51 protein-coding genes and 1 tRNA gene are annotated in these 47,425 nt (G+C 59.5%); 19 read left to right on the top strand and 33 right to left on the bottom strand.

Annotated elements, in window-relative coordinates; genetic code table 11:
• Positions 1–144: 144 nt before the first annotated feature.
• Positions 145–1,833: an alpha/beta fold hydrolase gene (locus tag AADA04_RS06955; protein ID WP_340692526.1), complete on the bottom strand. Its 1,689-nt coding sequence runs from the start codon at positions 1,831–1,833 to the stop codon at positions 145–147.
• 158 nt (positions 1,834–1,991) lie between these two features.
• Between AADA04_RS06955 and AADA04_RS06950 the strand changes: the two genes are divergently transcribed.
• Positions 1,992–2,624, top strand: coding sequence for a TetR/AcrR family transcriptional regulator (locus AADA04_RS06950; RefSeq protein WP_340692525.1), 633 nt, complete (start codon positions 1,992–1,994; stop codon positions 2,622–2,624).
• Positions 2,625–2,671: 47 nt separating this feature from the next.
• Here the strand turns inward: AADA04_RS06950 and AADA04_RS06945 are convergent, their stop codons facing one another.
• Positions 2,672–3,544, bottom strand: a complete 873-nt coding sequence (locus AADA04_RS06945; RefSeq protein WP_340692524.1) for a phasin family protein — start codon at positions 3,542–3,544, stop codon at positions 2,672–2,674.
• Positions 3,545–3,684: 140 nt separating this feature from the next.
• Here AADA04_RS06945 and AADA04_RS06940 point away from each other — a divergent pair, with 140 nt between their 5' ends.
• The gene (locus AADA04_RS06940; protein ID WP_340692523.1) at positions 3,685–4,389 is read left to right on the top strand and encodes a dienelactone hydrolase family protein; all 705 of its coding nucleotides are present in this window, start codon (positions 3,685–3,687) and stop codon (positions 4,387–4,389) included.
• On the opposite strand, the gene phoB is transcribed toward AADA04_RS06940, so the two are convergent.
• The 5 genes from phoB to pstC are packed head-to-tail and all read right to left on the bottom strand — an operon-like array spanning position 4,386 to position 9,617.
• Complete coding sequence (gene phoB, locus AADA04_RS06935; RefSeq protein WP_340692522.1) at positions 4,386–5,072, bottom strand: phosphate regulon transcriptional regulator PhoB; 687 nt, start codon at positions 5,070–5,072, stop codon at positions 4,386–4,388. The genes AADA04_RS06940 and phoB overlap by 4 nt on opposite strands.
• Positions 5,073–5,095: 23 nt before the next feature.
• Positions 5,096–5,788: a phosphate signaling complex protein PhoU gene (phoU, locus tag AADA04_RS06930; protein ID WP_340692521.1), complete on the bottom strand. Its 693-nt coding sequence runs from the start codon at positions 5,786–5,788 to the stop codon at positions 5,096–5,098.
• A gap of 10 nt (positions 5,789–5,798) precedes the next feature.
• The gene (pstB, locus tag AADA04_RS06925) at positions 5,799–6,578 is read right to left on the bottom strand and encodes a phosphate ABC transporter ATP-binding protein PstB (protein ID WP_340692527.1); all 780 of its coding nucleotides are present in this window, start codon (positions 6,576–6,578) and stop codon (positions 5,799–5,801) included.
• 50 nt (positions 6,579–6,628) lie between these two features.
• Complete coding sequence (gene pstA / locus AADA04_RS06920) at positions 6,629–8,209, bottom strand: phosphate ABC transporter permease PstA (protein WP_340692520.1); 1,581 nt, start codon at positions 8,207–8,209, stop codon at positions 6,629–6,631.
• Positions 8,202–9,617, bottom strand: coding sequence for a phosphate ABC transporter permease subunit PstC (pstC, locus tag AADA04_RS06915; protein WP_340692519.1), 1,416 nt, complete (start codon positions 9,615–9,617; stop codon positions 8,202–8,204). The genes pstA and pstC overlap by 8 nt, the downstream gene beginning before the upstream one ends.
• 132 nt (positions 9,618–9,749) lie before the next feature.
• Here pstC and hslV point away from each other — a divergent pair, with 132 nt between their 5' ends.
• Together hslV and hslU are read left to right on the top strand one after the other, a co-directional pair.
• On the top strand, positions 9,750–10,307 hold the full coding sequence (gene hslV, locus AADA04_RS06910; protein ID WP_340692518.1) for an ATP-dependent protease subunit HslV: 558 nt from the start codon (positions 9,750–9,752) through the stop codon (positions 10,305–10,307).
• Between the two features lie 43 nt (positions 10,308–10,350).
• Positions 10,351–11,655 (top strand): ATP-dependent protease ATPase subunit HslU, encoded by a 1,305-nt coding sequence (hslU, locus tag AADA04_RS06905; protein WP_340692517.1) that lies wholly within the window; start codon positions 10,351–10,353, stop codon positions 11,653–11,655.
• 10 nt (positions 11,656–11,665) lie between these two features.
• Here the strand turns inward: hslU and AADA04_RS06900 are convergent, their stop codons facing one another.
• A complete protein-coding gene (locus tag AADA04_RS06900; protein ID WP_340692516.1) occupies positions 11,666–12,004 on the bottom strand; it encodes a helix-turn-helix domain-containing protein in 339 nt (112 codons plus the stop codon).
• A 68-nt stretch (positions 12,005–12,072) separates the two neighbouring features.
• Between AADA04_RS06900 and AADA04_RS06895 the strand changes: the two genes are divergently transcribed.
• The gene (locus AADA04_RS06895) at positions 12,073–12,666 is read left to right on the top strand and encodes a 2-hydroxychromene-2-carboxylate isomerase (RefSeq protein ID WP_340692515.1); all 594 of its coding nucleotides are present in this window, start codon (positions 12,073–12,075) and stop codon (positions 12,664–12,666) included.
• Here the strand turns inward: AADA04_RS06895 and AADA04_RS06890 are convergent.
• On the bottom strand, positions 12,663–13,661 hold the full coding sequence (locus AADA04_RS06890; protein ID WP_340692514.1) for an adenosine kinase: 999 nt from the start codon (positions 13,659–13,661) through the stop codon (positions 12,663–12,665). The two genes, AADA04_RS06895 and AADA04_RS06890, sit on opposite strands and share 4 nt — an antisense overlap.
• Positions 13,662–13,744: 83 nt before the next feature.
• On the opposite strand from AADA04_RS06890, the gene AADA04_RS06885 reads away from it, so the two are divergent.
• Positions 13,745–14,623, top strand: a complete 879-nt coding sequence (locus AADA04_RS06885) for a hypothetical protein (RefSeq protein WP_340692513.1) — start codon at positions 13,745–13,747, stop codon at positions 14,621–14,623.
• Positions 14,624–14,724: 101 nt separating this feature from the next.
• The gene (locus AADA04_RS06880) at positions 14,725–15,348 is read left to right on the top strand and encodes an outer membrane beta-barrel protein (RefSeq protein WP_340692512.1); all 624 of its coding nucleotides are present in this window, start codon (positions 14,725–14,727) and stop codon (positions 15,346–15,348) included.
• A gap of 4 nt (positions 15,349–15,352) precedes the next feature.
• Here AADA04_RS06880 and AADA04_RS06875 read toward each other — a convergent pair whose 3' ends face one another.
• Both AADA04_RS06875 and nth read right to left on the bottom strand, forming a co-directional pair.
• On the bottom strand, positions 15,353–16,126 hold the full coding sequence (locus AADA04_RS06875; protein ID WP_340692511.1) for a DUF481 domain-containing protein: 774 nt from the start codon (positions 16,124–16,126) through the stop codon (positions 15,353–15,355).
• Between the two features lie 103 nt (positions 16,127–16,229).
• Positions 16,230–16,982, bottom strand: a complete 753-nt coding sequence (gene nth, locus AADA04_RS06870; RefSeq protein ID WP_340692510.1) for an endonuclease III — start codon at positions 16,980–16,982, stop codon at positions 16,230–16,232.
• A 57-nt stretch (positions 16,983–17,039) separates the two neighbouring features.
• Between nth and AADA04_RS06865 the strand changes: the two genes are divergently transcribed.
• The 4 genes from AADA04_RS06865 (at position 17,040) to AADA04_RS06850 (ending at position 20,449) form a co-directional block, all read left to right on the top strand.
• On the top strand, positions 17,040–17,528 hold the full coding sequence (locus tag AADA04_RS06865; RefSeq protein ID WP_340692509.1) for a DUF2244 domain-containing protein: 489 nt from the start codon (positions 17,040–17,042) through the stop codon (positions 17,526–17,528).
• Positions 17,529–17,646: 118 nt separating this feature from the next.
• Positions 17,647–18,978, top strand: a complete 1,332-nt coding sequence (locus AADA04_RS06860) for a cytochrome P450 (protein ID WP_340692508.1) — start codon at positions 17,647–17,649, stop codon at positions 18,976–18,978.
• A gap of 66 nt (positions 18,979–19,044) precedes the next feature.
• A complete protein-coding gene (locus AADA04_RS06855) occupies positions 19,045–19,716 on the top strand; it encodes a nitroreductase (protein ID WP_340692507.1) in 672 nt (223 codons plus the stop codon).
• Between the two features lie 127 nt (positions 19,717–19,843).
• Positions 19,844–20,449 carry a DUF1287 domain-containing protein gene (locus AADA04_RS06850; protein ID WP_340692506.1) on the top strand — a complete coding sequence of 202 codons (606 nt, stop codon included), beginning with the start codon at positions 19,844–19,846 and terminating at the stop codon, positions 20,447–20,449.
• 3 nt (positions 20,450–20,452) lie between these two features.
• On the opposite strand, the gene scpB is transcribed toward AADA04_RS06850, so the two are convergent.
• From scpB to AADA04_RS06825, 5 genes are all read right to left on the bottom strand, one after another.
• Positions 20,453–21,499, bottom strand: coding sequence for an SMC-Scp complex subunit ScpB (gene scpB / locus AADA04_RS06845; RefSeq protein ID WP_340692505.1), 1,047 nt, complete (start codon positions 21,497–21,499; stop codon positions 20,453–20,455).
• The gene (locus AADA04_RS06840) at positions 21,486–22,319 is read right to left on the bottom strand and encodes a ScpA family protein (protein WP_340692504.1); all 834 of its coding nucleotides are present in this window, start codon (positions 22,317–22,319) and stop codon (positions 21,486–21,488) included. The genes scpB and AADA04_RS06840 overlap by 14 nt, the downstream gene beginning before the upstream one ends.
• Positions 22,316–23,353: a beta-N-acetylhexosaminidase gene (nagZ, locus tag AADA04_RS06835; protein ID WP_340692503.1), complete on the bottom strand. Its 1,038-nt coding sequence runs from the start codon at positions 23,351–23,353 to the stop codon at positions 22,316–22,318. Before nagZ ends, AADA04_RS06840 begins: the two co-directional genes overlap by 4 nt.
• Positions 23,353–24,213, bottom strand: coding sequence for an SPOR domain-containing protein (locus tag AADA04_RS06830; RefSeq protein WP_340692502.1), 861 nt, complete (start codon positions 24,211–24,213; stop codon positions 23,353–23,355). The genes nagZ and AADA04_RS06830 overlap by 1 nt, the downstream gene beginning before the upstream one ends.
• 131 nt (positions 24,214–24,344) lie before the next feature.
• On the bottom strand, positions 24,345–25,517 hold the full coding sequence (locus AADA04_RS06825) for a deoxyguanosinetriphosphate triphosphohydrolase (RefSeq protein ID WP_340692501.1): 1,173 nt from the start codon (positions 25,515–25,517) through the stop codon (positions 24,345–24,347).
• Positions 25,518–25,544: 27 nt separating this feature from the next.
• Here AADA04_RS06825 and erpA point away from each other — a divergent pair, with 27 nt between their 5' ends.
• Positions 25,545–25,886, top strand: coding sequence for an iron-sulfur cluster insertion protein ErpA (erpA, locus tag AADA04_RS06820; protein ID WP_340692500.1), 342 nt, complete (start codon positions 25,545–25,547; stop codon positions 25,884–25,886).
• A gap of 68 nt (positions 25,887–25,954) precedes the next feature.
• Complete coding sequence (locus tag AADA04_RS06815) at positions 25,955–27,124, top strand: epoxide hydrolase family protein (protein WP_340692499.1); 1,170 nt, start codon at positions 25,955–25,957, stop codon at positions 27,122–27,124.
• Here the strand turns inward: AADA04_RS06815 and nusB are convergent.
• The 7 genes from nusB to glyA are packed head-to-tail and all read right to left on the bottom strand — an operon-like array spanning position 27,121 to position 32,235.
• Positions 27,121–27,600, bottom strand: a complete 480-nt coding sequence (gene nusB, locus AADA04_RS06810) for a transcription antitermination factor NusB (protein ID WP_340692498.1) — start codon at positions 27,598–27,600, stop codon at positions 27,121–27,123. The two genes, AADA04_RS06815 and nusB, sit on opposite strands and share 4 nt — an antisense overlap.
• Positions 27,597–28,025, bottom strand: coding sequence for a 6,7-dimethyl-8-ribityllumazine synthase (ribH, locus tag AADA04_RS06805; RefSeq protein ID WP_340692497.1), 429 nt, complete (start codon positions 28,023–28,025; stop codon positions 27,597–27,599). The genes nusB and ribH overlap by 4 nt, the downstream gene beginning before the upstream one ends.
• The gene (gene ribB, locus AADA04_RS06800) at positions 28,025–29,152 is read right to left on the bottom strand and encodes a 3,4-dihydroxy-2-butanone-4-phosphate synthase (protein ID WP_340692496.1); all 1,128 of its coding nucleotides are present in this window, start codon (positions 29,150–29,152) and stop codon (positions 28,025–28,027) included. Before ribB ends, ribH begins: the two co-directional genes overlap by 1 nt.
• The gene (locus tag AADA04_RS06795; protein ID WP_340692495.1) at positions 29,145–29,777 is read right to left on the bottom strand and encodes a riboflavin synthase; all 633 of its coding nucleotides are present in this window, start codon (positions 29,775–29,777) and stop codon (positions 29,145–29,147) included. Before AADA04_RS06795 ends, ribB begins: the two co-directional genes overlap by 8 nt.
• 29 nt (positions 29,778–29,806) lie before the next feature.
• The gene (locus AADA04_RS06790; protein WP_340692494.1) at positions 29,807–30,454 is read right to left on the bottom strand and encodes a RibD family protein; all 648 of its coding nucleotides are present in this window, start codon (positions 30,452–30,454) and stop codon (positions 29,807–29,809) included.
• Positions 30,451–30,921 carry a transcriptional regulator NrdR gene (nrdR, locus tag AADA04_RS06785; protein ID WP_340692493.1) on the bottom strand — a complete coding sequence of 157 codons (471 nt, stop codon included), beginning with the start codon at positions 30,919–30,921 and terminating at the stop codon, positions 30,451–30,453. Before nrdR ends, AADA04_RS06790 begins: the two co-directional genes overlap by 4 nt.
• A 6-nt stretch (positions 30,922–30,927) precedes the next feature.
• Complete coding sequence (gene glyA / locus AADA04_RS06780; protein ID WP_340692492.1) at positions 30,928–32,235, bottom strand: serine hydroxymethyltransferase; 1,308 nt, start codon at positions 32,233–32,235, stop codon at positions 30,928–30,930.
• A gap of 220 nt (positions 32,236–32,455) precedes the next feature.
• Here glyA and AADA04_RS06775 point away from each other — a divergent pair, with 220 nt between their 5' ends.
• Positions 32,456–32,860 (top strand): MucR family transcriptional regulator, encoded by a 405-nt coding sequence (locus AADA04_RS06775; protein ID WP_340692491.1) that lies wholly within the window; start codon positions 32,456–32,458, stop codon positions 32,858–32,860.
• A 40-nt stretch (positions 32,861–32,900) separates the two neighbouring features.
• Here the strand turns inward: AADA04_RS06775 and hemA are convergent, their stop codons facing one another.
• Positions 32,901–34,118, bottom strand: a complete 1,218-nt coding sequence (hemA, locus tag AADA04_RS06770) for a 5-aminolevulinate synthase (protein WP_340692490.1) — start codon at positions 34,116–34,118, stop codon at positions 32,901–32,903.
• Between the two features lie 109 nt (positions 34,119–34,227).
• A complete protein-coding gene (locus AADA04_RS06765) occupies positions 34,228–35,004 on the bottom strand; it encodes a class II aldolase/adducin family protein (RefSeq protein ID WP_340692489.1) in 777 nt (258 codons plus the stop codon).
• Positions 35,005–35,172: 168 nt separating this feature from the next.
• On the opposite strand from AADA04_RS06765, the gene AADA04_RS06760 reads away from it, so the two are divergent.
• Complete coding sequence (locus tag AADA04_RS06760; protein WP_340692488.1) at positions 35,173–35,940, top strand: NAD kinase; 768 nt, start codon at positions 35,173–35,175, stop codon at positions 35,938–35,940.
• A 37-nt stretch (positions 35,941–35,977) separates the two neighbouring features.
• Positions 35,978–36,583: an Hpt domain-containing protein gene (locus AADA04_RS06755; protein WP_340692487.1), complete on the top strand. Its 606-nt coding sequence runs from the start codon at positions 35,978–35,980 to the stop codon at positions 36,581–36,583.
• Here the strand turns inward: AADA04_RS06755 and AADA04_RS06750 are convergent, their stop codons facing one another.
• Entirely contained in the window at positions 36,584–37,387 is an 804-nt protein-coding gene (locus AADA04_RS06750; RefSeq protein ID WP_340692486.1) for an NUDIX hydrolase, read from the bottom strand.
• A 115-nt stretch (positions 37,388–37,502) separates the two neighbouring features.
• On the opposite strand from AADA04_RS06750, the gene AADA04_RS06745 reads away from it, so the two are divergent.
• Complete coding sequence (locus AADA04_RS06745) at positions 37,503–38,186, top strand: EAL domain-containing protein (RefSeq protein ID WP_340692485.1); 684 nt, start codon at positions 37,503–37,505, stop codon at positions 38,184–38,186.
• On the opposite strand, the gene AADA04_RS06740 is transcribed toward AADA04_RS06745, so the two are convergent.
• The 6 genes from AADA04_RS06740 to AADA04_RS06715 form a co-directional block, all read right to left on the bottom strand.
• Complete coding sequence (locus tag AADA04_RS06740; RefSeq protein ID WP_340692484.1) at positions 38,183–39,343, bottom strand: DUF2336 domain-containing protein; 1,161 nt, start codon at positions 39,341–39,343, stop codon at positions 38,183–38,185. The two genes, AADA04_RS06745 and AADA04_RS06740, sit on opposite strands and share 4 nt — an antisense overlap.
• 154 nt (positions 39,344–39,497) lie before the next feature.
• Positions 39,498–40,835 carry a trigger factor gene (tig, locus tag AADA04_RS06735; RefSeq protein ID WP_340692483.1) on the bottom strand — a complete coding sequence of 446 codons (1,338 nt, stop codon included), beginning with the start codon at positions 40,833–40,835 and terminating at the stop codon, positions 39,498–39,500.
• Positions 40,836–40,979: 144 nt separating this feature from the next.
• Positions 40,980–41,064, bottom strand: a tRNA-Leu gene (locus AADA04_RS06730).
• Between the two features lie 63 nt (positions 41,065–41,127).
• Positions 41,128–42,570: an NAD(P)H-hydrate dehydratase gene (locus AADA04_RS06725; protein ID WP_340692482.1), complete on the bottom strand. Its 1,443-nt coding sequence runs from the start codon at positions 42,568–42,570 to the stop codon at positions 41,128–41,130.
• Positions 42,571–42,579: 9 nt separating this feature from the next.
• Complete coding sequence (locus tag AADA04_RS06720) at positions 42,580–43,119, bottom strand: histidine phosphatase family protein (RefSeq protein ID WP_340692481.1); 540 nt, start codon at positions 43,117–43,119, stop codon at positions 42,580–42,582.
• Complete coding sequence (locus AADA04_RS06715; protein WP_340692480.1) at positions 43,116–43,886, bottom strand: Coq4 family protein; 771 nt, start codon at positions 43,884–43,886, stop codon at positions 43,116–43,118. The genes AADA04_RS06720 and AADA04_RS06715 overlap by 4 nt, the downstream gene beginning before the upstream one ends.
• Positions 43,887–44,130: 244 nt before the next feature.
• Here AADA04_RS06715 and AADA04_RS06710 point away from each other — a divergent pair, with 244 nt between their 5' ends.
• Positions 44,131–44,469, top strand: coding sequence for a P-II family nitrogen regulator (locus AADA04_RS06710; protein WP_034743224.1), 339 nt, complete (start codon positions 44,131–44,133; stop codon positions 44,467–44,469).
• Positions 44,470–44,527: 58 nt separating this feature from the next.
• The gene (gene glnA, locus AADA04_RS06705) at positions 44,528–45,931 is read left to right on the top strand and encodes a type I glutamate--ammonia ligase (protein ID WP_340692479.1); all 1,404 of its coding nucleotides are present in this window, start codon (positions 44,528–44,530) and stop codon (positions 45,929–45,931) included.
• A gap of 141 nt (positions 45,932–46,072) precedes the next feature.
• On the opposite strand, the gene clpX is transcribed toward glnA, so the two are convergent.
• Entirely contained in the window at positions 46,073–47,335 is a 1,263-nt protein-coding gene (gene clpX / locus AADA04_RS06700) for an ATP-dependent Clp protease ATP-binding subunit ClpX (protein WP_340692478.1), read from the bottom strand.
• Between the last annotated feature and the right edge of the window lie 90 nt (positions 47,336–47,425).

Here is a 47,425-nt window from a genome sequence, read left to right as displayed (position 1 = left end):
AGCGGGCGCTTGCCCTCATCCTGCCGGGCAGCCCAGAAGGCCGTGCGCAGCATGACGCCGTCAATATCCTGCATCGTGATTCTCGGGCGCGGTTCAGTTGCGGCCATGAGCTGGTTCCTTGGTCTGTTCGGCACGACGGGCGCGTTATTCGTCAAAGACGTATTTGCCCGGTGCTGCATAAAGTGGAGGGAATGCCTCGCCGCCACAAGACTTGGGTGACACCTTCAGTGCGCCGGAACGCTCCTTCAGCCAGGCACCCCAGCGCGGCCACCAGGATCCGGCATGCTCTTCAGCCGTCGCAGCCCATTCGTCAGCGGTCGGCTTGATCTCGGAACTGGCGAAATACTTGGCTTTCGGGTTTCCCGGCGGATTGATCAGCGATTGCAGGTGGCCGCTGGAGGACAGGACAAACTCTATATGCTTCGATCCGAGCAGTGATGGCGTGCGATAGCAGGCCTTCCACGGCGTGATGTGATCTGTGAGGCCGGCAACGACAAACGAATCGCACGTGACTTTGGTGAGATCTGCCTTGTGTCCGGCGATGTCGACCTTGCCAGGATTGGCGAAAGGTTGCGTCATGCCGAAATCGAGAAAGTCCGAATGCAGCTGGGCCGGCAGGTTCGTCGTGTCATTGTTCCAGAAGAGAACGTCATATGGTGGCGGGTCTTCGCCCATCAGGTAGTTGTTGACGACATAGTTCCAGATCAGGTCGTTCGGGCGCATCCAGGCGAACATGCGCGCGAGATCATCGCCCTTCAGGATTCCCTTCCGTTTCGAATATTTGCGGGCGATCTCGAGGCTGCCATCGGAGACGATCTGTCCGAGGTCGCTGTCGTCGCGTTTCGGATCGAGGACGCAGACCATGAATGTCAGGGCATTGATACGCTTGTCATCGGCAGCGGCGAGAAGGCTCGCGAACGTCGCCGTGGTGATGCCGCCCGAGCAGGCGCCGCCCACATTGATCTTGGACGACTTGGTGATCTTGCGGATGACTTCGCTGGCCTGGATCAGGCTGTCGACATAATCGGTGAGTCCCCAAGCCGCATGTTCCTTGGTCGGATTTCGCCAGGAGATGATGAATGGCTGCAGGTCCTGAGACAGCAGGAATTGCACGATCGATGTATGGGGCGTGAGGTCGTTGGCGTAGTATTTGTTGATCTGGGGCGGGATGATCAGGATCGGTATCTTGTGCACCTTTTCACTCGTCGGCGTGTACTGGATCAGTTCCAGAAGATCATTCTTCCAGACGACCGACCCTTTGGACGTGGCGAGGTTTTCACCGACCTTGAACGGACGCTTGTCGACCTGGGACGGCATGCCGCCGTTTTTCGTGAGGTCGGTATAGAGGTTCTGCAGCCCTTTCAGGAGCGACATGCCGCCGGAATCGACGACGCGCTTTGTCGCCGCAGGGTTTCCGAGCAGCGTGTTCGTGGGTGCCATGGCATCGGTGATCATGCCCATCACGAATTTGGCGCGGGCGTGCTCAAGCTCGTTCATCTTGAGTTCGCCAACCCATTCATTGAGGTGTTCCTGCGTGGCGAGATAGGCCTGCATGCCGCGCTTGTAGAAGGGATTGTGTTCCCAGGCCGGGTCCTGGAAGCGGCGGTCCTTGCGGTTCGACTTGCGGTCGGACTTGCCGAGCAGGATCTTGGCGTTCTCAGCCGTGATCTTGCCGGCGGTCTTGGCGGTGGTGACCGGGTTCGTCATGGTGGACCGCAGCATCATGGCGACGGCGCCCAGCAATTCCTGCCGGTTTATGCCTCCCATGAGCGGGTTCAGCGCCGTCGTGCTTTCGGCAGCATTCCTGGCAATCTCTTCCTGTGGTGTCGGCATTTTCGCTCATCCCTTTATGCGTCGGTCTTCCGCTGACACCCGTGCCTGCGCCGCCGACTTAGTTATTTTCTCTTTCAATTCCGGAAAGAGAGACTTGTAATATTTGAAACAAAATTCGTTCCATAGTGATATTTGCGTGCCAAAATGCAAGTAGAGCCATGAAAACACGCGATCGCATCCTTCAAACCAGCTTGCTTCTCTTCAATCAGGAAGGCGAAGCCCCACAGACGGCTGTCGATATTTCAAATGCACTCGAAATCAGTCCGGGTAATCTTTACTACCATTTCAAAGGCAAGGACGCGATCATCCGGACCTTGTTCGGCGCCTTCGAGGATGAAATGCGTGTCATCCTGCGGGGCTCCAAGGGCGGCGTGACGTCGATCGAGGACAATTGGGTCTACCTCTATATCATTCTCGAAGAGATCTACGATTTCCGCTTCTTCTATCGCGACCTTGGCGTGCTGCTAGACCGCTATCCCGATCTTGCCGTCCGGTTCCGCGCACTCGTTGCCGAAAAGCGCCGGACGATCACGCGCGTGCTGCATGATCTTGCCGAGAGCGATGTGCTGCAACTCGATCCGCGCCTCAAGCCGGCTCTGACGGACCAGATCATGATGTCGATCACGTTCTGGCTGGCCAATGACTCCATCGGGAACGAAGTGCATGACGGCCCGAGCCTGATCCACAAAACCGTGTTCCAGGTGATGTGCCTGATCGTGCCCTATATGGGAGAAGCCGGTTTCGACGCGCTCTCCCGCATGATTGACCATTATGAGGGCACGCTTGCATGAGAAGATGGGCAGCTTCGTTCTGAAGCCGCCCATCCGTCTCGTCGGCCCTATTTCATCAGGGCTTTTGCCTGCTTCACCCAGGCGTTCCGGGTGATCCGGCCGCGTGCGCCGATCTTCTCGTCGAGGGCGTCGATATCAGCCTTCTTGAGAGCGGCAATCTGGGCATAGGTCGTGATGCCTTCGGCCGTGAGCTTCTTCACGAGCGCCGGACCGACGCCTGTGATCTGCGAGAGGTCATCCGCGACAGCAGCCTTGGGCTTGGCTTTTGTTTTGGCTTTTGTTTTGGCTTTCGTGTCGGCTTCGGGGGCGACAGCGTGCTTGACGGCGGCTGACGTCTTCTTGGCAGCCTTCTTGGCGGTTTTGGCGACTTCTGCGCCTGTCTCGCCGGCAACGGACTCGATTTCGGCGGTGAGGCGCGAGAGACGGGCCTTGAGGTTCACGTCACCTTTGAAGGCTTTTGCCTTTGCGGCGATCTCGGACACTTCGTCCTCAAGCTTTTCGAGCTTCTTGTGGATCTTCTCACCCTTGGTGCCGAGTCCCTTGACGCCGAGCAGGTCGCGCATGCGCTCCATACGAGCCTCGAACTGGTCACGGGCCTGAACCTGGAATTCACGGGCGCCGGCAGCCGCCTGGGCCATTTTCTGGCTGGCCTTGAGAACACGCTCATCGCCGCCGAGGCGCGAGCGAACATCGCCCTCGATTTCAGCGCCACGCTTGACGAGGTCTTCGAAGACATCAGCCGATTGCGTATTCAGGACGTTCGCACCCGCCAGCGCGCTATCATACGCCTTGCCGTAGGCGCCAACGCCTGCGAGCCAGATCTTGTGCGCCATGTCAGCGGAATGCGCTTCCATCGCCTTGCCGACTTTTTCGGCCTTCGCGCGGGTCTTTGTTTTAGCTTTCGATTTCGACTTTGCCATTGTGTGGCTCCTTCGTGGTTATCCGATGGGGCCAGAAATAGGGAAGAAGTCTAGAAAGCGCATACTAATCGCTGCCGGGGTTGAAACCCTGCAATGAATGTCGTGTATCTGGCCACAGCAACCACAAGAGGATGAAACCGATGAGCGCAGTTGATTATCAGGTCGATGGCAAACCGTATGAGGGCTTCTTTGTCCGTCCCGCCGGGAAATCGAACGTACCGCTTGTCGTGATCGCGCATGCCTGGGGCGGTCTTGGCGACAATGAGCGCCAAAAGGCCCAACTGGTTGCTGACAAGCTCGGCTATGCGGCTTTTGCCATGGATGTGTATGGCAAGGGCAAGCGCGGCACGAGCGTCGAGGAATGCCAGGCCCTGATGAACCCGCTCGTCGGCGACCGGGCGGAGCTTCAGAAACGTCTTGCAGGTGGCCTCGCTGCCGCGAAGACACAAGATGGCCTGGATGGCAGCAAGGCGGCCGCCATAGGCTATTGCTTTGGCGGGCTGAGCGTTCTCGATATGGCGCGCGCTGGCCATGACGTTTTGGGTGTCTGCTCGTTCCATGGCTTGTTCGCGCCAGCCGATAACCTCCCCTCCCCCAAAATCAAGGCGAAAGTCCTCATTGAGCACGGCTGGCAGGATCCGATGGCCACGCCTCAGGACGTGCTGGCGATTGCGAAGGAAATGGACGGCGCCGGTGCCGACTGGCAGCTGCATGCGCATGGACAATCCATGCACGCATTCACAACGCTCGGCGCAAATGACGCCAATATGGGCACGGTCTACAATGCCGATGCCGACCGGCGCAGTTTCGCGTCGCTCACCAATTTCCTGAACGAAATATTCTAGTCACCCCGAAGGGCGTAGCCTGCAGAGCGGACGGTGCGGATGGGATCCTCGCCGCCGTCCTGCCGGAGCGCCTTGCGCAGGCGACCGACATGAACGTCGACCGTGCGGGCTTCGACATACACGTCTGATCCCCAGACCGTATCCAGCAATTGCTCACGCGAGAACACGCGGCCGGGATGCTGCATGAAATAGTCGAGCAGCCGGAATTCGGTCGGGCCGAGGTGAATTTCGCCTTCATTGCGCATGACGCGATGCGCGACGCGATCAATCACAATGTCACCGACGGAAACCTTGTCTTCCTTGAGACCGGGACGAATGCGCCGCAGAACGGCCCGTACGCGCGCCATCAGCTCAGTGGTCGAGAAGGGTTTGGTGACGTAATCATCGGCCCCCGTATCAAGACCGCGAATTCGGTCGCTCTCTTCACCGCGCGCAGTGAGCATGATGATAGGCATGTTCGGATTTGCGCCACCACTACGAATGCGACGGCAAATTTCGATGCCGCTGACCTTGGGAAGCATCCAGTCGAGAAGGATGAGGTCTGGCGCGCGTTCATCGATCATCATCAACGCCTCTTCGCCATCGGCCGCAATGGCGACTTCGTAGTCTTCCTTTTGCAGGTTGTAGAGCAACAGTTCAGAGACGGCGCTCTCGTCTTCTGCGATGAGCACGAAAGGTTTCATTCTATATTCCTCGCAAACGGCCGTCAGCCGTCCAAATGGGGGGTTTTCGGTCTGTCGGTTGACAAGAGGTATTCCCCTGTCGCCTGGAAATAGACGAACTCGGCAATGTTCGTGCAGTGATCGCCTATGCGTTCCAGGTTCTTGGCCATGAACAACATATGGGCCCCTGCCCCGATGGTCCGGGGATCTTCGATCATATAGGTGAGCATTTCCCGAAACAGCGAGTTATAGTGCTGGTCGATGTCTTCATCACCCTCCCAAACGGCCTTTGCCTCGGACGCGTTGCCCGTGGCGTAAGCATCCAGGACCATATTGAGTTGCCGCGAAACCGGACTGGCCATGCGATAAATGCCCTTGCGCATCGAGGCGCCGACATTCTCGTCCAGCCGCTGCGTGCGCTTGGCGATGTTCTTTGACAGGTCGCCAATCCGTTCGAGTTCACCGACCACTTTCAATGCGGAAAACACCGCACGAAGATCATGTGCCATCGGTTGGCGCCGGGCAATCAGGCTGACGATCTGGCGTTCCACATCGGCTTCGATCTTGTCGACCTGCTCGTCGCGCGCCACCACATCGCGCGCGACGTCGACGTCGTTCTTGTTCACGGCCGCGCAGGCATCGAGGATCATCGTCTCGACGATGCCGCCCATGCGGAGGATATCCGCCGCAAGCTTGTCGAGTTCGTCGGTGAAAGCAGAAACAATATGATCAGACATGCTCAGAATCCTATCCGAAACGACCGGTGATGTAATCCTCGGTGCGACGTTCCCGGGGATTGGTGAATATCTGGTCGGTTTCACCCATTTCGACGAGTTCGCCCAGATGGAAGAATGCGGTACGTTGCGACACACGCGCAGCCTGTTGCATCGAGTGGGTCACGATGACGATACAGTAGCGCTTGCGCAGCTCGTCGATAAGTTCTTCGATGCGCGCGGTCGCGACAGGGTCGAGCGCAGAGCACGGCTCGTCCATGAGGATCACTTCCGGCCTGACGGCGATGGCGCGGGCAATACACAAACGCTGCTGCTGTCCGCCGGAGAGACTGTTCGCAGGCGAAGTCAATCGATCCTTGACTTCGTCCCAAAGTCCGGCCCGTCGCAGGCTTTTTTCCACCATCGCGTCGAGATCTTCACGCGAGGCCGCCAGTCCATGGATGCGCGGACCGTAGGCGATATTGTCATAGATCGATTTGGGAAACGGATTCGGCTTCTGGAATACCATGCCGACGCGCGACCGAAGCAACACGGGATCCATGCCCGGGTCGTTGATGTTTTCCCCGTCCATGATGATCTCGCCGGTCACCTTGCAGGACTCGATCGTATCGTTCATCCGGTTCAGGCACCGCAGGAACGTAGACTTGCCGCACCCGGAAGGCCCGATCAATGCCGTGACGGAACGGTCGGGAACGGGCAGCGAAATGTCGAAGATCGCCTGCTTGTCACCATAGAAAACATCAATGTTTCTGCAGTCGATCCTCGGAAAGGTAAGGCCTTGCGTCTCGTCCATCTTGATCCCCGCCGCCGACATTTCGCGGCTTTCTGTCATTGTGGTTTCCATTACCATCTCCGCTCAAACCGCCGCCGCAGCAAGACGACAATACCGTTCATCGTTACCAGGAACAGGAGTAGGATGACGATGACAGCTGCCGTCATCGGTTCCCATGCACGCTCGGCATTTGTCGACCAGCTGTAGACAAGCACCGGGAGCGCCGTGGATTCATCTGTCGGTCCAGTCGGCACATCGGCGACGAACGCCACCATGCCGATCAACAGCAATGGCGCCGTCTCGCCCAGCGCCCTGGCCATGCCGAGGATTGCGCCGGTGAAGATGCCGGGTCCGGCCACGGGCAGGACATGGTGAAAGACCGACTGCATTTTCGAAGCGCCCACACCGAGCGCTGCAGCGCGAATCGAAGGCGGCACCGATTTCAGCGCGGCGCGCGACGCAATAATGATCGTGGGCAGAGTCAACAGCGCCAGCACGAGACCGCCCACCAGAGGCGCCGAACGCGGCAAGCCGAAAAAGCCCAGAAACACCGCAGCGCCAAGCAGTCCGAACACAATCGACGGCACGGCAGCCAGGTTGTTGATGTTGACTTCGATAATCTCGGTCAGACGGTTGCGAGGCGCAAATTCTTCAAGATAAACCGAGGCAAATATGCCGATGGGAATGGCGATAAACGCCGTAACCATCATGGTGAGCAGCGATCCCACGATCGCCGCCAGCGCGCCGGCCAACTCGGGATACGTACTGTCTGTATGGGTAAGAAGGCTCGTGTGGGGAACACGCGAAATGCGTCCCATATCCTTGAGCGCCAGCGTCCAGGCAATCTGCAGGTCCGATACATTTCGTTGCGATTCAGGCAGGGCAATCATCCGCGCCATCGGGCGACCTGTGCGGAAGTCTGACGCCGAACCGGTCAAAAGCGTCATCTCGAGGGTGTCTGTACTCAGACTGGTGACACGCCCCATTGCCGTGCCGGATGAAACCAGGGTCGAGCGCGCATCAACCGCGTCTCCCACTTCCTGACGCTGTACAGCGATCAGGGATTCGAGCGCCTTGAATGCGCCTGCACCTGTCAGTAGCACTTGCCGAGGCGCTGTTTCTGCGACCGCACTGATGTCGCCCAGACGGAGACGGAATTCTTTCGAAACAGCGCCTTTGAGATAGAGGTCGAGATCATCGTTCAGCGGCACTTTGATCGTCGCTGTCTGACCGATCTGCGTCGGATTCTCGGCGACCCATTTTGCCGTTGGCAAAACAGCCAATCGCGTGACGAGCTCACCAAGCTGGCGACTTGCCATCCGGTCTTCGTCAGCTTCGGGGAAAGTCGCCTCGAGATTTGAACGGATAAGGGTATAAAATCCATCCACATTGCGCGAAATTTCGGCTGGCGTGTCGTTACCCTTCGGGGCAATCACTGCCGGATCAAGAACGATGTCGAAGCGCAACTTGTGATAGGTCGCAGCCGAGATGGCCTGAAAGCCAATTGACGCAACCAGAACCGACAGTGCCAGCAATGCGAAGGCGATTGCAGACAGGCCATACAGCCTGAACCGCGCGTCTGCTGCACGTCGCTTCTTCAGCCGACGCAGCGCTTTCTCGTTCCTGAAGGGGTCTGGAGCGACGTCAGTCATATTTTTCACGATACTTCTGGACGACCCGGAGGGCGATCAGGTTGAAGAACAGCGTGATCACGAAAAGGACCAGGCCGAGGGCGAAAGCGGACAGGGTTTTCGGGCTGTCGAATTCCGTCTCGCCGGTAAGCAGGGCAACGATCTGGACCGTGATCGTGGTCAAATCGGCAGTCGGGTCAGCTGAGATGCGGGCGCGCTGGCCAGCGGCCATGACCACGATCATGGTTTCACCAATGGCGCGCGACACCGCCAGGAGAAGTGATGCGATAATCCCCGGAAGCGCCGCCGGCAAAACGACATGCTTGACCGTCTCGGATTTCGTCGCGCCCATTGCATAGGCCGCATCACGCAATGTTTGCGGCACAGCGTTGATCACATCATCGGAAAGGGATGACACGAACGGGATCACCATGATGCCCATTACAAGGCCTGCCGCGAGCGCGCTTGTCGGTTGGGCGGCCAGAAGTGGCTCGCTCGCCAGCCCTGCCGAAATCAGCGTCGTGTTGATCCATATGGCGACTGAGCGGATCGCCGGAGCGACCACGAGCAAAGCGAAGAACCCATAGACCACGGTCGGAATGCCTGCGAGGATTTCAAGGATCGGTTTGACCCAGCCACGTACTTTCGGTCCCGCATATTCTGACAGGTAAATTGCCGCAAACAGACCGACCGGTGCCGCGATCAGCATGGCGATCAACGCAATCATGAATGTTCCGAAGAACAGCGGCAGAGCACCAAACTCGGCGCTCGTTTGCGCGTTCCAGCGCGTTCCGAACAGGAAATCCCAGAATGGTACTTCGGCGAAGAAGCGAAGGCTTTCATAGAGGAGCGACGCGACTATTCCGATTGTCGTCGCAATCGCGATGGCAGCACACAGGAACAGGAAAATCTCAATGCCACCTTCCACGCGGTTGCGCGCCCGGAATTCCGGCGCCACCCGGCGGCGCGCGAGCAGAAAGCCACCGGCGGCGCAGACCAGGGCTAGCCCGATGGTTGCGACCTTGACCAACCCCTGAAGCTCCAGGAACCGGTTCATGATCGCTGAGAACACGCGGTCGGCACCGGTATATCCGTGATGGTACGCCGCGCGCGCGACCGAGTTCAGGTACACGTCAAGTTCGACGCGGGGCATGTCCGTGAAATTGGCTGGAAGTTCGCTTGCAAGCATTGACCGGACGATTCCATCGCCCAGGAGGCCGTATCCGAGCGCCACGATCAGCGCCGGGACGAAGGTCCACATCGCGACGTAATAGCCATGATAGTTGGGTCTCGAGTGGGTCCGTGCTGCCCCCGCTCCGGAGAATCGCTCCGCCTGGACACGGCCCACGAAAAAGCCGCCTGACGCAAGCATCGCGAGCAATGCGAGCATCAACCAACCCATGGGCAAAAGGCCGAGCTGTTGAACCATCCAGTCCGAAATCCCCGTTGTTGATGCCCCCCTTACTGCTGATCCGCGACAGTTCTGTGACACTCGGCCAACACATGACAGATGATCGCAGATGTCTTGCACTGGCGTGCCTTATCGGCCACATCTGCGGGCATGAAACACGACACAAAATCTGATGCGATCTGGCATGGCACCACGATCCTTGCCGTCCGGAAATCGGGCAAACTGGCGATTCTGAGCGATGGCCAGGTCTCGATGGGGCAAACGATCATGAAGGGTAACGCGCGCAAGGTGCGACGCATCGCGGGGGGCGATATCATCGCCGGATTCGCCGGTGCGACCGCCGACGCGTTCACGCTGTTCGAGCGGCTGGAAGCGAAACTCGAGCGCCATCCGGGGCAGCTTCAGCGGGCCGCCGTCGAACTCGCAAAGGACTGGCGAACCGAAAAATACCTACAAAAACTTGAAGCTCTTCTGATCGTGGCCGACAAGGACGTCACGCTCGTAATCACCGGCGCCGGGGATGTGCTTGAGCCCGAACACAATGTCGTCGCCGTTGGGTCGGGCGGCAACTTTGCGCTTGCCGCGGCGCGTGGGCTTTACGAATACGAAGACGATGCCGAAATCATCGGACGCAAGGCCATGCAGATTGCAGCGGACATCTGCGTCTACACGAACGCGAATTTCACGCTCGAGACGCTCGACATTTAACCTGTCCTGTCGCCGGCACCCCATTTCCTCCTGAAAGACACGCATGCAAAACCTGACACCCCGTGAAATCGTCGCCGAGCTTGATCGTCACATTGTCGGGCAGAACGGTGCCAAGCGCGCCGTTGCGATCGCCCTGCGCAACCGGTGGCGTCGCAAACAGGCGCCTGAGGCCCTGCGCGGCGAAATCACGCCCAAGAACATCCTGATGATCGGGCCGACCGGCGTGGGTAAGACCGAAGTATCGCGTCGGCTCGCCAAGCTTGCCAATGCGCCCTTCCTGAAGGTCGAGGCGACCAAGTTCACGGAAGTCGGTTATGTCGGCCGCGACGTCGAACAGATTATCCGGGACTTGGTCGAGGCCGCGATCGGCATGGTCCGCGAAAAGAAGCGCGCAGGCGTGTCCCAGCAGGCCAAAGATGCGGCTGAAGAACGCCTGCTAGACGCACTGGTCGGTGAAGACGCCCAAGCATCGACCCGTGAGGCTTTCCGCCGAAAATTGCGGTCCGGAGAACTGGATGACAAACCAGTGGACATCGATTTTACGGATACCGGAAACGCGATGCAGATGCTCGATATTCCAGGCCAGGGCGGATCGATGGGGATGATCAACCTGTCTGACATTCTGGGCAAGGCCATGGGAGGGCGCAGCAAACGCGTCCGCACGACAGTCCAAGAGGCCTATCGCCCGCTGCTCGAGGAAGAAGCTGATCGCCTGCTCGATGAGGATGCGATCATTCGCGAGGCGGTCCATTCGGTGGAAGAAGACGGCATCGTGTTCCTCGACGAGATCGACAAGGTCGCTGTCCGCAAGGGACAGGGCGGTGCCGATGTCAGCCGCGAAGGGGTTCAGCGCGATCTGTTGCCGCTGATCGAGGGCACGACCGTGTCGACGAAACGCGGCGCCGTGAAGACGGACCATATACTGTTTATCGCATCCGGCGCCTTTCACCTGTCCAAGCCATCCGATCTCCTGCCTGAGCTTCAGGGGCGCCTGCCCATCCGGGTCGAACTGGAGCCGCTGTCGCGTGATGACCTGCGCCGCATCCTGATTGAACCGGAAGCCAGCCTGATAAAGCAATACCAGGCGCTGATGGCGGCAGAGAATGTCACCCTGGAGTTCGAGGACGCCGCGATCGACCGCTTGGCCGACCTCGCTGAAGCCGTGAACAATTCTGTCGAAAACATCGGTGCGCGCAGATTGCAGACGGTGCTTGAACGCCTGCTTGATGAAATCAGTTTCGATGCGCCGGACAAGTCGGGTGAAACGATCACGATAACGGCGGACTATGTGAATGAACGCGTCGCCAGCCTTGCTAGCAATGCCGACCTGTCAAAGTTCATACTCTAGGCTTTGACGTTCAGTTCGCCGTCGCCCTGCGGACGGGCAGATGTTTCTTTCCCCAGTCGCGAAGTGTCATCATGGCAGGCGCGAGCTCCTGCCCTTTCTCGGTAAGGACGTAGTCGTAGCGCTTCGGCGCGTCGGAATAGGCTTGTTTGGCGAGGACACCCGCCTCGACAAGGCGTTTGAGCCGGTCAGCGAGAATGTGCCGCGTCATGCCGCTCGACTCGGCAAACTGCTCGAACCGCGACAGGCCGAGGAAGCAGTCCCGCAGGATCAGTAGAGTCCAGCGATCCCCCAGTATCGACAGGGTCCGCGCGACCGGGCACCAATTATCTGACAGCTCTGACCATTTCATACGTGACACGTCCAATTGAAGTCTACTAAGTTCCAAAACAGTACTTAAGCATGATTCGGGAGCAAAGCATGAGCAAGTCGTTCGAGTTCTTTTTCGACTATGTAAGTCCGACAGCCTACCTCGCCCTCCCGGTCGCGCAAGGCGTGGCAGAAAGGACCGGCGCGAAGCTGGTTTTCAGGCCCATGTTCCTGGGCGGAGTCATGCAGGCAACCGGCAATCGTCCGCCCGGCATGGTGCCAGCCAAGGGCGCATATATGAACCGAGATATGCAGCGCTGCGCCGACCATATCGGTTTGCCCTTTTATCCCAATCCCGCTTTTCCGATGAACACACTTGGACTGGTCAGGGCGACGATCGGGTTGGAACCTGACGCGGCCGAACAGCTCAGGTTCATTACCGTCTGCTTCCACGCGTGTTGGGGACAGACTGAGCCGCTGGATCCGTCGGACAAAGCCGCCGTAGCCGCGATGTGTTCAGCAAACGGGTTCGATGCGGCCCAGATCGCGGCGCTGGCATCCTCGGATGCGGCGAAAGACGAGCTAAGGGCCAACACGGAGGAAGCCGTCGCGCGCGGCATTTTCGGGGCGCCCAGTTTTCTGGTCGGAGACGAGCTTTTCTTCGGTCACGACCGTTTGGACTATGTCGAACGGATGCTCGCCTAGGCTTTGATGCCAGCTGCCAGGGCAAGACCGGCCAGCGAGACTTCCGGACGCGGCCCGAAATGGCTGATCACTTCGGCGGCGGCGATATGGCCAAGCCGCGCACAGGTCGCGAGCGGCAGGCCCTTCGCATATCCGAAAAGGAAACCGGCCGCGTATTGGTCGCCAGCGCCGGTCGTGTCGACGACTTTATCGACAGGCTCGGCCGCAACGGCAATCGGGTCGCCGTCGCCGATAACGACAGAGCCCTTCTCGCTTCTTGTCACAGCCGCAATTGCCGTGTCGGCCTGCAGGCGCGATATGGCTTCGTCGAAATCCCGCGTCTCGTAGAGAGACAAAAGCTCTTCTTCGTTGGCAAACAGGATATCCACGTGCCCCTTCACGAGGTGCAGGAAGCTGTCGCGATGCCGATCGACGCAAAAACTGTCAGACAGCGTCAGCGCTACGAGCCGTTCGGACGATTTGGCAATTTCTGATGCATGGATGAAGGCCGTCTTGGCATCGTCCTTGTCGAACAGATACCCTTCCAGATAGAGAATCTTGCCGGCGCGCACGACCGCTTCGTCGACGTCATCCTTCGAGAACAGGACAGACGCGCCGAGGAATGTGTTCATGCTGCGCGCGCCATCCTCATTGACGAAGATGATGCTGCGCGCGGTGGCCGGACCAGAGTTGAGCGGATGCGTGGCAAATGGCACACCCGTGCTTGCCATCTCGGTACGAAACTGCCGCCCGAGCTCATCATTCGCTGTCTTCCCGATATAGGCCGCTGTCCCGCCGAAGCTGGCGACGCCTGCAATGGTGTTCGCGCCACTGCCGCCGGATGTGAAGATGGGATCTTTTGCGGCCGCCGTCAGCGCATGGGCGCGTGGCTCCTCGATCAGGTTCATCGCGTTTTTCTGGATGCCCCACTCTTCAAGGAAGGCATCATCTGCACGGGACAGAACGTCAACAATCGCATTGCCCAAGCCGACAACGTCAAAACGGGTGGAGGTCATGATTACTTTGCCTTGAATTCCAAACCCGCCGATTGCCAGACAAGGCTGCTGGACGCAACCACGCGGCATGCTAAACGGCGACGATGAAAATCGCATACCTCTCATCACGGGTCACCCTGCCCGGGTCGCCGACACGTCGCAGCGACGCGTTTGAGCACGACTATATGATGGATGCGCTGAACCCGGCCTTTGCGGTGCTCGGCATGAGCCTGCACGACCTGGCCTGGGATGCCCCGGACGTTGACTGGTCGTCATTCGACGCGGCTATCATCGGAACGACGTGGGACTATTGGGACAGGATCGACGAATTCCTGACCACTCTGGAACGGATCGGTACACTCACGACATTGTTCAACAGCGCCGCACTTGTGCGCAGGAACAGCCGCAAGACCTATCTCCGGGAAATGGAGGCCAAAGGTGCCGAATTGATTCCGACACTCTGGCTCGACGCGGCAACACCAGAACTCGCGGCGGCGGCATTCGACGAACTCGGAAGCGACGATCTTGTGTTCAAGCGCCAAATCGGTGCTGGCGCGGCCGACCAGCACCGCCTGGGGCGCGGCGATCCGATTCCTGACATGCCGCACGCAATGATGGTCCAGCCTTTCCTGAAAATGATCCAGGAAGAGGGTGAAATCAGTTTCATCTTCGTCGATGGCGCGTTCTGCCATGCCCTGGTCAAACGCGCCGCTGCGGGGGATTACCGCATTCAGTCGACATATGGCGGCACGGAGATAGCCATCTCGCCGTCGCCCGAAGATCTTGCGGTCGCCGCATCGGTCATCTCCACGCTTGACGATGCGCCGCTCTACGGCAGGGTCGATATGCTGAGAGGGCCGGACGGACGCTTGCTGCTCATGGAACTGGAGCTGATCGAACCTTACCTGTATCCCCTCGAAGGGCCGGAACTGGGAACGATGATGGCGTCCGCCGTTGCGCGGCGTCTGAAATCCGGTTCATAGGAAAAGGTCGGCGACTTCGACACGCGTCTGAGAGTCGTTCAGTGCGCTATTCGCGCCCGAGGATACACTGCCTGATGTCGCGCCCGAGGATACACTGCCTGATGATGAGAACTGCCCTCTCCGCTACCGCCGCTTTATGTTTTGCCGGACTAGCCCAAGCGCAGGCACTGGAGGACGACGGGCTCTACCTTGCCTTTCGGGGCTATGGTGCGATCAACGATCAGAATAATCTTCATTTTTCCGCTAGCCGGGAATTCGGCGGCGCTGTCGGATACCGCTTCTCGGACGTATGGCGCGTCGAAGCCGAGTATTCGCGTCGATGGGCCAAAATCACCGGTCTGAATGGTGCGCTGACCTCGAAAGGCGATTTCGATTCGCATACGCTCGGCCTGCACGTGTTCCGGGACTTCCGACCGGAAAAGAAACTGCGTCCGTTCGTTGGTATCGGCGTTGGTGGCGGAATCCTGGACTTCGACTTCAAAGGCCCCGCCGACATCAATCCAGACTTCATCGTCATTGGCGACGACACGAACATCAGCACGTACGGCAATGTTTTTGCCGGCTCGACTTACCACATCAATTCGAAACTCAGAGTCGGTCTGGGCTTCGAGTACTTCTCGTTCTCAGACCAGGCCGTCGAGTCCAATATAGGGGACATCGACGGCATAAACCGCAGCTACAATTTCTTCGTTTCGATGCGCTGGCGGCCGGACTTCTCACGCTGACCGCTTATTGACCGAAGCCATATACAAGCGCGACCTTCAGGGCTGTATCAGTGTCCTCAAAGCCGTCGGCAGGATTGGTGTCATATCGGACGTTAAACGACACGCGGGCTGATATGGCCTGCGAAACAGATGCTGTAAGCGCAACCATGTTTTCGATTTGCGTCGATGTTTCACCATACAGCACGTCTGTCTCATTGGTGAATTTGACATTGTCGTTGAGCTTGTGAGCAAACGCAGACCGGGCAACTGCACCAAATGACGAAACTGTTTCTGCTGGAATGATGAGCGCCGCCCCCAGCGAATCCGTGCTGATAATGCGCTTCACTTCGTCGATCTTGACGCCGGGACCAGCCCGCACAGTCCATTTGGTCTGTTCACCGTCGTAGATATGATAGCCGAGGCCGCCACCCACGAACGTCCGGCTGTCGAAACCTGTGAACTGGTCGACTTCATATGATGTCCGGCCGAAAGCAAACAGCTTTTCATTGAGCTCGCGATCAACATCTCCGGAAAGGAAATACCGGTTCCGGCTTTCGATACCGTCCTGCTCGCCATATTCACCGTCAGCCACGAATTCGTAAGTCCAGACGCCCTGCTCGCGCGCGACATCAATGCCAAGCCCGAGGTCGGTGGTTTCGGTGTTCCCGGTCGTATAGCCGGCGCTGAATGCGGCCTCACCGCTCCAGCCGTCATTTTCCTGGGCGACAGCTGCGTTGCCGCCAAGCATGGCAGCGCTGGCAAGGGCGATAATAGATAATGGGCGATTGCGTTTGGACATGATGAGACTCCTATTCTTCGGAGCCCCGTTTCACGGCATTTCGTGACCAAGTCGTTATGGAATTGTGGCCAGCTGGTGGCAGGCGAACCGGCTGGCAGATATGTCACATCACGGTTTTGCGCGGCGGCGCTTTCTTGCGCGGTCCCAATTTCGAAACGGTCGCGGGATCAGGCGTCTTGGGCGTGTATTTACACAGGTGTGCGATGGCGCAGTGCCAGCATTCCGGCGTCTGCGCCTTGCAAACATAGCGACCATGCAGGATCAGCCAGTGATGTGCGCCATGCTTGAATTGCGCTGGCGTGATACGTTCCAATCCCCTCTCGACGTCTTCCGGCGTCTTTCCAGGCGCAAGGCCGGTGCGATTCGACACGCGAAATACGTGCGTGTCGACCGCAATGGTCGGAACGCCGAAAGCCTCGTTCAACACGACATTTGCCGTTTTCCGGCCGACGCCCGGCAATTGCTGCAAGGCGTCCAGCGTATTGGGCACGACTCCATCGAATTTCCCGATCAACATCCGGCTCAGGGCGATCACGTTCTTTGCCTTGTTCCGCCACAAACCGATCGTGCGGATGTATTCGGCAACGCCTTCTTCCCCCAAGGCCAGCATCTTCTCTGGCGTATCGGCGACAGCGAAGAGTTTTGCCGTTGCCTTGTTGACGCCCACGTCTGTCGCCTGCGCTGACAATGCCACAGCAACGACAAGCGTGAATGGGCTTGTAAAGTTCAGCTCCGTGCGCGGGTCGGGTCGGTCGTGCGCGAGCGCTTCATAGAGCTCTGTCGCGCGCTCCAAACTGAATGTTCTGGGCGCCCGCTTTTTCTTGCGCGGGGACGGGAGCGGTTTTTCATCAGGCATGATGGATGTGTTTAGGTCGCACTTTGCGCCGCGCAAGGTTGCACCTATTATTCTTCCATGAGCGAGATCGACGAAGTCATTTACTTTGATGCCCTGCTGACACCAAACCGGTCGCTCAGCCCGAGGGCGTTTGCCGTCTTGATGACGGTCGTCGGTGTCGCCAGCTTCGCATGCGGTGCGGCGTTCCTGTCCATGGGTGCCTTTCCAGTCGTCGGCTTTTTCGGGCTTGATGCACTGGCCGTCTATATTGCGTTTCGGTCGTCATTCCGGCGACAACGTGAACAGACGCGCGTCACCGTGACAGCAAAGACGATGCAGCTGCGCCATCGGGCAGCGGATGGATCCGAAAAAAGCGTCGAACTCCCTTCGGCGTTCACCCGGGTAGAGCTTGACGAGCCCCTGAACCCGACAAGCTGGTTGCGAATCGAGCACGGCCGGACCGCCTATGTTATCGGCCGGTTCCTGACCTGCCCCGAGCGAAAATCGCTGTCCATCGCGATCCGCGCAGCGCTCCAAAATGCCCGGGCAGAACGCCATCCGGCCTGACTCGATGGTTAACAATAATAAATGACGCCTGCGTCATGGTTTTTTCATTCTGACCATGGTATCTAGGTTGATACATCAAACTTGGGCCCCCGAACGGGGACGCACTGGAGGAAATAACATGGCGGCTGATACAGCACAGACCTTTGACCATCCTGCACTCGAACGTCCGAAAGTTTCGGATCGTGAGCCGCTTCACCCCGGATATCTCCGGGTCGGGGAAGACGTGCCGCCAGCCTCCACCCTCGACATCGAAACATTCGACTTCATCGATCCCGAAATCTGGCGCCAGGGCAAGTACTGGGACCGTCTGGAGCGCCTGCGGAACGAAGACCCGCTTCACTTCACACCGGACAGCTTTGCCGGGCCGTACTGGTCGGTCACACGCTATGAAGACATCATGGCCATTGATGTCGATCACAAGCGCTTCTCGTCCAGCTGGGAACATGGTGGCATCACGCTTGGCCAGCCGCTCGAAGATTTCGAGATGCCGATGTTCATTGCCATGGATGAACCGCGCCATGCCGAACAGCGCCGCACGGTCCAGCCGGCTGTTGCGCCGAACATGCTCAAAGACTACGAACCCCTGATCCGCTCGCGGACCCAGGGCCTTCTGGATTCCCTGCCGGTCGGTGAACCGTTCGATTGGGTCGACAAGGTGTCGGTCGAATTGACGACAATGATGCTCGCCACCCTGTTCGACTATCCGTTCGAGCGCCGGCGCGACCTGACCCGCTGGTCGGACGTTTCCACCAACATGAACAACCCTGACATCTGCCCCGGTGGCGAGGTGCAGTGGAAGCAGGAAATGATGGAATGCCTGACCGCGTTCATGGGTCTGTACCAGGAGCGTCAGGCCGCCCCGGTCAAGAACGACCTGATCAGCCTGCTCGCCCATGGCGAAAAGACCAGCAACCTGACCCCTATGGAATTGCTGGGCAACGTGATCCTGTTGATCGTTGGCGGTAATGACACGACCCGCAACTCGATGACGGGTTCGGTCTATGCGCTCAACAAGTTCCCGTCGGAATACGAGAAACTGAAGGCTGACCCGTCGCTTATCCCGAACATGGTATCGGAAACAATCCGCTGGCAGACCCCGCTCGCCTTCATGCGCCGTACAGCACTGGAAGACGTGGAAATGCACGGCAAGACGATCCACAAGGGCGACCAGATCGCCATGTGGTATGTCTCCGGTAACCGCGACGAGCGGTTCTGGGACCGTCCGAATGACTTCATCATCGACCGCGAAAATGCCCGCCGGCACATCTCGTTCGGCTTCGGCATCCACCGCTGCGTCGGCAACCGCCTCGCCGAACTGCAGCTGCAGATCCTCTGGCAGGAAATCATGGAGCGCTTCAGCCATATCGAAGTGCTGGACGAGCCATCGTATACGTCCGGTGCCTTCGTGAAGGGCTACACGTGGATGCCGGTGATCTGCCATCCGAAATAAGCGTGTTGGCTGACGCCGCGCAAAGCCTGATAAGCCTCTCATCAGTTCCTGATGGGAGGCTTTTTCATGGATGTTTCAACAGCCGTCGCGCAACGCATATCAACGCGCGCCTTCAAACCCGAGCCCCTGTCAGAAGCCGATATCCGCGCCTGGCTGACCGCTGCGCAGCGCGCGCCTTCGGGGGGGAATACGCAGCCGTGGCGGGTGATTGTGGTGACGGGGGCGGCCAAAGACGAGGTGATCGGCAAGGCGGCGGGTGTCCTGAAGGACAGCCCGGCGGGACAACCGACGGACCGGCCGATCTATCCCAAGGACCTGTGGCAGCCGCATGAAGCACGCCGTCGGCGTGTGGGAGAGATGATGTATGAGGTGCTGGATATCCCCAAGGCGGACCGCGCCGCACGCATCGCCTGGTTCGCCAATAATTTCCGCTTCTTCGGCGCGCCGGTCGCCGTATTCATTGTGATTGACGAGCGGATGGGCCATGGTCAGTGGGGTCATACGGGCATGTATTTGCAGACGCTGGCCCTGCTCGCGGAGGAACGCGGATGGGGGACATGCATGCAGGAATGCTGGGGAATACTCCGCCCGATGCTGAAGGAACATTTCGGTTTGGGCGAGCACGAAATGGTCTGGTGCGGCATGGCGGTTGGCATTCCTGACGCCGGTCATCCGGTCAATTCTCTGCGCGCGGAACGGGCTGATATCGACGAAATTGCGGTTTTGAAGGGGTTCTGAACGGGCGTCCTGCGGGGGTGGCGCGTGGGTCCGCAGGGTGTGGCTAGGGGGTGTTCGGTCCATAGCCGATCCCATTGCGCACCATTTTTGACCTAATCCTGCCGCATGGGCGTGATCCTCTCAGGAGATGATCACACGACGCGCCGCTTTCTCCGGCCTTGTGGCCCTGCCCCTCGTTCCGAGCGTCCTTGGCGAGCGGCTGATCCCCTGGGAGTCCCGCCTCATCGTCGCGGCGCGCAGCCAGATCGGAATCACGCGTTCTTACAATCCGGCCTATGTCAGTCTCACCTATCCGAATGGTGACGTTCCCCGCGATCGCGGCGTCTGCACAGATGTCGTCGTCAGGGCGTATCGCGACGCTTTCGATTTCGACCTGCAATCAGCTGTCCATGACGATATGGCGTCTGCATTCAACGCTTACCCGAAGATATGGGGCCTGACGCGGCCGGACAGGAATATTGACCATCGCCGCGTGCCGAATCTGGAAACCTATTTCCGCCGGTACGGGACCGAGCTTGCCGTGCCCGCTTCGCTGGCCGAGTGGCAAGCTGGCGACCTCTATACGATGCGGCTGGATGGGCGGCTGCCGCATATCGGTATCGTTTCGAACAAGGTGACGCCAATGGGCCACCCCTATGTCATTCACAATATCGGCGCGGGAACCGCCGAGGACGATATCCTTGGCCAGTTCGACGATGAGCGTCGCTTCAGGTTCGAACCGCCGGTCCTGTGATGACTATTCCTCGTCGTCCCAATCGGTCATGGGACGTTCGGGCTCGCGCGGTGTCGCAGCGAGCTGGACGACGGCGGCCTTGACGCGGGCACGATCGAACTCGTCCTCGTCTTCAGTCGCACGCGGACGCGGCTTGAGATAGGCAAAGACGCTGACGGCGCTATCGTCCGCCTCGTCCTCTTGGTCCTGTGTGTCGGCGACCGTGAGCGTATCTTCCACAATCTCTGCGGGGATATCCTCGATGACCGCTTCTGATGCGGTTTCTATGTCTGTCGCGGGCGCGTCTTCTTCGTCCATATAGTCCGTCACGAAGGCATCAATGGCTTCGACATCCGATGCATCCTGAATAAGGATGTCTTCCTCGTTGAGGGCTTCTTCATCCGGCATCTGGAAGCCGGACGGGATGACGTCGGACAACAGGCCTTCTGCCGCAAGGTCGGCCTTGCCCGGCAATGTGTCGAGGCTTTCGAGACCGAAATGCTCGAGGAAGGCATCGGTGGTGCCGTAGGTCATCGGCTGGCCCGGCGTCTTCCGACGGCCCTTGATCTTGACCCAGCCGGCTTCCATCAGCGTGTCGATTGTCGTTTTGGCGACGGCCACGCCGCGAACGGCCTCGACTTCGGCGCGCGTGACGGGCTGGCCATAGGCGATGATGGCAAGCGTCTCGAGTGCGGCCTGTCCGAGCTTCTTCTGGACCTGGCGCTCTTCGACGAAGAGGTAGGTGAGGTCGGTGGCTGTCTGGAAGCGCCATTTATTGGCGACTTCAACCAGGTTCACACCGCGATTGGCGTACATCGCGCGCAGCGCCATCAGCACTTCGCCCGACTCGACGCCATGCGGCAGGATTTCCGCGATCTGTTCAGCCGACAGCGGTTCACCCGCAGCGAACAGAACAGCCTCGGCGCGCCGGATCCCCTCTGACAGGGACTCCTCGATGCCGCCCGCGAGTTCAGCTTCGGAGCGTTTGTACGCGAAGGACAGCTGGGCCAAGGGATCCCGCGTCTCTTCTGGTGAATCTTCCATCATTTCAAACTTCTCAAGCGGTTGCATCCCTGCCCTCCCCGGGGTTGGTTCCTGCATTACGTAGGTAAAGTGGCGCAAAGTGGGCGTCCTGACGCACATCAACTTCGCCATCCCGGGCGAGTTCGAGTGCTGCCGCGAATACACTGGCGGTGACAGAGCGCGGTGGCAACAACGGATCGACGTCCGTCATCGTGGACCGGATTTCATCGAGGCTCGACCATTGAGTCAATTGCGCGCGAAGGGCGCGGAGCGTCGTACGCGCCAGTTCCAGCGGCAGGACAAGCTGCTGCTCGATCCTGTGCGGCGCTTGCTGTTCCTTGCGGTCGCGGATGGTGCCGAACGCCTGGGTCAGGTCGTAGAGCGATGCCTTGAATTCTGTATGTTTCACCACGCGCGGCTGTTCCGGCAGGCCGCGCAGGAAGATGACATTGTTGAGGACCGGGCCGGCTTCGAGTTCACGAACGGCTGTGCGCATGGCGTCGAGACGCTTGAGGCGGAACGCGAGCCGTTCGGCCATTTCCTCGCCGGATGGCTCGTCTTCGTCAGGCTTTTCCGGCTTCGGCAACAAGAGGCGCGACTTCATGAAGGCGAGCCAGGACGCCATCAGCAAATAGTCGGCAGCGAGATCCATTCGCTTCGATTTCGCGTCCTCAATAAAACCGAGGTACTGGATTGCCAGGTCGAGGATCGACAGGTGAAGCAGGTCGACCTTCTGGCGCCGGGCCAGTTCCAGCAGGAGATGTAGCGGGCCTTCATAGCCATCGACGTCGACACGGAAGATATCACCCGCTTCGGCGTCCTGCGCGTCAGCTGACAGCGCATCGATGGAAATGGCGTCTACGCTCATGCCATCGCCTTGAATTCAGGGAAGAGTTCGTGGAACCGGGCCCAGCCAGCCTGGCCGTCGAACGGCATCTCGGCTGTCGACAATGCCTCGGCCCGCTCAGCGCGCGCTCGCGGTTTTCCAGAGAGCACAGGGGACGCTTCAGCGACTTCGGTCATTTCAGCAAGGATGGAGTCCGCCTCTTTCAGGAAGCCCGAACAATGCAGCAGCACGTCACAGCCGGCCGCAATCGCTCCGTCTGCACGCGTGGTTAGGCTGCCGCCCAGAGCTTTCATCCCCAGATCATCCGTCATCAGCAGGCCATCAAACCCGATTCGCTCGCGAATGATGCCCTGAATAAGCTTTGGTGACAGGGTCGCGGCGACGCCTGGATCGATGGCGTCGTAAGCAATATGGGCGGTCATCGCCATCGGAGCATCCGCGAGACGGGCAAATGCGTCAAAATCCTTGGCGAGTTCATTTTCGCCAGCCGTGACGCGCGGCAGTTCCAGATGGCTGTCGGACATCGAGCGGCCATGTCCGGGAATATGCTTCACAACGCCGGCCACACCGCCATCTGCGAGCCCTTTGAGGGCAGCGCGGGCAAGGTCTGCGACCTGATCAGGTTCAGTTCCGAACGCGCGGTCGCCAATCACATCATGGGCACCGGGCACCGGCAGATCGACCACGGGGGCACAGTCCGCGTGGATCGACAGGGATGCGAGTTCGGCTGCCATCAGGCGGTGGCCGAGCCATGCCGCTTCGAGTCCACGCTCCCGGTCCGCCTGGTAAATCGTTGCATAGTCTTCACCGCGCGGGAAAAGCGGCCATTCCGGAGCCTTCAGGCGGGCCACTCGGCCGCCTTCCTGGTCGATAAAGATTAGCGTTGATCGGCCTGTCGCGTCCCAGATGTCAGAGACAAGTTGGCGAATCTGGGCCTTGGACACACAAGAGCGGCCCATGAGAATTACACCCCACGGATCGTGCGCGGAAAAGAGGGACCGCTCGCCCGGAGTCAGTCTCGGTCCCGAGACGCTGAGGATGCAGGCTTTCGTCACTATCCAGTCACCACAATGCAGTTTTCACCAGCGGCCTTTAGCGTGGTGCAGAAGGCCGTCGCTTCCGATCTTTCGGCAAAGGCGCCAATGCGCAAGCGGTAGAACACACCTTTGGCGCCGAGATCGGCCCGCTGGATGTGTTTCGCTGCCCCCCGATAAATATCAGGGCGGGCCCCGGATGCCTTGCGCCAGGCTGCCTCGGCGGCTTCTTCCGAGCGAAAGGCCGCGATCTGCACGAGATATGCGCCATTATCGCTGAATTCGAACTCGGACATGCCTTGTGAGGCAACCATTGGCCCAGCAGCCATCGGCATGGGCGGGGGATTTATCGAAGCGATTTCAATATCCTCGTCCGATTCGGCTGGACGCTCGTCGAGATTGGCGAGGGCACGAACCTGGTCCGCGACCACGTTCGGCATGCCGTTTTCAGGATCCGTTTCGTTGGCGTCACCTGATTCGATGCCCGGCCGCAGCTCGATTGGAGGCCCGCCCTGCAGGAATTCCGTGCTGCGGGCATCTTCGAAATCGGCAATGCTCGTGTCTTCAGATGCGGGCCGGTCAGACGCATCCATCTGGTCGTAGAAGCGCTTGTCAGTGTCCGGAACCGCAACGCCACCACGATCCTCCGGCGTACGCTTGTAGGGCTGCGCATCTGCAATGACGCTGGGGATTCCAGCGCCACTGGAGCGCACGCCTTGCCGGTAAGTGTTCCAGACCACAGCGCCAAAAACCAGCAGCACGCCAATGGCGAGCGCCAGGATCAACGGTCCGCGGGCCGTTTCATCATCGCGGACCTCGAATCCCCGGTAGTCATCGTCAAAAGGCGCGTAGTTGCCCCTCTCGCTTCGCGATCTGCCCATGGAATACGTCCTTCAGTATTATTATCTGAGGTTAATATTAGGGGGCGTTTCGTTAATGACGCTTGAACATCAAGGCTTTTCCACAGACTCGGGCAGCGCCCCAAGCTGGGCGAAAGGCGCGAAATGGGCCGTCAGCGCATGCCACTGGCATCGAAAAGACGCCGATGCTCTTCCATGGCGAACGTATCTGTCATGCCCGCAATATAGTCGCAGACGATACGGGCGCGTCGCGCGTCGGTGACCTGCTCGGCGTCGTGACGCCACGGTGGTGGCAGGGTCTCGGGTTCGGCGAGAAAGATACTGAACAGGTCTGCCAGAAGGCGCTTGGCCTGGCTGCGCATGCGATTGACCTTATAGTGCTTGTACATGCGTTCGTAGAGGAAGGCCCTCAGCGCGCGCTGGCGGGCTTCGAGCTCCGGCGAGAATGCCACCAGCGGAACGTCCATGGCGCGCACGTCGGCCGCACTGGCAGGCTTGTGGAGCTTGATTCGGCGACGGGTCTCGTCGGTGAGATCGTTGATCCAGACCCCGATGAGGCGGCGGACGGCCTCATAGGTGACCATGCGGTCGCTCAGGTCGGGGTATTCAATACGGACGCCGCGAAATTGCTCACCGACAACGGGAATGTCCATCAGGTCGTCAATCGTGAACAGGCCCGAGGCGATGCCATCGTCGATATCGTGGTTATTGTAAGCGATGTCGTCCGACAGGGCGGCGACCTGCGCTTCGGGGCCGGCAAACTGGTCAGGCTCCAGGTCGGCCAGGTGATGAAAGTCGCGGAAGGCGGCTGGCAGGCTGCTGATCGGTGTGTCCGGACCCGTCACAGGGCCATTGTGCTTGACCAGGCCCTCGAGCATTTCCCAGCTGAGGTTCAGGCCTTCAAAGCCCGGATAGCGCACTTCCAGCTTGGTCACGATGCGCAGGGTCTGGGCGTTGTGGTCAAAGCCGTCATAGGCCTTCATGCACTCGTCCAACTGGTCCTCGCCGGCATGGCCGAACGGCGGATGGCCGAGATCGTGGGCCAGCGCCATGGCTTCGGCGAGGTCTTCATCGAGGCCGAGGGTGCGGGCCACGCTGCGGGCAATCTGGGCGACTTCGAGGGAATGTGTGAGGCGTGTGCGGTAATGGTCGCCCTCATGGGCCACGAATACCTGTGTTTTCTGCTTCAGACGGCGAAACGCCGTTGAATGGACGATCCTGTCGCGGTCACGCTGGAACGGCGTGCGGGTGGCAGATGGCGCCTCTTCAAAATAGCGCCCCCGACTGTCTTCGAAGCGGGTCGCAAACACGGCTCTCTTTTCCATAGCGCAATTCGTTCCTATGTTGTGGGCATGAGCACCGTAACAATCCCTGATGTGACCCTGTCCGCCTCTGCTGCCAAGCGGATTAACGCGATTCTGGCAAAACAGGACGGCGTCGACTTCCTGCGCGTCTCTGTTGAGGGGGGCGGGTGTTCCGGCTTTTCCTACAAATTCGATTTTGCGGATGGCGCAAATGCGGACGACCTGATCGTCGAGCGGGACGGCGCGCAAGTGCTGATCGACGAGATGAGCCTCGAATTCCTGCGTGGGTCGGAAATCGACTTTTCGACCGAACTGATCGGCGCAGCGTTCAAGATCAACAATCCGAATGCGACAGCGGCCTGCGGCTGTGGGACGAGCTTTTCGGTCTGACCTGCCCTCGCGTCCGGCTCGCCTGACATCGGCATTGCGCCTATGTTGCCTCGCAGGAGGACACAGTCATGCCCAAAGCTAAACCATTTCGAATCGATATTCCTGACAAGACAATTCAGGCGATCCGCGAACGCGTCGAAAACTACAAATGGTTTCCGGCTCCCGCCAATGAGCAGGGCTTTGCCTATGGCATGTCGACACCTGTGATGAAGGACCTGCAGCGCTACTGGCTCACAGGCTATGACTGGCGCGAGGCAGAGACCGATCTCAACCGCTATCCGAGCTACAAGGCGGACGTTGACGGGATGGACATCCACTTCGTGCATGTCATTGGCGAAGCGGGCGGCAGCCGGCCTCTCCTTCTGACGCATGGCTGGCCGGGATCCGTCTTCGAGTTCTGGGAGGCGATCGGCCCGCTCGCCTATCCGTCCAGGCATGGCGGCAAGGCCGAGGATGCGTTCGACCTGATCATTCCGTCGCTGCCCGGTTACGGCTTTTCCGAGAAGCCGGCCTCGCCGATGGGCCAGCGGGCGACAGCGAAGCTGTGGAACACGCTGATGCAGGATGTGCTGGGCTACGAGACCTATCTGGCGCAGGGCGGCGACTGGGGCAGCCTGGTCACCTCCTGGCTGGGCTATGAGCATGGCACGGTCGACGGCAAAGGCGGCTGCAAGGCCATCCATCTCAACATGGTCGGCTTCCGGCCCAACCCGCCCGTGCCGGAAACACAGGCCGAGACCGACTGGCTCGGCGCGTCGCAAGCCGCGATGCAGCGCGAGGGCGCCTATTTCATGGAGCACGCCACCAAGCCGCAGACGCTGGCCATGGCCCTGATGGACTCGCCCATGGGCACGGCCGCCTGGATCATCGAGAAATTCCAAGGCTGGTCTGACCTGGAAGATGGCGACCTGTTCAGCGTCTATTCGAAAGACCAGTTGCTGACGAACGTGATGATCTATCTCGTCAATGACGCCATCGCGACCAGCATCTGGTATTATAATGCGCTGTTCCAGGAAGGCGGCGCGGTGCTACCTGAAGGCAAGCGGTGCGAGACGCCGACCGGCTTTGCGAACTTTCCCGGAGAAGCGGTGTACCCCGCCCCGCCGCGCAGCTGGTGCGAGCGCGCTTACAACATCACGCACTGGAGCGAGATGGACAGCGGCGGGCATTTCGCTGCGATGGAAAAGCCGGACCTGTTTGTCGAGGATGTGCGCGCCTGGGCCCGCAAGGCAGGCTAGGCGGCGGAACCTTTTCTCAGGTCGCGGCCGACATTCTGCAATACGGCATTGACGAACTTGGCTTCGGTCTCGTCGAAGAAGTCATGCGCGAGCGAGACATATTCGTCGAGAATGACCGCTTCCGACAATTCCTGATGGACGATGAACTCGGCCGCGCCGGCGCGCAGGATGGCCCGCGACGTGGCGTCGAGGCGGGTCAGTTTCCAGCCGTCCGACAGGCGCGACAGGATGGCGGTGTCGATGGCGGCCTGATGTTCGACGACGGCGTTCAGGATGGCCTTGAACAGGTCCGGGTCGGCTTCCTCGATCGGTTGCTCGTCCGGGCCGATGCCGAGACGGTCATCCATGAAGCCGCGAATGGTCGCCTTGGCCGATTTGCTGGTCTGCTCCATTTCATACAGCGCTTGGACCGCTGCCAGCCGGGCGCCGGCGCGCCGGGCGCGGATGACTTCGAAAGGGATTTTCTGCTGGCTCAACGAATGAGTTCCTTGCGGAACTTGATCATCGACAGGCAGGCCTCGGCGGCGTCCTTGCCCTTGTTCTTCTGCTTGCGGTCGGCGCGGACCCAGGCCTGGGCCTCGTTCTCGACCGTGAGAATGCCGTAGCCGATGGCCTGGCGGCGCTGGACGATCAGGTCCATCAGGCCGCGGGCGCTCTCGCCGCAAACATAGTCATAATGGGTCGTCTCGCCGCGAATGACGCAGCCGAGGGCCACGGCGCCATCGAAGCGGCCGCTGTCTGCTGCCATGGCGATCAGGCCCGGCAATTCGAACGCGCCCGGCACTTCCATGACGGTCACTTTCGCGCCGCCAGCTTCCAGTTCCGCCATCGCACCCAGTTCCAGTTCGTCACTGATGCGCTTGTAATATCTCGATATGGCAATGAGGACGCGGTCCGCCATCAGTTAGTCTCCTCGTTCAAGCGGCGCCAGCCCTCTATGGTCAGGCCGTATCCGTCAAGCCCCGCAACGCGGGTGGGCTGCGTATCGGACAGGAAGGTCATGCGCCGAACACCGAGCTCGCGCAGAATCTGGGCCCCGATACCGTATTCGCGCAGGGGGGCGGTTGGGTCGCGGGGCGTGTCGGATTTCAGGCCAAGACGCTCGGCCAGCACATTGGGGCGCATGGTATTGACGAAGACAATGACTCCCGGTTCATCGGCTTCAGAGATGATACGCATGGCTTTTTCGACCAGGCCCTGCCGCGGGCCGGTCTCGCCCAGGATATCTGAAAGCACGTCGGGATGATGTACCCGCACGATCGTTGTTGAATCGGGTTTGATCTCGCCATGAACGATGGCGATATATTCGGAATTGTCGAGCGCGTTGCGGAAGCAGACCGTTTTGAAACCCTCCCCATAGGTCGAGTTCAGGACGGATTCGACGCGGCGCTCGAGGAAGCGGTCATTCTCGCGGCGCCAGGCAATGAGGTCGGCAATCGTGCCGATCTTGAGATTGTGCAGCTGGGCGAACGAGACGAGGTCTGGCAGTCGGGCCATCGAGCCGTCTTCATTCATGATTTCACAGATGACGCCGGCAGGATAGAGGCCCGCCATGCGCGAAATGTCGACCGCCGCTTCGGTGTGGCCGGCGCGGACCAGCGTACCGCCATCCTTGGCGACCAGCGGGAAAACATGTCCGGGTGAGACGATGTCGTCATGATCCGTAGTGGGGTCTATGGCGACGGCAATCGTGCGGGCCCGGTCATGTGCGGAGATGCCGGTGGTTACGCCCTCTTTCGCCTCGATCGACACGGTAAAGGCGGTCTGCATGCTTTCGCGATTGTTGCGCGTCATCATGTCGAGACGCAACGTGTGGGACCGTTCCTGCGTCATCGCGAGGCAGATCAGGCCGCGACCGTGGCGGGCCATGAAGTTGACCTGTTCCGGCGTCGCGAAGTTTGCCGGGATGATCAGGTCACCCTCATTCTCGCGATCCTCGGCATCCACCAGGATATACATCCGGCCATTGCGGGCATCTTCGATAATCTCGTCGATCGACGAGATCGCAGCGTGGAAGTCATCAGACATTCTTGGAGGGCCCTTCTGGCGCATCGGCGCCTATCATGCGCGCCACGTAGCGCGCCAGCATATCGATCTCAAGGTTCACATGTGCGCCAGGCGTCAGTTCCGACAGAGTCGTGACCTCCCAAGTATGGGGAATGATCGCAAGCTGGAAGTCGCCATTCGGCAGCGCCTCGGCGACGGTCAGCGACACGCCGTTGACGGCGGCCGAGCCCTTGGTTGCAAAAAAGCGGGCAATATCGGCAGGCGGTCGGATGGTCAGGCGCCAGCTTTGGCCTTCGGCTTCGATTGAAACGACTTCCCCGACGCCGTCGACATGGCCGAACACGAAATGACCGCCGAGTTCGTCACCCAGTTTCAGGCTTTGCTCAAGATTGACGCGGGAACCGGCTTTCCAATCGCCCAGAATGGTTTTTGACAGCGTCTCCGGCACAGCCTCTACGGCGAACCAGGCGCCACGCTCGCCCTGCCCCATGTCGACAATTGTCAGGCAGGCACCGGAATGCATGACCGAGGCGCCCATAATGACGGAGTCCAACGGATAGCCACTTTCGACTTCGAAGCGCACAAGCCCGTTGCGTGCTTCGGCCTTGCGGACCGTTCCAACGTCAGTGACGAGACCTGTAAACATGGTGGGATCAATCCTTCGGGGGACTTATGCTAAATTCGAACATAAGTGTCGAGGACGTCGTCTCCAATCCGTTCCGTCGCGACAGGGCGCCAGCGTGACGCAGCGGCGAGATTTTCGAGCCCCAGTCCACCAAGTGCAGGCAGGCCGTCGCCTCCAATGAGGATGGGGGCCCGGAACCATGCGATCGCGTCAACCAGCCCAGCCCGGATGAATGACGCTGCGAGCGTGCCGCCGCCTTCCAGAAGGATGGAGCCGATCCCCTCCTCTTCCGCGCGGCGCACGAGCGCGGTCACATCGACCCGCGTGCCATTGCCGCAACGCCAGATATCGACACCACCGGCCGCCAGAATGTCCTGCGGCTGTCCCGCCGTGGCCACGACGACCGGTCCGCTTGATACGGACTGCACGAGCCGCGAGTGTTTCGGGGTTCGCCCACGGGAATCGGCGACAATACGGATGGGTTGTTTCTTCGGCATCGGAACGGTGCGCGCTGTCAGCAGCGGATCGTCTGCCAGCACGGTGCCAATGCCGACAAGGACGGCGTCATGTTCGCCGCGCATCTGATGGGCCCGGGCGCGGGACCCACTCGTCGTGATCCACTGGCTGGTGCCGTCGGCAAGCGCGATGCGCGCATCAAGCGAGGTCGCGATCTTGAGGGTAACCCTCACACCGCTCATGACTCGTCGATATCTTCTTCGAGTGCCGTCTTTTCGATGAACTGGGCGAAGTCGCTCGGATCCTTGAAGTCCCGATACACGCTGGCGTACCGGACATATCCGACCGGATCGACGTGTTTCAGCGCCTCCATGACGAGTTCACCCAGCTGCGATGACGGCACTTCGGACTCGCCGCCACTCTCGAGCTTGCGCACGATGCCCGACACCATCTGGTCAATCCGGTCGCGGTCGACCGGGCGCTTGCGCACGGCGACGGAGATGGACCGGAAAAGCTTGTCACGTTCGAAAAGCGATCGTTTGCCATCGCGCTTGATCACAACGATCTCTCGCAACTGGACCCGTTCGAATGTGGTGAACCGGGCACCGCAGCTTTCGCAAACGCGGCGACGACGCACAGCTGTGTCATCTTCAGCCGATCGGCTGTCTTTTACGGCTGTATTCTCAGAACCACAGAACGGACACCGCAAAACGCATCAAGCTCCCAAGCCGTTATAGATCGGGAACTGGGCTGTCAGCGCCTTGACCTCGGAGCGGACCTTGTCTTCCACTGCCGTGCTTTCACCCGCAGCGACCGCGCCGACGACTTCGCCGATCCATTCGCCAATCTGCGTGAACTCGGCCTCGCCGAAACCCCGTGTCGTGCCCGCTGGCGAACCGACCCGTATGCCGCTCGTGACGGTCGGTTTTTCCGGATCGAATGGCACACCATTCTTGTTACAGGTAATGAATGCCCGCTCGAGCGCGTGCTCGGCATCGCGGCCAGTGACCTTCTTCGGACGCAGGTCGATCAGCGCGAGATGTGTATCCGTGCCGCCAGAAACGACATCCAGGCCACCCGATTTACAAGCAGCCGCCATTGCCTGCGCATTCGCGACAACCTGTGCGGCGTAAGTTTTGAATTCCGGCCTGAGGGCTTCACCGAATGCGACCGCCTTGGCGGCAATGACGTGCATAAGCGGGCCGCCCTGAATCCCGGGGAAGATCGCCGAATTGATTTTCTTTGCGATGGCCTCGTCATTGGTGAGGATCATGCCGCCACGCGGGCCGCGAAGGGTCTTGTGCGTCGTCGTGGTCGCGATGTGGCAATGCTCAAGCGGGTTCGGGTGAGCGCCGCCCGCCACGAGACCGGCAAAGTGAGCCATGTCGACGAGGAAGATGGCACCGACTTCGTCGGCAATCTCCCGGAATTTCTTGAAATCGATCTGACGCGGGTAGGCAGACCCACCTGCTATGATCATTTGCGGCCGATGGGCTTTCGCCAGGCGCTCGACCTCAACGAAGTCGATCTGGTCATCTTCTCGGCGGACACCATACTGGACGGCATTGAACCATTTGCCCGACTGGTTCGGCTTGGCGCCATGCGTGAGGTGGCCGCCTGCATCAAGGCTCATGCCGAGAATCGTGTCACCCGGCTTGATCATCGCCTGGAACACGCCCTGGTTCGCCTGGCTACCAGAGTTGGGCTGAACGTTGGCAAAGCCGCAATTGAACAGCGCCTTCGCACGTTCAATCGCAAGGTTCTCGGCGACATCAACGAATTCACAGCCACCATAGTAGCGTTTGCCAGGATAGCCTTCGGCATACTTGTTCGTCAGGATCGACCCTTGCGCCTCGAGCACCGCTTTCGAAACGATGTTTTCTGAAGCGATCAGTTCAATCTGGTGCTGCTGGCGCGAACGCTCATCGGCGATAGCCGCGAACAATTCCGGGTCTGCATCCGACAGCGATGTTGTGAAAAATCCGTGGTTTTTAGTCTGCGCCGGAGCCGCCGTATCAGCCATGAGAATCTCCTGTGGCAAGGGTCAGGAAGTCTTTACGCCGCCTGCACTCCTGCTGCAACCGCGACGAATTGCTTTGAACTGCATGTGCGCGTCATATTCTTGTTTACAATCAGTCTTGAATATTGTGTGCCATTACTTCGATTCATATGGTATTGAGCTTTGCCGGGACTGAATTGCTTGGCGAATTTTGCATATTTACCGCAACGGGGCTAAGGGCGACATGGGTGATATCGACGACACTGATGTGCTGAAGATGGCGACGGGTATCATCTCGGCTTTCGTCGCCAACAATGCCGTTCCTGCGGCGGAACTGCCTGAACTGATCAGAACCGTGCATGCCACGATCATCGATCTGTCAAAGGCCCAAACGCCCAAGGCAGAAGCACCGGAACCTGCTGTATCCATTGGCAAATCCATTACGCCGGACTATCTCGTGTGTTTGGAGGATGGTCGCAAGCTGAAGATGCTGAAACGCTATCTCCGGTCGCGCTACGACATGACGCCGGAAGAGTACCGGGCGCGTTGGAACCTGCCTGCAGACTATCCGATGGTCGCGCCTAATTATGCCAAACTCAGGTCGCAGCATGCCAAGGATATTGGCCTCGGCAAGAAGAAGTCGTCATAATTCTTATAGTATTCAATGTAGTTTAAGTAAACGAATCGCCTCAGGCGGCCTTGTCGAGACCAAGCTGCTTCCAGACGGCCAGAATGGCAGCGACCAACTCGTCCATCATCTCCTCGCCATGCACCGGGCTTGGCGTGAATCGCAGGCGCTCGGTTCCGCGCGGGACAGTCGGAAAGTTGATCGGTTGCACATAGATGCCAAAGTCGAACAGCAACGTATCTGACAGCGCCTTGCAACGCTCCGGATCGCCGACGAGCAACGGCACGATGTGAGACGGTGATTCCATGACAGGCAAGCCGGCATCCGTGAACTTCTGCTTGAGCAGCGCCGCATTGGCCTGATGGACCGAACGCAAACGGCGCCCTTCGTCCGTCCGCAGTTTCGAGACACTTGCAAGCGCGCCAGCGGCCATGACCGGGCATGTCGATGTCGTGAAGATGAATCCTGACGCCATTGAGCGGATCGAGTCGATCACGGTCGTGTGCCCGGCAATATAACCGCCCATGACACCATAAGCCTTGCCCAGCGTACCTTCGACAATATCGATGCGGTCGGCCAGACCCTGCATCTCGGCCACCCCTGCCCCATTGTGCCCGTAGAGGCCGACGGCATGAACTTCGTCGAGATAGGTCAGCGCATTGAATTCATCAGCCAGATCGCAAAGCTCTTCCATCCGCCCGAAATCGCCATCCATCGAATAGACGCTTTCGAAAGCGATCAACTTGGGACGATCCGGATCATCGAGTTCGAGCAAGGCGCGGAGATGGTCGATGTCGTTATGACGGAAAATCCTGCGGTCCAGACCCGACCGCCGAATGCCTTCAATCATGGACGCATGGTTCAGCGCATCGGAATAGATGATCATGTTTGGCAGGATCTTGCCCAGCGTCGACAGCGTTGCCTCATTCGAAACGTAGCCCGACGTGAACAAAAGCGCCGATTCCTTGCCATGCAGATCGGCCAGTTCGCGCTCGAGATCGACGTGGTAACGAGTCGTGCCGGAAATGTTGCGCGTGCCGCCGGACCCAGCGCCAAAACTGTCGATCGCCTCATGCATCGCGTTGATGACATCGTCATCCTGGCCCATGCCGAGATAGTCATTGGAGCACCAGATCGTGACTTCGCGCTCGCCATCCTCAAATCGGGCCGTCGCCTTCGGGAACCGGCCCCGGTGACGGTGAAGGTCGATGAAAACCCGATAGCGGCCTTCGCCATGGATTTCACCAAGGGCGTCTTCGAATGCTTTGAGATGCTTCATGGCTGTAGAACGCCCTTATACTGTGTCTGGCGGTTAAATAGGCGGGCGTCGCCCGCTTGATAATCCTCAACTACGACAAAGGCTGCTTTTGTCGCATACGTGAAATCCCTTAGGAATCGTATCCGGGCGACTGGCGATCCAGTTTGCGCAGCAAGGCTGGCCAGGCGAGGCGATTGGCAAGCACGTTCGTGCCTTCCGGATTGCTCTGGCCTTTGACAACGTTCTGAACAGATTCCGGCGCGATGATGACACCATCGCGTCCAGCCGAAAGCGCCCGGACCTGCATGGTGCACGCGCGCTCGAGGAAGAACATGCGCAGGAAGGTTTCGGCCGCCGTGCCACCCACGGACATGGTGCCGTGATTGTAGAGCAGCATCGTGTTCTTTGTGCCGAGATCGGCGACGAGACGATCACGTTCGCCAAGGTCCAGCGCGACACCTTCATAATCGTGATAGGCCAGATCGTGACGCACCAGCATCGACGTCTGGCTGAGCGGCATGAGGCCATCCTTCTGGCACGACACCGCAACGCCATCGTCCGTGTGCAAGTGCATGACGACGTGAGCATCGTCGCGCGCCGCATGGACAGCCGAGTGGATCGTGAACCCAGCCGGATTGATGAAATATTCGGTTTCCTGGATGACATTGCCATCGAGATCGACCTTGACGAGCGAGGACGCGGTGATCTCCTCAAACAGCATGCCATACGGATTTATCAGGAAGTGATGCTCGGGACCCGGCACGCGATGGGAAATGTGAGTGAAGATCATGTCGTCCCAGCCATGCAGGGCAACGAGACGGTACATGGCCGCCAAATCAACACGCGCTTTCCACTCTTCAGCGCTGACTGATCCGCGAACATCCACATTCTGGGCACCATCGGCCATAGTCATCTCCTCCATATTTTGACGCGAAAGTAGCGGAAATGACGGCCCGGCGCCAGTTAAACCTGACACAGGCGTCATCAGAGCGCACCCTTGGCGGCAGCTGGCTCCCTGCCGAAGAATTGGCGAAATCCTTGACGATTCAGGCAACGCCGCCGACATGTGGTGGCAATGACCCAACCACGCCTTGCCTTTTTCGCTTCGAAACGTCCTGAAGCCCAGGACGCCCTGCCCGAATTGATCCGCCGCTACGGGCAGGTGTCCGAAGCGGATGCCGATGTGATTGTCGCGATTGGTGGCGACGGGGCCATGCTCGACACGCTGCGGCGCCGGTTCGACGACAACAAGGCCGTCTATGGCATGCACCGCGGAACCGTCGGGTTCCTGATGAATGATTACAGTCTTGAGGGACTGGTCGAGCGTATCAACGCGGCAGAACGGGCCAGCATCGTTCCGTTACGCATGATCGCCACTGACGTGCACGGAAAACAGCACCGGGCCCTGGCGATCAATGAAGTCTCGCTGCTGCGGCAGACGGCCCAGTCGGCGCGCCTGAAGATCACGGTGGACGACAGGATCCGCATGGAAGAACTCACCTGCGACGGTGTGATGGTGGCGACGCCTGCTGGCTCGACGGCCTATAACCTGTCGGCCCACGGCCCGATCCTGCCGATCGGCGCCAACCTGCTGGCCCTGACGCCGGTGAGCGCGTTTCGCCCGCGACGCTGGAAAGGCGCGCTCCTGCGTCATGATGCAACCGTGAACATTGACGTGATTGCACCGGACCGCCGGCCCGTCGCCGCTGCTGCCGACAATCAGGAAGTCCGGGATATCGTCCATGTGCAGGTGCGCGAGAGCCGCGACCGGCGCCTCACGATGCTGTTTGACACCGGTCACGCGCTGGACGAGCGGATACTGCGCGAACAATTTGCTTTCTGAATTTGCCGCCCCTGATTTGTCAGCGGTTTTTTAAGCCTTGCTGGTTACCGTTGCCCCACAAACTCGGGACGAAGCGATGATCAGCAAGCTATTTGGAAAATTTTTGCCAGCCAACAAATCCTCTTCGGCGGACGCCAAACAGGTTCAGACGCCCGACATCTCCCGCGTGATCAAGATCCGCCCGGCCGAGCCGGTGCCCGAAGCAGAGGCCGAGGCAGACATCGTCCACAGCGCCGATCCCGCAGACATGGCCGACCGTGCGGAGGCGGCGGTCGACTCGCTGTCAGGTCAATTTGAAGCGTGGATGACGGCGGACCTCGACAAGCTGATCACCGCATGGACGGACGCACAGTCAGCTGATGCGACGCCCGAGGCGTATCGGGCTGTCTTCACCGCATCGCACAACATTCATGGTGTCGCGGGCTCCTACGGGTACCCCGCCATTTCCCGGCTGTGTGGCTCGCTTTGCACCCTGCTCGGCGACACCCACCCAGGTGAAAACTCGGCCCTGATCAATCTGCACATCGAAGCGTGCCGGGCAGCCTTTGTCGGTGTCGGGTCCGGGGACAGCGCGGCGTCGGTTGCCGACGCGGTGTGCGATGCGCTGGAACAGACGGTCGCTGCGAAAACCGCCAGCAAATAGTCAGACGTTGACGCGCGACAGCAACTCGACAGTCTGCCCGTAGCCAGCCTCTTCCGGTATGAACAAGCATGGCTGGCCAGATTCGTTCTTGCCGGCATGCGGCAGAACCATGACGACGTCTTCAGATCCGAACCGCTTGGCAGCGTCCGCGACTGACGTGCCGCGGGCCAGTTTGACCAGGTTCATGCGCGTCGGAAAGATGATCATGGCCTCTCCGGCCAATTCCATGTCGAGCGCTTCCTGCGCGCCGAGCCAGACCGCATCCGTCGTCTCGCGACCGTCATGGGCCGCGATCTGGTCCTTTGGCGCTGGCGCGAGATAAAAATGGGTATCGAAACGCTTCGGCATCATTTCCGGCGTGATCCAGTGTCCGAAATGGATCAGGCTGTCGAGCGCCAGGACGAGGTCATGCTGGCGCATCAGACCCAGGAAACTCTCTTCCCGCCTGTCGACCGGGCCGCGATGTGGCGCAAGCATTTCAGAAATGTCCGGGCCGACGAGTGGCGCGCCGGGTCCCCGCCTGTTGGCATGGCGCGCCAGCAAGAGACCGGATTCCTCGAATGCCTCGCGCACGGCGGCGATCCGCGCATCCTGCTGGACCGGCCCGAAATCGCCATCCGTGAAAGCATCCCAGGCCGAATCCGAGTCTTCATCATTCGCCTTGCCACCCGGAAACACGAGCGCACCCGCCGCAAAATCGATCTCGTAGTGCCGTTTCACCATCAGCACTTCGGGCGCCTTTTCGCCGTCCCGAATGATCAGGACAGTGGCGGAAAGCCGTGGGTCCGAAGGGGTCTTTGTCATGCTCGTAACCTCGATTGGTCAAATTTCGCAAAAATACAGCCGAATATCTGCGCGTGATGTTCAACTCTCGCCCTTAGGGAAGGCAATAGACAACACACAGGAAAGGACACAGGCCATGCGCGCCACTCAATCCCCGCTCGATCGCCAGAGCCGCCTTTCCCCTCCCCCGGTGTTCCGCTTTCACAGCGTGGTCCACCTGTTGAGCGGCGATTCCCTCGGCCAGGTTTGCGAAACGCCTTTGGCCTTCGAAGAGCGCGTCGTGTTCGGTCCGCGCACCCAGCCAACTGAAGTGGCGAACCCCGCGAAATGGCTGTCAGAACAGTTGACGCGCATTGCCAGCGCAACACATGGCCAGCCTGCAAGCCAGCGGCCTATCCTCGTTCCCGCACCGGTCGCGTCGCTCGCGCATGCCAACACGGCTGTTGCCTGTGACGCAGCAATCCGTCGGACCTCGCTCTGTCAACAGGAAGTCTGCCTCGAATTCTCGGATTCGGCCTTCGCGGGCGGTGTCAGCGATTATGTCAGCCGCGTCGGACTCTTGCGCCGCCATGGTTTCCGCGTCGCAATCGACATGCGGCGTTCGTGGCAGACACCACTCAACGATTCTCTCCGCCTGCTGATTGATACGATTCGCGTAGACGCTCGCGCGCTGGAAACGAATGGCGACTTGCTGGACCTGGTCGAAGTTGCAGATGCGTCCGGCATCCTGATCGTGGCTGAGAACGCACATTGGCGCGACGGTGAATACCTGGCCAATATCGGCGTTCATGCTGCCACGCGCCCGAGAACTGACGCCTAGGCCGCGTCTGTTTCCTGCTCGACGTCTTCCTCGGCAGCCATTTCCGAATAATAGTCGAGCTTGTCGAGAAGGTATTCGAGATCGTCCTTCGGGATGGCCTGGAACTGCGTCAGCACGCGCTCGATCATGCGGGCGCGGAAACGGGCCCGATCATTCGGACCACCATCATGGCTGGTTTCATGGAAGACGTTCACGGCCGCCCGAAACGCCGGAAGCATCTTGCGTGGCAGGCCGGCGCGATCGAACACAGCCTGCAGGCCGAGCGGGCCTGCATCATGGATCATCAGCCAGACGCGCTGATGGCCTACGCCCGATAGTTCGGCGAGCGAATGCTCGACGAATGGCATTTGCCCGCAACAGAGCGCACGCATGATGAGCGAATGGCTCAGGCGACCATTGAGGTTCAGCTGTGAAACGAAGCGCGGCAAGTCGTGAGTGCGCCCCGCCTGTTCGACAAGGTCTATCGTCGCGCGTTCGCGCGCGCTGCCCGCAAGGTCAATCGCCATCTGGGCCGGCAGTTCGTGCCGGTTGACGAGCATGTCGAACAACTGGCCTGACACCAGCGACACCATCTTCTCGGCGATGTGCGTCGGAATGAATTCCCGCTTGATCAGGCCGGTCTGGACAATCTCGTCCTGACCGAAACGCCGAAGCGTGTCGTCAAAGGCCTTGTCGCTGAATTCGGCACCTTCATTCCTCGACACAGCCCTGACGGCCTCGACGGCGCCATGTTCGGAAATGACCTCCGTAAGCGTAATCGACAGCGTTTCCCGATTGGCAATCGCGGCCTGTTTGGCTGCGGTCACGGCAAGCACCAGTTCGATCAGGTCCTCATCGGTAAAGACCGGCGAATCCTGAAGCACCGGGATGGCGACAGCTTCGATATCCTGGGCCAGTTTCAGCGCGATTGCGCGTGGCAGAACAGGTGAATTTCTCAGTGTGACGGACAGTGTTCGGCGAACAAGATCGGCGGAATCCTCAGCGAGGATACCCATGATCTCGTCGGCGAAGGCCTTTTCCCGGTCGCTCAGCACGTCCAGCGCGATGCGCCGGCACACCCTGTGCGCCACCGACGCGCGCTGCTCAGGGGTTTCCCCCCGCATCAGGCGTTCGATATCCTGCTCGGTCAGTTGCGGTCTTATGCTCTGAACGCTCATTGGGCCGTATTCCTTCAGAATCGCTATCGGTCAACTTCGCCTAGTGCGGTTAACACAGCGTTTACCAGCCTTGCCCAGTGTCGTGCAAACAAAAGGCGCCGGACTTCACTTCTGAAGCCCGGCGCCTTTGTTTTTGTTCAGGATTGGTCTAAAACTAGTCGTCTTCTTCCTTGAAGAGGTCCTCGCGAGACACAGTCTCGTCAGTGACCTTGGCCGTCGTCAGGATGTGATCGACAACCTTGTCTTCGTAGATTGGCGCGCGCAGCTGGGCCATCGCATTCGGGTTCTTCTGGAAGAATTCGACGACCTGCTTTTCCTGGCCCGGATATTGGCGGGCTTCGGCAATCAGGGCCTGGTTCACTTCCTGCTCGGTGATCCGAACGTCGGCGATGCGGCCGATTTCAGCGAGCACGAGGCCGAGGCGCACGCGGCGTTCGGAAATCTTGCGATACTCGTCTTTCAGCTCGTCTTCCGACTTGGCCTTGTCTTCATCCGAAACGCGACCGGCGTCCATTTCGGTCTGCAGCTGTTGCCAGATCTGGTTGAATTCCTGCTCGACCATGTTCGGCGGCAGATCGAAATCGTGCGCGTCGTCCAGCTTGTCCAACAGGTCGCGCTTCGCCTTGGCGCGCGAGACAGTGTCATGTTCAGCCTTGAGCTGGTCCTTCACGAGCCCCCTGAGCTGCGCCAGGTCCTCGAGGCCGAGACCTTTTGCGAACTCGTCGTCCAGTTCAGGTGATTTCGGTGCGCGGACTTCGCTCACCTTGACTTCGAACACGGCAGCCTTGCCAGCCAGGTCCGCCGATGGATAGTCCTCGGGGAACGTGACATTCAGTTCTTTTTCTTCGCCGGTTTTGACACCGAGCAGCTGTTCTTCAAAGCCCGGGATGAACCGGTTGGCGCCGAGAACAACGGATTGTTGCTCAGCCGTGCCGCCTTCGAACGCAACGCCGTCAACCTTGCCGACGAAGTCGATGACAACAGCGTCGCCATCCTTGGCTTTCGCCGTCTTGGCACGTGGCTCGTACTGGATGTTCTGCTCGGCGATACGGCCGAGGGCCTCATCGATCTGCTCGTCGGACACTTCGGCCACGGGACGCGTGATCGCGAGGGCCGAAATGTCTGCAGGCGTGAATTCGGGCATCACATCGATATGCATCTGGTAGGAAAGGTCTGCCTCGCCTTTGACGACGGCTTCCATGTCGGCATCGAGCTGGACGTTTGGCTGGCCCGCAGGACGCAGTTCGTTTTCCTCGAGCGCCTTCTGGTTGGTCTCGTCGACAAGCTTGTTGACCAATTCGCCCATCAGGTCGCGACCGAACATCTTGCGAACGTGCGCAGCTGGCACCTTGCCCGGGCGGAACCCTTTGAGCTTCATTTGCGGACGAATTTCTTCAATCCGCTCATCAAGCTTCGTTTTGAGTTCGCTCGCCGGAACCTTCACTTCGAATGTGCGGCTAAGACCTTCTGCCTTGGTCTGGGTAACTTCCATTGGTTTATTCATCCGTTTTTGGGGTCGCGAGGCAAAAAAGCACGCTGGAGGCTGTGTGAAACCTGTCTGAAGGCGCGGCTTATGTCATACGCGAAAGCCCCTGTCCACGCAGACTCTGCCGGATATGCTGCATGTTCAGGAGCCTGGTGCGGATGAGAGGACTCGAACCTCCACGCCTTGCGGCGCTGGAACCTAAATCCAGTGCGTCTACCAATTCCGCCACACCCGCGATGGGCGGTTCCTACGCGAGCCTGCAGGGCGATTCAACAGGAAACACCATGGGCCCGGTTTTTCAGGCTTTTTCGCCGTGCAGTGCGCCAAGAATGGCCGGGATTCGCCGCTCCAGGTCCTCTGAAACCAGCCCTGCTCCGACCCGCCTGCCGGCTTCACCGTGCAGCCAGGCGGCCATTGCCGCGGCCTCGAACGTGGGCATGCCTTGTGCCATGAGACCGGCAACCAGTCCTGCCAGCACATCGCCTGAACCCGCTGTCGCCAGCCAGGGAGTCGCATGTATGTTGACGATCGCGCGTCCATCAGGCGCCGCAATCACGGTATCAGCTCCCTTGAGCAGCACAACGCATCCCGCCTCCCGGGCCGCCCGCCGCGCCGTCTCGATCTTGTTGACCTCGGATTCACCGATATCTCCGAAGAGCCGACGGAACTCACCGACATGGGGTGTCATGATGTCGTCAGGCCGCAATCGCTTGAAGAGGGACTTGGGCGCGCTGTCAAAGACAGTCAGCGCATCGGCATCGAGCAGGACCCGCGCATCTGATCTCAGCAGGACCTCAACATTGGCACGGGTCGCGGGCGTTATGCCGGCAGCCGGGCCAATCACGATGACCTGGGCGGCCGCTGCAGCCGATTCGAGGTCCTCGGTGCCATTGAAGGCCTGCAACATGACAGCCGTCAGGTGGCTCGCATTCGTGGCGACCGCGCCGGGCGGCGACAGGACCGTCACCAGGCCGGCCCCGACCCTGAGTCCCGCCATGGCAGACAGGCGCGCCGCACCTGTCGCCGATGCCGGGCCGCTGACGACCTTGAGATGGCCCCGCTGATGCTTGTAAACGGCCTGCCCCGGCCGCGGCATGATGGGCGCCCATAGCATTGGACTGTTCTCGAAGGCAGACGTCGGGACCGGCACACCGATATCGGCCGCGGCGACCAGTCCGCAAAAGCTCGCTGCGGGCTGAAGAACATGCGCCGGTCGCAGGCCCGCAAACGTCATCGTTCCTTCGGCGCGGAAACAGGGGCCGAGCGGCCGGGCCGTCAGTCCATCGATGCCTGATGGCACGTCAACCGAAATGACCCTGCCGCCGCGCTGCGCCAGCTCCGCCGCGATCCCGTCGAGGGGCCGCGACAAGCCGCCGCCAAAGAGGGCATCAAGAACCAGGTCATGCGGTGCCTGTACCGCCGCTTCGAGCGGATGAACCTCGCCCTCCCAGAGCGCCGCTGCCTTGGCGGCATCACCGGTCAGCGACGCGATGTCCACTGAGCAGAACACGTCGACCTTGCGCCACAATTTGGCCAATCGGGCGGCCGCGACAAATCCGTCGCCACCATTGCCGCCCGGCCCGCAAAGGACCTGGACCCTGCCCTCAGGCCAGCGCGCATGAAGGAATTCCGCGACGGCTGTGCCAGCGCGCGTCATGACTTCAAAACTATCTGTACCTGCTGCGAAGACCGCCTGCTCAGCGGCGGTCATTTCCTGTGGTGTAATGATTGGTCTGCCCATGGGGCGACCTCATAACACGCGTGTTGCGGATTCGCTTCCATATTCAGCAACAGAAAGTGCGCCGCTTGCCCGCGCCAATTGCGTTACAGAACAATGTCCCGGACGAAACACGACAACCCGTGGATCCTCCTCGATCATCCCGACAAGCGCATTGATTGCGACGAAGTGCGAGAAAACCACTGTTTGATCCGGAAGCCCCGAGACAAAGTCCAGCATGGCACGGCGCCAGTCGACAAAATTATGCGAGCCGCCTTGCCACTCCCCCGCCATAAGCGTGCGGAGCCAGGTGACGCGGTCATCAATGCCGTCCGGCGTATCAATCTCGGAGACTTCCGGCACCACGGTAGCGACCAGACCCATGCGCTGTTCGAACGGCAGGGCTGTTTCCCGGCATCTCAGCATCGGGCTGGAAATGGCTGATGTGGCGCCGAGCGCCATCAAGGCGTCCGCTGCTGCGGCTGCCTGCTTCTGTCCCAGTTCGCTCAATCCCGGATCAGGGTGATCACCCCAACCGGCCGCGGCCTCGCCGTGCCGAACAAGATAAATCATGCGGCGATCTGAATCTGGTCAGCCTCGATGCCGATGTCGGCACACACGTCCAGCGCATGCAGGTAGGCGACGGGCTTGGCGATGTTCAGGCGCGCACGGGCGGCTTCGAGGGGTTCATGCAAAAGCGCGATGATGTCTTCTCTCACGATGCGGGAGGCTGCAGCGCCGTTGCACTTGCCTTCCCGGAAGCAATCCATCACGCGCGCTTCTTTCGGAACGCTCTTCATGATCTGGCGGGCGCCCATGAAGGAGATGAAGATCACGCCCATTCCCGGGTTCTGACTGTAGGTAAAGGCGAGCAGGCTGGCTTCGCCGAGCGCATCGCGGCCATATCCGGAGAGCACGTGGAACAGGTCGTGCGTATCGCGCAGGCGGTTGCCGTACCAGTAATAGTCGTCATCAAAGTCGCGCATCGCGCCTTTGAATTTCTCGCTTTCCTCGACAAGTCCCTGAGCCGTGAGCCCTTCGCGCTCCATGAAATCGACATAGGCGCGGCCAACCGTGCCATCCGGCAGCGCCCGGATCCAGTCGTGATCATCCAGCAGCGGCGGCAGGTATTCCTTTTTCGCGAGCAGTGCCTGTCCCTCATCGCTGGCAGCGAAGGCGTGGAAATTCTTCTCGAACGACCGTCCGTTGAGCGATTCGATAATGTGAAAGACCTGTTCGGTGTCTTCCTTGTCGGCGATCAGATTCTGCATATGCTTCCAGGCGACCAGCGGGCGAAACTTGGCCGGACGGCGATCTGGATGGATGAACACTTCGGTCATTGAATTCTGTTCTCGCTGCAACTTCTCCTATTGGATACCATATGCCGCCTGACAATAAAAGTGACGCTGGCGTCATTTTTCTTTGTCGGATGCGCTCACTCGGCGCCCAATTTTTGGGCACCAATGTCCAATATTCGACCACACATCCCAATCACCCGCCGTTTCGGTATCTTGTGCTCGCCTCTCAGGCTGAGTGAGCTTACCCAAAATCAATATCAATTCAGCGGCTGGGAGAACACGGGCCATGAAAAAAATCGAAGCAATCATCAAGCCGTTCAAGTTGGACGACGTAAAAGAAGCACTGCAGGAAATCGGCTTGCAGGGCATGACAGTCATCGAGGCCAAGGGCTTCGGTCGGCAGCGGGGCCATACCGAGCTCTATCGCGGCGCAGAATATGTCGTGGATTTCCTTCCAAAACTCAAAATCGAAATCGTTCTGGCTGACAGCGCTGTCGAAGGCGCGGTCGAAGCCATCAAGAAAGCCGCGCACACCGACAAGATCGGCGATGGCAAGATCTTCGTTTCGGCCGTACTCGAGGCTGTGCGAATCCGCACCGGAGAAACAGGCGACGCTGCGCTCTAATCCTGTAATAGTAACATTCTAAACTCAGCAAACCGCACAATCCTGGAGGGCAAATCCAATGGCTGACAAGCTAATCAAAATGATGAAAGACGAAGACGTACAATACGTCGATCTTCGTTTCACCGATCCGCGCGGCAAGATGCAGCACGTGACATTCCACAAGAACATGGTCGAAGACGATTTCTTCTCCGAAGGCCAGATGTTCGACGGCTCGTCCGACGCGGGCTGGAAGGCGATCAACGAATCCGACATGCTGCTGATGCCGGATCAGGACACGGCCATGATCGACCCATTCTTCCAGCAAACGACGCTGGCAGTGATGTGTGACGTGCTCGATCCGGTCACGGGCCAGCCTTACAATCGCGATCCGCGTACGACCGCCAAGAAAGCCGAAGCTTACGTGAAAGCATCGGGCGTTGGTGACACGGTGTTCTTCGGCCCTGAGGCAGAGTTCTTCGTGTTTGACGACGTGCGTTGGTCCGTCGAGCCGCATAATACCGGCTACAGCTTTGACTCGACGGAACTTCCGATCAATACCGGCAAGGAATACCCAATGGGCAACATGGGCCACCGCCCAGGTCCTAAAGGTGGCTACTTCCCGGTGCCGCCGATCGATTCCGAACAGGACATGCGCAGCGAGATGCTGTCGGTGATGTTCGACATCGGCCTCGATCCCGAGAAGCACCACCATGAAGTGGCGCCTGCCCAGCACGAACTGGGCCTGAAATTCTCAACCCTGACCGTCATGGCCGACCGCCTGCAGCTCTACAAATATGTCATCCACAACGTGGCGGCATCGTATGGCAAGACGGCAACCTTCATGCCCAAGCCGATGTTTGCGGACAATGGCTCCGGCATGCACGTCCACCAGTCGATCTGGAATGACGGCAAGCCCCTCTTCGCCGGCGACAAATATGCCGGCCTGTCCGAAACGTGCCTCTACTATATCGGCGGCATCATCAAGCACGCCAAGGCGCTGAACGCGATCACCAACCCGTCGACCAACAGCTACAAGCGCCTGGTCCCGGGTTATGAAGCGCCTGTCATGCTGGCCTATTCGGCCCGCAACCGGTCGGCTTCGATCCGCATTCCGTTCGGCTCCAACCCGAAAGCCAAGCGTATCGAAACGCGCTTCCCGGATCCGGCTGCCAACCCGTACCTGGCTTTCGCCGCGCTGCTCATGGCCGGTCTCGATGGCATCGAGAACAAGATCCATCCCGGCGACGCCATGGACAAGGATCTCTACGATCTGCCGCCAGAAGAAGCCAAGGCGATCCCGCAAGTCTGTGGATCACTGCGCGAAGCCCTTGCGGCGCTCGACGCAGACCGTAAGTTCCTCACCAAGGGCGGTGTTTTCGACGATGATCAGATCGATGCCTATATCGAGCTGAAAATGGAAGAGAACATGCGATATGAGCTCCACCCGCATCCGGTGGAATTCGAAATGTACTACAAGGTTTAAGAGCCGAATCTCTCTCTCTTAAGCCTTGTGGGGCCGGCACCTTCGGGTGTCGGCCTTTTTCTTTGTCCCAGACATGTTCGCCAAAGAAAAAGCCCCGGACCGAAGGTCCAGGGCTTCTTGTTCTTGATGGCGTCAGATGGCTCAGCCGGCTTCAGGCTGGCTCTTCTTCGAATGGACATAAAGCGGCTCGGCATTGCCTTCGACCACTTCGCCATTGATGACGACCTCTTCGACACCGCGCAGGTTGGGCAGTTCGAACATCGTGTCGAGCAGGATCGATTCCATGATCGACCGCAGGCCACGGGCACCCGTTTTCCGACCGATCGCGCGACGCGCAACGCTTGTCAGGGCTTCAGGTGTGAATGTCAGAGAGACATTCTCCATGTCGAACAGCTTCTGGTACTGCTTCAGCAGCGCGTTCTTCGGCTGGGTCAGGATCTCGATCAACGCGCCTTCATCGAGGTCTTCCAGGGTCGCGATGACCGGAAGGCGGCCGATGAATTCGGGGATCAGGCCGAAGCGCTGGAGGTCTTCCGGCTCCGTGTTGCGCAGGATTTCGCCGACGCCGCGTGCTTCCGGATCCTTGAGCGAAGCGCCAAAGCCGATCGAGGCATTCTCGCCGCGCGAGGAGATGATCTTGTCGAGCCCGGAAAAGGCACCGCCACAGATGAACAGGATGTTCGTCGTGTCGACCTGCAGGAATTCCTGCTGGGGATGCTTGCGACCGCCCTGCGGCGGTACGGCAGCAACCGTGCCTTCCATGATCTTGAGCAGCGCCTGCTGGACGCCTTCACCCGACACATCACGTGTGATGGAGGGATTGTCCGACTTGCGCGAAATCTTGTCGATCTCATCGATATAGACGATGCCGCGCTGGGCACGTTCGACATTGTAGTCAGCCGATTGCAGCAGCTTCAGGACGATGTTCTCGACATCTTCGCCGACATAACCGGCTTCGGTCAGTGTCGTCGCGTCGGCCATGGTGAATGGCACGTCCAGGATGCGGGCCAGCGTTTGCGCCAGCAACGTCTTGCCGCAACCGGTTGGGCCAACCAGCAGGATGTTCGATTTTGCCAGCTCTACGCCGTCCGTCTTGCCGGCATGCGACAGGCGCTTGTAGTGATTGTGCACGGCGACGGATAGGATGCGCTTCGCATGTCGCTGCCCGATGACATAGTCATCCAGCACGTCACAGATTTCCTGTGGTGTCGGCACGCCTTCGCGTGACCGGACCATCGCCGTTTTGTTTTCTTCGCGGATGATATCCATACACAGTTCAACGCACTCGTCGCAGATGAACACCGTAGGTCCGGCGATAAGCTTCTTAACTTCGTGCTGGCTCTTTCCGCAGAAAGAGCAATATAGCGTATTCTTCGAATCGCCTGAGCCGTTTTGCTTGGTCATGCCGTCCTCAATGCCGGGTAAGGTTTAACGGGGCCTTTAAGCGCCCTCACCCGGTTTCTTAATATGACAATAAGGGTCATGGCCCACCCT

Source organism: Hyphomonas sp. (assembly GCF_037969335.1).
GTDB lineage: Bacteria > Pseudomonadota > Alphaproteobacteria > Caulobacterales > Hyphomonadaceae > Hyphomonas.
This window is presented reverse-complemented; position numbering and strand designations above follow the sequence as displayed.

Coding starts and splice junctions, on each gene's coding strand:
- AADA04_RS06955 (WP_340692526.1), bottom strand. CDS start 1,833: ATGCCGACACCACAGGAAGAGATTGCCAGGAATGCTGCCGAAAGCACG.
- AADA04_RS06950 (WP_340692525.1), top strand. CDS start 1,992: ATGAAAACACGCGATCGCATCCTTCAAACCAGCTTGCTTCTCTTCAAT.
- AADA04_RS06945 (WP_340692524.1), bottom strand. CDS start 3,544: ATGGCAAAGTCGAAATCGAAAGCTAAAACAAAGACCCGCGCGAAGGCC.
- AADA04_RS06940 (WP_340692523.1), top strand. CDS start 3,685: ATGAGCGCAGTTGATTATCAGGTCGATGGCAAACCGTATGAGGGCTTC.
- phoB (WP_340692522.1), bottom strand. CDS start 5,072: ATGAAACCTTTCGTGCTCATCGCAGAAGACGAGAGCGCCGTCTCTGAA.
- phoU (WP_340692521.1), bottom strand. CDS start 5,788: ATGTCTGATCATATTGTTTCTGCTTTCACCGACGAACTCGACAAGCTT.
- pstB (WP_340692527.1), bottom strand. CDS start 6,578: ATGGACGAGACGCAAGGCCTTACCTTTCCGAGGATCGACTGCAGAAAC.
- pstA (WP_340692520.1), bottom strand. CDS start 8,209: ATGACTGACGTCGCTCCAGACCCCTTCAGGAACGAGAAAGCGCTGCGT.
- pstC (WP_340692519.1), bottom strand. CDS start 9,617: ATGGTTCAACAGCTCGGCCTTTTGCCCATGGGTTGGTTGATGCTCGCA.
- hslV (WP_340692518.1), top strand. CDS start 9,750: ATGAAACACGACACAAAATCTGATGCGATCTGGCATGGCACCACGATC.
- hslU (WP_340692517.1), top strand. CDS start 10,351: ATGCAAAACCTGACACCCCGTGAAATCGTCGCCGAGCTTGATCGTCAC.
- AADA04_RS06900 (WP_340692516.1), bottom strand. CDS start 12,004: ATGAAATGGTCAGAGCTGTCAGATAATTGGTGCCCGGTCGCGCGGACC.
- AADA04_RS06895 (WP_340692515.1), top strand. CDS start 12,073: ATGAGCAAGTCGTTCGAGTTCTTTTTCGACTATGTAAGTCCGACAGCC.
- AADA04_RS06890 (WP_340692514.1), bottom strand. CDS start 13,661: ATGACCTCCACCCGTTTTGACGTTGTCGGCTTGGGCAATGCGATTGTT.
- AADA04_RS06885 (WP_340692513.1), top strand. CDS start 13,745: ATGAAAATCGCATACCTCTCATCACGGGTCACCCTGCCCGGGTCGCCG.
- AADA04_RS06880 (WP_340692512.1), top strand. CDS start 14,725: ATGATGAGAACTGCCCTCTCCGCTACCGCCGCTTTATGTTTTGCCGGA.
- AADA04_RS06875 (WP_340692511.1), bottom strand. CDS start 16,126: ATGTCCAAACGCAATCGCCCATTATCTATTATCGCCCTTGCCAGCGCT.
- nth (WP_340692510.1), bottom strand. CDS start 16,982: ATGCCTGATGAAAAACCGCTCCCGTCCCCGCGCAAGAAAAAGCGGGCG.
- AADA04_RS06865 (WP_340692509.1), top strand. CDS start 17,040: ATGAGCGAGATCGACGAAGTCATTTACTTTGATGCCCTGCTGACACCA.
- AADA04_RS06860 (WP_340692508.1), top strand. CDS start 17,647: ATGGCGGCTGATACAGCACAGACCTTTGACCATCCTGCACTCGAACGT.
- AADA04_RS06855 (WP_340692507.1), top strand. CDS start 19,045: ATGGATGTTTCAACAGCCGTCGCGCAACGCATATCAACGCGCGCCTTC.
- AADA04_RS06850 (WP_340692506.1), top strand. CDS start 19,844: ATGATCACACGACGCGCCGCTTTCTCCGGCCTTGTGGCCCTGCCCCTC.
- scpB (WP_340692505.1), bottom strand. CDS start 21,499: ATGCAACCGCTTGAGAAGTTTGAAATGATGGAAGATTCACCAGAAGAG.
- AADA04_RS06840 (WP_340692504.1), bottom strand. CDS start 22,319: ATGAGCGTAGACGCCATTTCCATCGATGCGCTGTCAGCTGACGCGCAG.
- AADA04_RS06830 (WP_340692502.1), bottom strand. CDS start 24,213: ATGGGCAGATCGCGAAGCGAGAGGGGCAACTACGCGCCTTTTGACGAT.
- AADA04_RS06825 (WP_340692501.1), bottom strand. CDS start 25,517: ATGGAAAAGAGAGCCGTGTTTGCGACCCGCTTCGAAGACAGTCGGGGG.
- erpA (WP_340692500.1), top strand. CDS start 25,545: ATGAGCACCGTAACAATCCCTGATGTGACCCTGTCCGCCTCTGCTGCC.
- AADA04_RS06815 (WP_340692499.1), top strand. CDS start 25,955: ATGCCCAAAGCTAAACCATTTCGAATCGATATTCCTGACAAGACAATT.
- ribH (WP_340692497.1), bottom strand. CDS start 28,025: ATGGCGGACCGCGTCCTCATTGCCATATCGAGATATTACAAGCGCATC.
- ribB (WP_340692496.1), bottom strand. CDS start 29,152: ATGTCTGATGACTTCCACGCTGCGATCTCGTCGATCGACGAGATTATC.
- AADA04_RS06795 (WP_340692495.1), bottom strand. CDS start 29,777: ATGTTTACAGGTCTCGTCACTGACGTTGGAACGGTCCGCAAGGCCGAA.
- AADA04_RS06790 (WP_340692494.1), bottom strand. CDS start 30,454: ATGAGCGGTGTGAGGGTTACCCTCAAGATCGCGACCTCGCTTGATGCG.
- glyA (WP_340692492.1), bottom strand. CDS start 32,235: ATGGCTGATACGGCGGCTCCGGCGCAGACTAAAAACCACGGATTTTTC.
- AADA04_RS06775 (WP_340692491.1), top strand. CDS start 32,456: ATGGGTGATATCGACGACACTGATGTGCTGAAGATGGCGACGGGTATC.
- hemA (WP_340692490.1), bottom strand. CDS start 34,118: ATGAAGCATCTCAAAGCATTCGAAGACGCCCTTGGTGAAATCCATGGC.
- AADA04_RS06765 (WP_340692489.1), bottom strand. CDS start 35,004: ATGGCCGATGGTGCCCAGAATGTGGATGTTCGCGGATCAGTCAGCGCT.
- AADA04_RS06760 (WP_340692488.1), top strand. CDS start 35,173: ATGACCCAACCACGCCTTGCCTTTTTCGCTTCGAAACGTCCTGAAGCC.
- AADA04_RS06750 (WP_340692486.1), bottom strand. CDS start 37,387: ATGACAAAGACCCCTTCGGACCCACGGCTTTCCGCCACTGTCCTGATC.
- AADA04_RS06745 (WP_340692485.1), top strand. CDS start 37,503: ATGCGCGCCACTCAATCCCCGCTCGATCGCCAGAGCCGCCTTTCCCCT.
- AADA04_RS06740 (WP_340692484.1), bottom strand. CDS start 39,343: ATGAGCGTTCAGAGCATAAGACCGCAACTGACCGAGCAGGATATCGAA.
- tig (WP_340692483.1), bottom strand. CDS start 40,835: ATGGAAGTTACCCAGACCAAGGCAGAAGGTCTTAGCCGCACATTCGAA.
- AADA04_RS06725 (WP_340692482.1), bottom strand. CDS start 42,570: ATGGGCAGACCAATCATTACACCACAGGAAATGACCGCCGCTGAGCAG.
- AADA04_RS06720 (WP_340692481.1), bottom strand. CDS start 43,119: ATGATTTATCTTGTTCGGCACGGCGAGGCCGCGGCCGGTTGGGGTGAT.
- AADA04_RS06715 (WP_340692480.1), bottom strand. CDS start 43,886: ATGACCGAAGTGTTCATCCATCCAGATCGCCGTCCGGCCAAGTTTCGC.
- AADA04_RS06710 (WP_034743224.1), top strand. CDS start 44,131: ATGAAAAAAATCGAAGCAATCATCAAGCCGTTCAAGTTGGACGACGTA.
- glnA (WP_340692479.1), top strand. CDS start 44,528: ATGGCTGACAAGCTAATCAAAATGATGAAAGACGAAGACGTACAATAC.
- clpX (WP_340692478.1), bottom strand. CDS start 47,335: ATGACCAAGCAAAACGGCTCAGGCGATTCGAAGAATACGCTATATTGC.